This is a genomic window from Bradyrhizobium sp. R2.2-H (assembly GCF_004346455.1).
GTDB lineage: Bacteria > Pseudomonadota > Alphaproteobacteria > Rhizobiales > Xanthobacteraceae > Bradyrhizobium > Bradyrhizobium diversitatis.
The window spans coordinates 280,683-337,201 of record NZ_SMBR01000002.1 but is presented as its reverse complement, the minus strand read 5'-3'; the positions used below and the strand labels follow the sequence as shown (position 1 = coordinate 337,201).

Sequence of the window (56,519 nt, the reverse complement as noted above, 5' to 3'; positions counted from 1 at the left end):
TCGATCGCATCGTTCTGCGGGCAGATGCTGGCCTTCGTCGCGATCCCTTTCTATCTCCAGAGCCGCTTCGGCTATTCGGCGGTGCATATGGGGCTCTTGATCACGCCCTGGCCGATCGCGGTGGCTTTCGCGGCGCCCCTTGCCGGCCGCCTCGTCGAGCACTATCCGGCGGGCCTGCTCGGCGGCATCGGGCTCACGCTGTTCGCCTGCGGTCTCGCCGCGCTGGCCTTCCTGCCCGCAAGCCCGACCCCGTTCGACGTGATCTGGCGCATGGCGCTGGCCGGTGCCGGCTTCGGCCTGTTCCAGACCCCCAACAACCGCACCATGATCGCGGCCGCCCCGCGCGAGCGCGCCGGCGGCGCCAGCGGGATGCTGGGCACGGCGCGGCTGCTCGGCCAGACCACCGGCGCTGCACTGGTGGCGCTGCTGCTCGGACGGTATCCGGTTGAGGGCACCAGGCTGGCGCTCCTCGCCGGCGCCGGATTTGCGCTCTGCGGCGCGGTGCTGAGCATGCTGCGGCTGTCTCCCGCGGGCGCGCGCGGCGCCGAGCACGTCCGTGTCCAGGACGATCAGCGCTTGCGGGGAGACTAGAAGGCACCACGTTTGGGCTACCGCTGTTTTCGTGCACAACTGTTGCGTGACTTTACTATCCGGACCAATGACCTATTGCCCTCGCGCTCCGGTTGCGCTTCAGTGATGGCGGGACAAGGGGCATTTCATGCGTTTATTTGGAATTGTGGCGCTCAGCGTCATGCTGGGCGGCTGCGCGTCCGTCACGCGCGGCACGACCGAGAATATCAGCATTTCATCAACACCGTCTGGCGTCGAAGCCGAGGTCACAGGGCTCGAAGTGCCCACAACCTGCACAACGCCATGCGCGATCGTTGCCAAGCGCAGCGCCGACATCACGATCACCTTCCAGAAGGAAGGTTATGAATCCCAGACGGTGCAGCTCACAAAGGAAGTATCAGGCACCGGCGCCGCCGGTTTCGCCGGCAATCTCCTGGCCGGCGGCCTCATCGGCATGGGTGTCGATGCCGCGACCGGCGCTGCGACCGATCACAAGCCGAACCCGGTCATCGTGACGATGCAGCCGTCGGTGCCTGCCCGCGCGCGGCCGACCGTTCCGAAAAAGCCACGGCCGGCGGCGGCCCCAGAGGCCGGAACGTAGGGCTGCCCGCAAGCAAGCAGTCGTTCATACTCGGCACACAAGCAAAAAGGCCGGCTTTACAGCCGACCTTTTCGATTTCATCGCGTGCCAATCAAGCCTTGACCAGCGGGCCCTTGGAGGTCGGCCCCTTCGAGCCGCCGGGACCGCCCGGCTTCGACTTGCCCGGCGGACGCTTGCGAGCACCGGGCAGCTTCTCCTGCTTCGGCGTGACCGGCCCCTCGACGAACTCGAAGCCGATCTTCTCCTTGGTCTCGTCGGCCTCGTCCTTGACGAGAACGACGCGGACGTGACCGCCGCCCTTCAGCTTGCCGAACAGCACCTCGTCGGCCAGCGGCTTCTTGATGTGCTCCTGGATCACGCGGGCCATGGGACGTGCGCCCATCTGCTCGTCGTAACCGTGCTGGACCAGCCAGGACTTGGCGGGTTCGGACAGCTCGATGGTGACGTCGCGGTCGCCGAGTTGCGCTTCGAGCTGAAGCACGAACTTCTCGACCACGGTGCCGATCACCTCGACGCTGAGATGGCCGAACGAGACGATGGCATCGAGACGGTTGCGGAATTCCGGCGCGAACTGCCGGTTGATCGCCTCGTGGTCGTCGCCTTCCCGCTTCGAACGGGTGAAGCCGAACGCCTGCTTGGCGAGATCGGACGCACCCGCGTTCGTGGTCATGATCAGGATCACGTTGCGGAAGTTGACCTGCTTGCCATTGTGATCGGTGAGCCGGCCGTGATCCATGATCTGGAGCAGCACGTTGTAGAGATCGGGATGCGCCTTCTCGATCTCGTCGAGCAGCACCACGCAATGCGGATGCTGGTCGACGCCGTCGGTCAAGAGGCCGCCCTGGTCGAAGCCGACATAGCCGGGAGGCGCGCCGATCAGGCGCGACACGGTGTGCCGCTCCATGTATTCGGACATGTCGAAGCGCAAGAGCTCGACGCCGAGCGACGCCGCGAGCTGTTTTGCCACTTCCGTCTTGCCGACGCCGGTGGGCCCGGAGAACAGGTAGCAGCCGATCGGCTTCTCCGGTTCGCGCAGACCCGCGCGTGCGAGCTTGATCGAGGCGGCAAGCGATTCGATCGCCTTGTCCTGGCCGAACACGGTACGCTTGAGCGTCGTCTCGAGATGCTTGAGCACCTCGGCGTCGTCCTTCGACACGCTCTTCGGCGGGATTCGCGCCATCGAGGCGATCGTGGTCTCGATCTCCTTGATGCCAATGGTCTTCTTGCGCTTGTTCTCGGCCACCAGCATCTGTGCCGCACCGGACTCGTCGATCACGTCGATCGCCTTGTCCGGCAGCTTGCGGTCGTGGATGTAGCGTGAGGAGAGCTGAACGGCGGCCTCGATCGCCTCGTTGGTGTACTTCAGCCGGTGGTAGTCCTCGAAATACGGCTTGAGGCCCTTGAGGATCGCGATCGCGTCCTCGACGGTCGGCTCGTTGATGTCGATCTTCTGGAAGCGCCGCACCAGCGCGCGGTCCTTCTCGAAGTGCTGGCGATATTCCTTGTAGGTGGTCGAGCCCATGCAGCGGATGGTGCCCGACGCCAGCGCCGGCTTGAGCAGGTTCGAAGCATCCATCGCCCCGCCCGACGTGGCGCCCGCACCGATCACGGTGTGGATCTCGTCGATAAACAAGATGGCGTTGGGATGCGCCTCAAGCTCCTTCAGCACCTGCTTGAGGCGCTCCTCGAAGTCGCCGCGGTAGCGCGTGCCAGCAAGCAGCGTGCCCATGTCCAGCGAGAACACGGTGGCGGCCGCCAACACCTCAGGCACCTCGCTGTCGACGATGCGTTTGGCAAGGCCCTCCGCAATCGCGGTCTTGCCGACGCCGGCTTCGCCCACGAACAACGGGTTGTTCTTCTGCCGCCGGCACAGCACCTGGATCGCACGGTTGATCTCGGAATTGCGTCCGATCACCGGATCGATCTTGCCGTCCCGTGCCTTCTTGTTGAGGTTGACGCAATAGGTCTCGAGCGCCTCGCCCTTCTTCTTGGCGTCCTCGTTGCCCTTGGTCTCGGTCTCCTCGTCGACGCCGCGCACTGGGCGCGCCTCGGACACGCCCGGCCGCTTGGCAATGCCGTGGCTGATATAGTTGACCGCGTCATAGCGCGTCATGTCCTGCTCCTGCAGGAAATACGCGGCATGACTCTCGCGCTCGGCAAAGATCGCGATCAGCACATTGGCGCCGGTCACCTCTTCGCGACCGGAGGATTGAACGTGGATCACCGCGCGCTGGATCACGCGCTGGAAACCGGCGGTCGGCTTGGCGTCGTCGGCGCCATCCGTCACCAGGTTCTCGAATTCGGTCTCAAGGTAGTTGACGAGACTCGTGCGGAGCTTGTCGAGATCGACGCTACAGGCGCGCATGACCGCGGCTGCATCGGAGTCGTCGATCAGTGAGAGCAAAAGATGCTCGAGGGTCGCGTATTGGTGATGACGCTCGTTTGCGATCGCCAGCGCACGATGCAGGGATTGTTCAAGGCTTTGGGAAAAAGTCGGCATTCGCGTCCTCTATGGCCCCCACCATCATGATCGTCCTCGCCCGGTCAGGCAACAACAACCTTTGTCACATATAGTTATACAAGACCGCGGCGAAAGACCGGTTCCGCGACTCGGCGGCGACACACCTGCGGTAATTTCAATGCAAAACCCGTTCCGATTTGGGCGGGATCGGCGCCGGCGCGGAATTCCGTAGTTTTGCCGGCCGGCAACGGGACTCGCGCGCAGCCGTGACTGCAACGATCACGCCGCGACTTCGACAAGAGCCGGCTTCAAACGCGCCGCAAGGCGTCTTACTTTTTTTCCATCACGCATTGCAGGGGATGCTGGTGCTTGCGGGCAAAGTCCATCACCTGCGTCACCTTGGTCTCGGCGATCTCATAGGTAAACACGCCGCACTCGCCGATGCCGTGATGATGGACGTGCAGCATGATCTTGGTCGCCGCTTCGACGTCCTTGTTGAAGAACTTCTCCAGCACGTGGACGACGAACTCCATCGGCGTGTAGTCGTCGTTCAGGATCAGCACGCGATACAGGTTCGGCCGTTTGGTCTTGGGCTTGACCTTGGTGATGACCGAAGTGTTCGGACCCGAGGGGTTGCCCGAACGGTTCTCGTCATTGCTCATGCGAGGAGCGTCGGCGGCGGCTGGCGCGGACAGGTCGATACTGGAAGTCAATTGCGGCATGGCACAGGCGTTCAAATTCCCCACGGAAGCGCATGGCGGTCACCGCGCGACTCCGCCCTTCGGAGCCTGGCGCAGGCGCGCCGCCTTGTTGGATCGCCGCTCCCGACACATCCGGCTCGAGCCGGACCGTTCGCCAGCAATATGGGCCTGCCCACGGCTTGCCGCAAGCTTGCGGAGATCGGGCCGATGCGGCCGTGGCAGTCCCGATTCCCGGTCCGGGCGATCCTCGTCAGGTTAAACAATCCGGACCGATTTGACAAAAATTTCCGCCCGGCATGTTTAGAACATGTTGACCAGGAACCGGGCTGTTAACCCGCCTCCGGCTCCGGTTTCCTACGGTTCAATATTCTACCATTCAATGGCGTGGCGCGAAATCGGGCAACCACCAGATCCGGGATCATCGTGTCCCGTCATCACGCGCCGGCCAGGGGCACGAACTGCATCTATAGGGACACGATCATCCTGATCTCCGACGTCTCGAACGCAAAACCGGAGGTACGGCAACGCTTCGCAGATCGGCGCCCGACAGAACATCCGCCGCGACAGCGCCAACGCGGGTGAACACCGGCAGCGATCGGACTTCGAGCGAGCTGCTGCGCGCAGCACGCTGACGGATCATCGCACACAGCAAAAAGCCCGGCTGGTGCAGCCGGGCTTTTCGATTCCAGGATGTCCTGAAACGTTACTGAGCGGCCGGGGTGAACTTCGACACGATGGTCTCGACCGGCTTGAACGCCTGCTTGGCGAGGTCGCTGTAGAGGCCGGCGATCTTCTGCGATTCCGCAACGAAGGTCTCATAGCTGGAACGGGCAAAATCGGTCTGCGCTTCCATGGCCTTGTCCAGCGACTTCACGCCGGAAAGCTTCTCGACGAAGGACTTGGTGTCTTCGAACGACTTCTTCGTGTAGTCGCCATAGGCGCTGGCGATCGCCTGGAGGCCGTGCTGCACCGAGGTCGCGGAGGCAACGCACTGCTCGAACTGCTCTTTCCCGTAGTTCTGAAAGTCTTCAACCTTGAACATGTCGGAATCCTTTTCCCTGGCTCGCGTCGGGAAGCCCCGGCTCCCTGACTGTGCCCATAATTAGTGCAACGCACAATAAAGTCAAGAATCTTGTGCGACGCACAAAAACTAGATGCAAATCGCAGAGATTCCCGGGGTTTCCCGCAAGGGTTCCTTAAGCTTTTGGAAACCGGGGCCCCCTACCCTGATTCCCTGGACGTGTTCACTTCCGCAGGCGGCCAAAGCCGTTTGAGAACATCACCTTAGCCAGAACAGCGGCTCGGGTCCAACGTCCCCCGTGGCGAACACCAGCGGAGGGACAGCCTGAGCAGGTAATGATCCCGGGACCATTGGGCACAATTTCGCCTCACGGGCCGGTGATCAAGTCAGAAACGGGGACGGGGTTCCATGCTTCGTAACAACTTGTCTTCCTCGCGCTTGGCGCGGGTTGGCGTTTTGGGGCTTCTTACGGTCACCATCGCGGTCATCATCACCACCGATGCAGCGGAGGCGCGGCGCCATCGCCGCCAGCATGTGCATCACCGCGTCCAGCGCGATGTGTCCGAGAGCTCCAGCCCGAAATTCGCGTCCATCATCGTCGACGGCAATTCCGGCGCGGTGCTCCAGGCAACAAGCCCTGACGGGATCCGCCATCCGGCGTCACTGACCAAGATCATGACGCTCTATCTGCTGTTCGAGCGCCTCGAGTCCGGCAGGATGAAGCTCGACACCGAGATGCCGGTGTCCCAGCACGCCGCCAATCAGGATCCGACCAAGCTGAATCTGCGTGCCGGTCAGACCATCCGCGTCGAGGACGCGATCAAGGGCCTCGTCACCCGCTCAGCCAACGACGCTGCGGTGGTGATCGCGGAAGCGATCGCCGGAGACGAAGACGACTTCGCCCAGATGATGACGCGCAAGGCGCGCTCGCTCGGCATGTCCAGGACGGTCTACCGCAATGCCAATGGCCTTCCCAACGACGAGCAGGTCACCACCGCGCGCGACCAGGCGACGCTCGGTCGCGCCATCCAGGAGCGCTTCCCGCGTTACTATCGCTATTTCGCGACATCGACCTTCAATTGGCGGGGACAGTCGATCCGCAACCACAACCACCTGCTCGGCAGCGTCGAGGGCGTGGACGGCATCAAGACCGGCTACACCCGCGCCTCCGGCTTCAACCTCGTCACCTCGATCCGCCGCGGCAACCGCCACCTGATCGGCGTGGTGCTGGGCGGCCGCAGCGGTGGCTCGCGCGATGCCATCATGCGCAACCTGCTCGCGGAGAACCTCGACAAGGGCGCGACCGTCCACACCGTCGCCGCGGTCACGGAGCGAAACGGCGCCGAGGCCAATACCAACGTCGCCGATGCGTCGGATGCTCCGGCACGCTCCGCGCCGCAGGTTCAGGCCCCTGCTCCTGAAGCAGCCCCGTCGCGTCTCGCCTCGCGGCTGTCGACGCTGGCCGCTGCGGCTGCCGCGATGCCGCCCGCTCACGCCAGATCTGAAGCCAGCAAGCCTGAAGTCCGGCCGACCGAATCCAAGGTCGAGCCCGCGCCGCTCACCAATGGCGTGATTTCGAGCCAGCCGCTCTCCATCATCCCCGGTTCGTCCGAGCCGATGAAGCCGGTTCGGGTCAAGACGGTTCAGGTCAAGGCCGGCGCCGTGAAGGTCGCCTCCGCCGCCCCGACCCAGGTCGCCCCGCCGGTCACCAGCACCATCCCGCCCCGTTCCGACGTCGCGGAAACCTCCGGCGCCGTCGTCGCCCGGGCGGATCTCATCAACAGACCCGAGGCGGTCAGCCAGCCGGAAGCACCGAAGGCCGAGATTGCCCGGACCGAACTGCCGCGGCAGCCGGCGGGCTTCGGCACCGGCAACGGCATCCTCGGGGTTCTGCCGGCGGCAACCGCCGCTGCGCCCGCCCCCGCCGGTCCGAAGCTCGCGTCCGCCGACCCGGCGCCGCAGCCGATCCAGATGAGCACCACCAAGCCGGCTGTCACTCACAGCGGTTGGATCGTCCAGGTCGGCGCGCTCGAGAGCGAGAACGAAGCCCAGCAGCGCATCGACGCTGCCCGCAGTTCCGCCCGCGGCCTGCTCAGCAAGGCTGATCCGTTCACCGAGCCGGTTGTCGCCAAGGACAATCGCAAGCTCTACCGCGCCCGCTTCGCCGGGCTCGAGCGCGATCAGGCCGAAGCCGTCTGCCGCACCTTGAAGCGCGCCGAGATCTCCTGCATCACCGTGCGCAACTGATCTCCCTTCTTCGTTCCGAGCCAAATGCCCGCGCCCTTGCGCGGGCATTTTCGTTTTGGGGATGCGGTGATGCCGAGGCTATTCCTGACAAGGCCGTTCCACGACAACCTCTCGTCAAGGATTTACGGTTAAAACTTTACTCAAGGGATCGACCACGCCGACAATGGCGGGCATCGGGGCGACGGCAAACGGAGCGAACGGAACTCACGCGGTACGGGCGTTTGTAGCGTAGTGCCGGAGTTAGCCGTTATGCGTGCGAAGCAGAGTATCCTTGGCCTCGTTTACCCGAGCAGCGAGATACGTCGAGCCCCCCTGGTCGGGATGGAGTTTCTTCATCAGGGCTTTGTGGGCCCGGCTGATGTCGTCGCGTCCCGCTCCCGGCTGCAAGCCAAGGATCTGATAGGCTTCCTCCGCCGTCATTTTGCCGCTCGCCGCCGTGCGGCGCTGCCGCCCTGTCGCATCGCCCTGCGCGTTCTGACGCCAAGCGGGAAACCGGCGGTCCAGATAGCTTTCAAGTAAGGCCACGCTCTCGGCGTCGAACGTCGGAACCATTGCCAGCAGGCTGGCGAGATCGAAGTCGCCGAGATTGCGCCCGGCGTGAGGTCCGGCGACGATCTGGCCTGTAAGCTGCCCGGAATCGTGGTCGAGCCGCATGTCGAGGAATTGCGAGCGCGCGCGCGAAACCTGCCCTTGCGCCGGCGCCGCACCGCCACCGAACAGCCCGCCGATATTGCCGAAGCCGGCATTCGCCAGTGGCGTCCAGCCGAGCAGCCCCGCGCCGAAGATTCCGAGCGGGATCGCAACCGCCAGCTCGCCCCGCAAACCCGTGAAGGCCGCGACCGCGAGCGCGAGCACGCCGCCCCCAAACTTGAGGGTTCGCGCCAGCACCGCCGGATTGGCCGCGCGGAACATCTGAAGCAGCAGATAAAGCGTGATAACGGCGACAGCGCCGGCAATCAGAGTCATGATCGGAATATAGTCGCGCCCGCGGCAAAATGCATCGAATCCGCCGCCGCGAGCCGCGCCAGCCCGATCGCTACTTCATCTGGCCGATCAGAATCGCCGCGCCGCTCGCGGTCTTCGCCAGTTTCAGCAACGCTTCGCGTCCGCCGGCTGCATAGGCCGCAGCTGCCCGCAACAGCTCGCGCAGCTGCGCCGCCGCGCCGGGATCGAACCGGCACCAGGCGCCACCGGTCAGGCGCGCGATCTGGCGGAAGGCCTGCTCGGCGGCGGCGTCACGGCCTTCCTGAAACACGAACACGGGCACCTTGAGCATGCCGAGCTCGCCGGCCTTGGCGCAGAGCTCGTCGAGCTTTTCCTCCATGGCATCGCCGACGAAGACCACGGCCCGCACGCCGGACGCCACCGCTTCGCGCCGGGCCTCGCTCAGCACCTTGCCGATCTGGGTATCGCCGCCGCGGCAATCGATCTTGCTCATCAGCGCCGCCAGCTTGGCGCTGTCGGAGATCCAGCCCGTGGCACGGCACTCGTTGAAGCCGCGATAGTAGACCAGCCGGATGTCGAGACTGCCGAGCGCGGCGGTCTCGCGAAACATGTCGGCCTGGAGTGCGCAGGCCAAGTCCCAGGTCGGCTGCCGGCTCATCGTTGCATCCAGCGCGAAGATCAGCCGCCCCTTTGCGCCTGGCGAATGCGGTGAAAGTGCCCGCGCCTTGGCGACGAAGGCGGCGATGTCTTCCGAGGTTGAGGTCGCCGCTTGCGGCAGCGCGCCGTCTGCTTGCCCCGAGGCGGCATCGCGACTGCGCGGTTTGATGGGTTCGCCCGACATCGCTGCTTGCACCTTGCGTCAGCGACTAATGTGGTCAGCGCATGCGGTCCGGTCAATGTGCAAAGCCTCCGCGGGAAGGCCGGCGGAGGCTTTGACGATGGGTGCAGTCGAGCGGTGACGTCAGCTCTTGTAGGTCAGCTCTTGTAGGTCAACCTTTGGCGGGTGCCATCAGAGCGACCGGACCAGGCTCGAGGATCTTGGGCGGGGACGACTGCGTGTCGACCGGCGCCACTTGGCTGTCGGTCGTGCTCAGAAACTTGTCGAGCATGCTCTGGATCGAATTCTTCGCCACATCCGGACCGGTGTCGCGCATGTCGTTATGCTGGAATTCGGTCTTTACGACCTGGATGCCCGCCTTCTCGCATTCCTCGTCGGTCGGAAGCACGCCCGCATCGGTCTTGAACTGCGGATCCTGGGAGCGGAACGACAGGATCTTGAACTTGCCGGCGGTGACGAAGGGCACGCGCAGATTGTCGAGGGTGACGACCTTCTTGACCTCATCCGGATACTGCTTGGCGAAGTACATCGTGATATCGCCGCCCATGGAGTGGCCGACCATCGTCACCTTGTCGTAGTCGGCATTCGGCTGAACCTTCTTCATCTCGTGCATGGCGAGATGAATGTTGGCGACGCCGCGCAGGATCTGCGGCAGGCGGCCGACATAGAGCTCGCCGGGCTTCGTCACCATCGGAGGATCGGTCGGCAGGTCATGCTGCGGGCTCAAGACCATGTAGCCGCGCGCAGCGAAGATGTTGGCGAGGAAGCCGTACTCTGTGTTCTTGACGGTGTTGCCGTGATTGATCACGGCGACCGGCAGCGTGATCATGCCGGCGTTGGCCTGCATTTCCTTATCGCGGCGCACCGCGACGTAGACGGGCACCGGACGATTGTCGCGCGAGGCGTCGTAGAAGGTGATGGTCTCGTGCTTGATGGCCCACTTGCTCGCCGTGAAATAGGCGATGCCGCAGAGGGCACTGACCGAAACCAGAACGGCAATTCCACGCTTCATTTTCGTCCTCAGCCTCAGGCTTAGTGGCCTGAATCCCTGTTGAAAATCGTGTTCTTCCGGAGCTCTTTGGCCCCTTGTCGCCTATTCCCTAATATATGTCACAGCAGCGTGACAGGAAGGCTAAATAATGTGAAATCGCAGCCCTTCCATTGTGCGACGCACACGTTTTCTGTGCACCACATTCTCATACCACTACGTCAGGTGCAGCTCGCCACCCGACGCAACCGGCCCCTGATTGGGTTGGTTTCGCAGTCAACACGGAGTGAAAACGCGTCGAGCGCAGCCGCGGTTCCCGCAGGAACCGGCTGCCTGGATCGGGTGGAAAGTAGCAGCTTACCGCCGCCTCAGACCCCCAGGATGTCGTGGACCTCGAGCGGCTTGTCGACCTGGTTGAACCACTCGGCCCGGTTGGCCGCGCGGCGCCGACCGCGCTCGTCGAGCGGCAGCTTGAGCTGGCGGAGCAGGCTCGTCACCTCCTCCCGCGCGGTAAGATGGCCGAGATTGGGCCGCATGCCGAGCGTGGCCTCGTCGATCTCGTCGAGGGCGGTCAGGCCACGCGGAAAGAATTCGCGGTAGACGACGCGTTCGGCGAAGCCGTCGACGTAGCGGAAGCCGAGCCGCAGCGACAGATCCTTCAGACCGTCGGCGACGAGCTGCTTGTTGCGGGAGCCGAGCATCGACAGGCGGTTGCGCACGACGATCCAGTCGGTGGTTGCGCCGTCGAGCTGGCGGCGCTTGCGTCTGACGTCGCGCACCATCTCGGCATAGTGGCTCTCACCCGTCACCGCGTAGTTGGCGGGATCGACGGTACCGAGCACGTCGAAATCCAGGAAGCTGTCGTTGAGCGGAGTCACCAGGGTGTCGGCCATCGAATGGGCGAGCCGCATGAGATAGCTGTCGGTGCCGGGCGTATCGATGACAATGAAGTCGAAGCTGCTCTCGACCGCCGAGACCGCTTCCATGAATTGCTGGAACTCGGAATGCTCGTTCTCGGCGATCTGCATGGTCTCGCCGAGCTTGATGCAGCGATGCAGCGGCAGTTCGAGATCGAGCTTGGTGCGGCGGGCCCAGGCGGCACGGTTGTCGATGTAGCGGGTGAAGCTCTGCTGGCGGCAGTCGAGATCGATTGTGGCGACGCGCTGGCCGGCTTTGAGGAGCGCAACGGCGATGTGCAAGGCGGTGGTCGATTTGCCGGAGCCGCCCTTCTCGTTGCCGAGCACGACCACATGCGCCGAGCCCGATCGGCCTTGGCTAGCCTGCACAAGCATGGTGATCCTCAACGCCGCTCGCGAATATCTTCGAGTTGACCGCGTCTGCGGTCAAGTGAAATGCGTGACAGATCATGCAAATCGCAGCGCGTCCCGCTTCATCGTGAATCGCGGTGCCGTCCTTCGTCTGTTGATCCGTTCTGCAATGTCGCGACGTCCTGCGCCACCTTGCGCGGGATGCTGTGCCGCATCCGGATGCATGGCGTCCACGATCGCCACTTGTTAAGGTTAGCCGGGCGGGCACGATGCCCGCACCCGCGCCGATTCCCAATCCATCGAGTCCTGATGTCAGCAAGCCCATTGATCGCCCGCACGGTCCCCGCCCTGCGACGCGCCGTCGACAATCTCCGCAAGCGAAAGGCCACGATCGCGCTGGTCCCGACCATGGGGGCCCTCCATGACGGGCATGTGTCGCTGGTTCGCCTCGCCAAGCGGCGCGCCAGCCGCGTCGTGGTGTCGATCTTCGTCAACCCGACTCAGTTTGCCCCGACCGAGGATTTTGGCGCCTATCCGCGCACCTGGAAGGCCGACATCGCCAAGCTCGCGGCCGAGGACGTCGATATCGTCTGGCACCCGGGCGTCGAGGCCATGTACCCGGAGGGCTTTGCCACCCGCATCGTGCCGGAAGGACCGGCGCTGGCCGGCCTCGAGGACCGCTTCCGCCCGCACTTCTTCGGCGGCGTCGCCACCGTCGTCGGCAAGCTGTTCACGCAGTGCCGGCCGGACTTTGCGATCTTCGGCGAAAAGGATTTCCAGCAGTTGCGGGTGGTGACGCAGATGGCGCGCGACCTCGACCTCGGCGTCAAGGTCCTCGGCTCCCGCACCGTGCGCGAGCGCGACGGGCTCGCGATGTCCTCGCGCAACGTCTACCTCTCGCCCGAGGAGCGACAGACCGCTACCGTCCTCTACCGCGCCATGAAGGAGAGCGCCGGGCGCATCCGGTCCGGCGATTCGATCGCGCCGGCGATGGCGGGCGGCGCCGAAATGATCAAGGCCGCCGGCCTGGTGCTCGACTATTACGAGGTCCGCCATGCCGAGACGCTGGCGCCGGTCACCTCGCGCAAGGACGGGCCCCTGCGGATCCTGGTCGCAGCCAAGCTCGGCACCACCCGGCTGATCGATAATATCGCGGTCTAAAGCGCGGTGATGCCATCGCGCTTTAGGTTAGTGTTTGAGCATGATCTTTCCGGAAAACCGCTGCACACTTTTCCGGATCATGCTCATAGCAGCCCGAGATCACGCAGTTCGCGCCGCATCGGCTCCGGCATCGCCGCGATCGAGCCGGCCGCGGACTTGCCGAGATCGGCCGGAACGGAATCGTCGGTGAGATAACGCCAGCCCTGGAACGGGCGCATCGGCCGCGGCGAGACCGAGATCACTTTCGGCTGCATCACGATCCGGCAGCGCCCGATCCCGTCCTTGTCGCGGAACGGCTCGATGCCGATGATCTTTTCCCGCGCGGCGATCTCGCCCTTGATCACCCAATAGAGCGAACCGCCGGCAAGGATTTCGGCGTCGCGCTTGGGCACCATGCGGGTGATATGGATGTGACGTTGCGGCAGACCCTTCTTCTTGGCGGTCTGCATCCGTTCGGCTACCCACTCTTTCAATTCCTTGACGGAGTCGCAGCCGACGGCGAGCTTGATCAGATGGAGTGGCATGCCCAAGCATTAGCCGGGCAGCCACGCATTGGGAATGCCGATCTACTCGTTATCCGCAGCTGCCGGAGCCGGCGCCGAGGCCGGTGGCGCGAGAGGAACCGGGGCGGCAGCCGGCGCACGCGCGGCCTTCGGCGCGGGCGGTTTCTTGGCGGCGGGTGCCGCAGCCTGCGCCGAGGTTGGCGCGCGCGGCGCTGGCGGCGCCGCGTTGGCTGCAGGCGCGGCCTGGCGCGATGTCGTGGTTGGCTCCGCACTCATGATGCTCACCGGCGGCGTCGACGCAGCGCTCGGGAACTCCGCATTGGTCGGCCTGCCCGTCGGCACCGACAGCGGCAGCCCGGCAAGCGCGGCGGTGGCCGGCATCGCCGGCGCTGTTGCGGGCGTATTCCAGGTCGGCGCGTAGCGCGCGACCAGCGTGTCGTAGAGATGGGAGCCCATGTTGGCGGCGACCTGCTGCTGGTCGGTCAGCGAGCGGAACGCGGCGCAATCGAACTGCGTGCAGCCGTCGCGCACGATCAGCACATGCGCGACAAGGCCGTAGCGATCACGCTCAAGCGACTTGCGCAGCACCTTCATCTCGAGTGTCAGGCTCCTCTCCGCCGTGGCGACGTCGCCGAGCGCGGTCAGCCGGTCGATCCTGGCGGCCGTGGCGGACACGGCGGCGGCCGCGGCGTCAGGCGCGCCGAACAGCGCCTTCTCGCAGCCAGCGGCGACGGCATCGCCCGCGAGATCGTCGAGACAGGACAGTGCCGGCAGGCTCGCGATAACCGCGGCCTGTGCGCGCGCTTCGGCCGGGGCCGCCTGTCCGTCCGGACCATAGGCGCGCACGGTGGCAGCGCCCGCGATCACGATGGATAGCAGCGTAATGACTGTCAGCGCACCGTTGGCGACCGATCTGTCGGCGCGCTGCAGCGTGACCATGAGGATCAATCCGAAGAATCCAGCGGCCGCCAGCGTCATCCACATCGGGAAGGCCGGCGAGTGCCAGATTTGGTCGAGCGAAGTGGCCCATGCCCAGTTCATGCGCGACGTCCCCTCACGCGAGCAAAGAGCGAATGGTCAAGCGAGCACCGCGGGTCGGCAACTGCCCCGGCCCACCTTGTGAAGGTGAAGCGGGCCTTTTGACGGCGCGGGACACAAATCCCTGAGGGCACCAATGCGCGGGTGCGGTCAGCCGTCAGGAGAGCGCGAGCTGGCTTTCCTTGGCGACGCGCTCGAAGGCTTCGGTCGAGCTCTTGATCCGGTACTGGCAGTCGTCGCCGTCGGTCGGCAGCAGTCGGATGACTTCGTACGAACCGCTGGCAGCGGGACGCGCGACGTTGCTTGCCGTGAACAGGACGCGCGATCCCACGGGAAATTTGTGCTTCAACACCCTCTCCATTACTCAAACAGCGCCTACCTCGCCCAGTGTCCCACTGCGATGGCCGGCCGGAAACCCGGGCTGCTGTATAGCACGCGACTCGCCGTTTTGGCCAGCGCCATGGCAGCATGGCAAGCACTCAAATTTTTCAGTCATTTCAGAATGATAACGGGACAAATGGCGGGCCGATGATACCAGCGGAGTTGCTCGTTCCGCCGGTATGTCGCAGGCCGGTGTCGCACCCCCCGATCCACCGCCCCTCGCTCATTGCCGGCCTGAGACCGCCGGCCGGCGGGCCGGTCGGCAGCCCCCGCCAAAGCCTGCGGTCAGGCGTCCTCGAACTTCGCGATGACGAGCGTTTCGGCAAGCCCGTCGCGCGTCCATTCCTGGAATGCCGGCAGTGCCATCATCGTCTCCATGTAGGCCTTGGTGTCCGGCGTCACCTCGATCGCGTAGGTGCGAAACCGGTGCACGACCGGGGCATACATGGCGTCCGCCGCGCCGAAGCGGCCGAACAGGAACGGCCCGTTCGCGCCATAGCGGGCGCGGCACTCGCGCCAGATCGCCTCGATGCGCGCGATGTTGGCCTTGGCGTCCGCCGACAGCGCCACGGGGCGGATCGGCCGATGCAGGTTCATGCCGCATTCGTTGCGCAAGGCCATGAAGCCGGAATGCATCTCGGCGCACACAGAGCGGGCATGCGCACGCGCAGCGACATCGTCGGGCCACAGCTTCACTTCCGGATAGCGCTCGGCGATGTGCTCGATGATGGCAAGCGAATCCCACACCGTGATGTCGCCGTCGACCAGCACCGGCACCTTGCCGGCGCGGCTGAAGGACAGGATCTGCTCCTTGTCGGCGGGATTATCGGTGTAGAGCGGGATGAGCGTCTCCACGAACGGAATATCGTTGGCGCGGAGCGCGAGCCAGGGCCGCATCGACCATGACGAGTAGTTCTTGTTGCCGATCGCGAGTTTCAGCGCAGCCATGTCACCAGTCCTTCTTGATACGCCTTGAAGCGAGCCGCTTTTAACGCCATCGCCTGCCGCCAATCAATCGTTGCTGCACCCCCTCATGCGTGGCAATCGTTGCGGTCCGCGCCAAGAGACAGACATGAGACAGACATGAGCAGGCACTGGGTCGACATTACCGCCGTCGGCTTCTTCATCATCGAGTGGCTGGTCTACGCGCTGACGCTGGAACATTCGACCTATGGCCGCGACAGCCTGTCGGCGCGCATGAACCGCTATCGCGAGGTCTGGGTGCGCCGGATGCTCCACCGCGAGACGCGCATGGTCGACATGCAGATCATGGCCTCGCTGCAGAGCGGCACCGCCTTCTTTGCCTCCACCAGCCTGTTCGCGCTCGGCGGCGCGCTGGCGCTGCTGCACGCCACCAACGACGCCATCACGATTCTGAGCAAGCTGCCGGTCGACCTCAGCACCTCGCCCGCGATGTGGGAGCTGAAATGCGTCGGCCTCGTGCTGATCTGCGTCTACGCCTTCTTCAAATTCGCCTGGGCCTATCGCCTGTTCAACTACGTCGCGATCCTGTTCGGCGGCATGCCGCCGGCTGACCGGCGCGACACGCCCGAAGCCGAAGCCCATGTCATCCGCACCTCCCGCCTGTTCGAATCCGCCGGCCGTCATTTCAACCGCGGCCAGCGCGCCTTCTTCTTCGCGCTCGGCTATCTCGGCTGGTTCGTCAGCCCCTGGGTGCTGTTCGTGACCACGGCGGCGGTGGTGGTCGTGACCTGGCGGCGGCAGTTCGCGTCCAGTGCATGGGCCGCGATGGCGCCGGAGGTGGTGAATGGTGAGGAGTTGCGGAAGCGCGGTCATTGAAACACGTGCTGCTCTGCGTCCGCATTTAACTCGCAGACACGCCTTCGCGTTCTCGCGGCTGAATTCGCCCGAGCCTTGCTTCGTCGCTCACCCTCTCGAGCCAAGAGGGCACAGGGAAGACCGGGTGCCGGCCGGCACCCGCGGTCCGCTGCGCGAAATGCACACGCAGGAAGAACCGCACAGCAGCATACAGGTGTAGCCAATCACTCGGCCTTCCCTGCGCGATGGTCGGACGGCTTATGCCGTGCTCTCCCGGGAGCCGAGTTCGTTCTGGCCTCCCTCGCTCCCGCGAAATTCACCGGCACCGCGCCGGTTGACGCGACTGCCGCCTCCGCAAGAGCTTGACCGTAGCAACGACGGCCAGGACCACACGGTTTTGCCGTACGCGCGGCTCGCGTGACCCCACCGGCTCCGACGACGTTGTGCACGTTGCCATCGAATACCGCCGGGACGAACCTGTCAGCGCCGCTCGTCCGCACGCCGTTCCGGGCTCACGGAGAGCAATCCGCCCTGCCCTTCACATCTCGTGCACGACGCTGCCGCGTCCACCGCAAGCCCGGCTCGCGAAAACGACGACCTCATGATCGCCCCTCAAGGATGAGCCGGGATGGGCGACACATACGACAAATCCGAATTTCGGTAAAGTGGAATATTTTCACGAGAGCGGATTGACAGCGGAGCGACACAGCAAGATCCGGCTCCACGCTACCCGCCGAAATCCCGCGGGCTGAACGGCAAGTCCAGCACCTTCCATTCCCCGTACTTGTCGGCCGGCAGCATCTTGTAGGGCTGGCAGTTCTGGAGCGCGCTCATTGCGGACTTGACGATAGCCACGCCCTTCACGGACGGCGGGGCTTCGAGCAGGATCGGCTCGCGTGCCAGCGTGCCGTCGGTGGCGAACACCGTGCGCAGCTTGACCTGGACGTTGTCGGTCGGCGCGACCCCCGCCGGCAGCTTGGCGCAGCTTCTGAGGTGGCGGCGAAGCGCGGCGATGACCTCGGGTGGAAGCTTCGCGGCGATCGAATCCTTGGCGTCGCCGCCATCGTCCTTGGGGACATCTTTCAGCGGCTCCGTCGGCAGTTCAGGCGGAAGGCCCAGCATGACGCCGTATTTGACGGTGACGTCCGGCTCCGGAGGCAGATAGGCCGGCGGCGGCGCGGCTTGCGGCTGCTGCATTGCCTGAGGTGGCGGTTGCGACGGCAACTGCTGAGGCGGCGGTTGCTGAGGCTGCGGCTGCACATTGGCCTCCTGCTGCTTCTGCGGCTGCGAGGATGGCGGCTGGTTCTGCTTTGCCTCGGGCGAGGCCTGCGGGGATGGCGACGGTGCAGCAGCCTCCTGCTTGGCCGCGGGCTTCGGCGCTGCGTCGGCCTTGTCGGTAACATCCAGCTTCGGCAGCTTCAGATCGGGAAGCGGCTCCGGCGGCTTCTCCTTCGCCTCGTCCTTGGACTTCTCCTCGGCCTTCTCGTCCGCTTTGGCATCTTCCTGCCTCACCTGCTCCGGCGTGACGATGTCCACCATCACGGTCTCGGGCGGCGCGGCGTGGAACGGATGGACTTCGCTGATCAGGATGATCAGCCCCACCAGCGTCAGATGCGCGATCGCCGACGCCGCAATGTCCGTCCGTATGATCTTCCGCAGTTCCATCGACCGATCTTGGGTTGCCGCCGCGGTCCTAGCATAACGGAAGTCCCCCTCAATCCCATTTCGGCGCGAAGCCGAAATCGGTCAGGCGACCCTTCGGGCTGGCGAGCGCGGCGACCCGGCTCATCTCGTCTTCCGACAGCTCGAAATCGAAGATGTCGATGTTTTCTGACAGGCGCTCGACGCGCGAGGTACGCGGGATCGCAGCGACATTCTGCTGCACCAGCCAGCGCAGGCAGACCTGCGCCGGCGTCTTGCCGTGGACGCGCCCGATTTCGGCAAGCGCCTGGTCGGACTTGATGCGGCCCTTCGCAATCGGACTGTAGGCGACCAGCGCGAGGCCGTGCTGGTCGCAGGCCGCCCTCACCTTCGCCTGGTCAAGGTAGGGGTGATATTCGACCTGGTTGCAAACGAGCGGCTCGGCCGACAGCGCGACTGCCTGCTCGATCAGCGCCACCGTGAAATTGGAGACGCCGATGTGGCGGGTCAGGCCCATCTGCCTGGCATGCGACAGCGCGCCCAGCGTCTCCGCCAGCGGCACGTGGGAATTGGGCCAGTGCAGCAGCAACAGATCGACGCAGGGAAGCCGCAACCGGGCGAGGCTCTCCTTGACCGAGCGTTCGAGATCGTTGGGCGCGAAATGGTTGGTCCAGACCTTGGTGGTGAGGAAGACGTCGTCGCGGCGCACGCCGGAGGCGCGCAAGCCGTCGCCGACCTCGCGCTCATTGTCGTAGACCTGCGCGGTGTCGATGTGACGATAGCCGAGCCGCAGCGCCTGCTCGACCACGCGCGCGGCAGGCCTGCCGCTCAGCTCCCAGGTCCCGAGCCCGATCGCCGGGATTCTGGCGCCATTGGCCTCGACGAACAGCATGAGGAATCCTCTCTGTTGCGGCAGCCCGAAATATCAGTATGGACCCGGCCGATGATGCTGCCAACGGACGCCGCAACGATCGGGGCGAATATTCAGGTGCAAGACTAACGAGAGGTGTGCGTCAGACCTTGGCGAGCGCCTGGAACACGGTGTCCGGCGCATGCGCGATCACCGCGAGCAGCGCGCGGGCAGGCCCCCGTGGAGCGCGCTTGCCCTGCTCCCAATTGCGGATGGTCTCGACGGGGACGCCGAGCTTGGCGGCGAACTCCATCTGGGTCAGGCAGGCGCGGCGCCGCAGATCGCGCACCGCGAGCGGGCCGGTATCGCCCGGCGCGGCATTGGCCGCAGGCTGGACCGGAAATTCCTGCCCATCCCGCAATTCGACGATCCGTCCGTCCGCCTTCAGCCGCAACCGCATGCCCATTCCCCCAAGCACAGCGATGATGCAGCAGGTCGCTTAAGTTCGGATTAAAGGGTCTCGCGCCCCCGGACGCAGCGCAGCGCCTCTTCGGCGGTGCGCTGCAGAGCCGGGGCCCATATCGCCTCAGTGTCGTGCCGCTTTCCGTTGGGTCCCCGTTCTGCGCAGCAACGCGAAGGGGCGTTGCAGCGCGCCCGGGATACAAGCGCGAGGGGCCGCTACTTCAGCCCGAACCACAGGGTCGCGATACCGAGGAAGGAGAAGAAGCCGACCACGTCGGTCACAGTGGTCACGAAGGTGCCCGACGCCACCGCCGGGTCGGCCCGCACGCGATCCAGCGCCATCGGGATCAGGATGCCGCCGAGCGCGCCGGCGACGAGGTTGCAGATGATGGCGAGCCCGATGACGATGCCGAGGCCCGGGATCTTGAACCAGGCCACCGCGGCAATGCCCGTGATCACGGCGAAGGCGAGGCCGTTGACGAGGCCGACCAGGGCCTCGCGCATCACCACGCGCCAGGCGTTGGAGGAGCCGAGTTCGCGCGTCGCCAGCGCCCGCACCGCCACCGTCATGGTCTGGGTCGCGGCATTGCCGCCCTGGCTCGCCACAATCGGCGCCAGCACCGCGAGCGCGACCATCTTCTCCAGCTGCCCCTCGAACAGGCCGAGCACGGAGGACGCCAGGAACGCGGTGGCGAGGTTCACCAGCAGCCAGTTGAAGCGGCCGCGGGCGATGGTGAGGAATGTGTCCGACAGCTCTTCGTCGCTGGTGACGCCGCCGAGCGCCTTGAGGTCCTCGTCGGCCTCCTCCTCGATGACGTCGACGACGTCGTCGACGGTGATGACGCCGACGAGGCGGTCCTGGGTATCGAGCACGGGCGCGGCGACGAGATTGTACTTGCCGAACATGCGCGCCACCTCTTCCTGGTCCTCCAGGACGGAGACGCGGCGGCGGTCTTCGTCGGTCAGCTCGGTCAGCGCCACCGGGCGGCGCGTGCGCAAGAGCACGTCGAGCGGCACCGCGCCCAGCCAGTGCTGGTCCTTGTCGACGACGTAGATCTCGTAAAAGCGGTCGGGCAGATCCGGCGTCTCGCGCATGTAGTCGATCGCCTGGCCCACCGTGAAATCCTGGGGCACGGCGATGAACTCGGTCTGCATCCGGCGGCCGGCGGAGTTCTCCGGATAGAGCAGGCTGCGCTCGAGCGCGACGCGCTCCTTGAGCGGCAGCTTTTCGAGGATCTGCTCCTGCTCGGCCTCGTCGAGGGTTTCCAGCAGCTCGACCGCATCGTCGGATTCGAGCTCGCGGACGCCCTCGGCGACCGTCTCCGGCGGCAGCTCCTCGAGGATCTCCTCGCGGACGGCCTCGTCGACCTCGTTCAGGGCCGAGAAGTCGAAATCGCGCCCCGTCAGCTCGACCAGGCGGACGCGGTCGTCGGGCTCCAGGGCACCGATCAGATCGCCGAGATCGGCCTCGTGCAGTTCGGCGACACAGGCACGCAGCGCAGCGCTGTCGCCAGCCTCGATCGCCCGGGCAATTTCTTCGACGAATTCGTGCCGAATTTCGCCGTTCTCATTGCGCATCGGCACGTGGTCGAGTACCGAATCCGAGGCGGATGGGGCAACGTCCATATGTTCATCCATGGCGCGCCTCGCCGGTTGACAGGTTGGAACCAGTGGTCTGAGCTGATGGCTCAGGCAATACCCACAAGGCAACTCTGGGCGCAATGACAAAGATGCTTGGATTGAAATGGACATCGATGACGGCGGGCGCGATCGTTGCGGCCCTCACCGGCATTGCCTCGACCCATGCCGCCGAGTGCCCGCGCAAGGATGCGCTCGGCACTTCGCGCATCCTGACCGTCGACGCCAAGACGTATCCGCGCGTCGGCTTGAAGAGCTTTCCCCAGACGCTGCCGCTGGCGGATCACGAGGTCGTGCTGACCTTCGACGACGGGCCGTACCCGCCGACGACGTCGAAGGTGCTGGCGGCGCTGGCGAACGAGTGCGTGCGCGCGACCTTCTTCCTGATCGGCCAGCACGCCGCAGAGTTTCCCGACATGGTCAAGCGCATCGCCCGCGAAGGCCACACCGTCGGCCACCACACCTGGTCGCATCCGTTCATGGCGCATATCCCGTTCGACAAGGCGATGGCCGACCTCGACCGCGGCATCGCTGCCGACGAGATGGCGCTGCACGGCACCTCGACGACGACGCCCTCGACGCCGTTTTTCCGTTTTCCCTATTTCGAGTCGACGCAGGCAGAGCTCGACCTGCTCCAGTCGCGCGGCATCGTCGTGTTCGGGGCCGATCTCTGGGCGAGCGACTGGGAGGAGATCACGCCGGAGCAGGAATTGAAACTCGTCACCGACCGCCTGGCAGCGAGCGGCAAGGGCATCATCCTCTTCCACGACAACAAGGTGCGCACGGCCGCAATGATGCCGGCCTTCCTGCGGTATCTGAGGGAGAACGGCTATCGGGTGGTCCACGTCGTACCGGCGGGCACGTCACAGAAGAGCGCCGATGCACATTGATGCCGGAATGTCACGCCAGCGCAAAATGGGGTGATCCTGGCCCAATTAACACTCTGTTCATGCTACCTCCTGCAAAGATGGTTGGGGCATCGCCCCTGAACCATTCCGGGGCGTCTCCGACCTACTAAGGCGGCAATCACGCACGAGGGCAGACGAGGTTCATGATCGGAATTGGCGTTGTTTTGCGGACGCGATCGTGGATCGTCCTCTGTCTGGGAATGCTGACTGTCGGCGCACCGGCGGCCTTCGCGGCCGACTGTCCCGGCCACCCGGACGCCCTCGGCACCTCCCGCACCCTCGTCGTCGATCCGCGCGAGCATCCGCTGATCGGCACCATGCAGTACCGCGAGACGTTGCCGCTGAAGGACCATGAGGTCGTCCTGACCTTCGACGACGGTCCGATACCGAAATATTCCAACCAGGTGCTGAAGATCCTCGCCGACGAGTGCATCAAGGCGACCTTCTTCATCGTCGGCAACCAGGCCAAGGCCAATCCGGACGGCGTGCGCAAGCTGGTCGCGGCGGGTCACACCGTCGGCACCCACAGCATGGACCATCCGCTGACCTTCGACCGGATGCCGATCGACAAGGCCGAGGCCGAGATCAACGGCGGAATCGCGTGGACCTCGGCCGCGATGACCGATCCGTCCCAGCTCGCCCCGTTCTTCCGCATTCCCGGCCTGATGCGCGCCGAGGGCGTCGAGAATTATCTGATCTCGCGCGGCATCCAGGTCTGGAGCGCCGATTTCCCCGCCGACGACTGGCGGCATGTGTCGTCCGACCGCGTCTACCAGCTCGCGATCCAGCGGCTGGAGGCCAAGGGCAAGGGTATCCTGCTGCTGCACGACATCCAGGCCCGCACGGTGGCGGCGCTGCCCAAGATCATCCGCGACCTCAAGGCGCGCGGCTATCGCATCGTGCATGTGGTACCCGCGACCGCCGAGCGGCCGGCGACGCCGACCACGACGGTGGAATGGCTGCTGCATCCGCCGACCGAGACGACGCCGATCGCCCGCTGGCCGCGCGTGCCGCAATTCGTGTTCACGCAGACCCGGACGCTGCCGGCGCCCGCTCTTGCCGACCTCAATGCGCAGGCCGAGCATCAGCCGCTGCTGCCGCTCCGGACCATGGCGCAGGCCAATGTCGCAGCCACCCTGCCCGTGCCCGGCCGCGCGCTCTTTGCGATCCCCGAAGGCTCGGTCGAGGTGCTGCTGTCGACGACCCTATCTCGGCGTGCCGCGACGCGGCTGGCGATGGCGGCCGAGGCAGCTCGTGCGGTCAAGGACAAGGCTGCACATGCCAGAGCAGCAAAGGGCAAGGCGGCCAAGCTGCAGGGACGGCGCACGGCGCATGCGGCGGCGGCACCGGATCATGCCGAGCAGCCCAAGGGCACGACGGCCAAGGGCACGGCAACCACGGGCGCTGCACCCAAGGGCCCGGCATCCAGGAGCGCCACCACCCGCCCGACCCGCGTCGCCAGCCTGAAGAAGCGCGCCTGAGCCCTCACTGCCGCATGATCGCGGCGACGCAGAGCAGCACGATCAGCGCCAGGAAGAACAGGTCCATATAGGACTTGAGCTCGCCATCGCGGCGCAGCCGCGCCACGTCGGCGACGACCTGCCTGCGCACCGAGGCACCGCCTGAACCGTCACTGATCGAAGCCTGCAGGCGCTTGGTCTCGGCCTCCAGCTTCTCGATCTTCTGGAAGAAGTAGAACGCACGCAGCGTCGAGGCGGCGCGCATGCCGGCATAGACCAGCACCAGGATCGCCAGGATCGCCCGGTTCGGATACTTCTCCATGAAGTTCAGGCTGAAATAGACCACCGCCATGAACGCGAAATTGGTGAGGAAGCGGTAGACGAAGCTAAGAAAGGCCATGCTGGCTCGAACCTTTGCGGGGGCGCAACTCGATCGTGTTGCGAAATTTCGGGATGGGGGACCCGGACCGGAACGGCCGGCCTGGATGCGGCAGCGGCCCGTCTACGCCAAGTTTGTTTCAACAAAGATACTATCGCCCCGAAACTTGCCGCCTTTTAGCCAGACGCGGCCACAACACAGGCCGGAATATGGCCGATCGGATTGCCCGCGACGGCTCAATGGCGATTTGGCCGAAGTCGCGGTAAACTGCCGGCCGCCGCCATATGTGGGGTCTGCCGATGCCGAAGAAGGGAATCACGGGCCACGACGAGTGGGTTCTGACCGAGGCGCTCGCAACCGCCCTCGTCGCGCTGGAGCAGCTCGCACCGAAGCACCAGCCCAACGCGCATATGGACGACATCCGCAAGCTGCTCGCGAACGGCAAGGAGCCGGCGGCGGTGAGCCTGCACCTCGCCCAGGCCAAATGCCGCCTGTTTCCCGAGATCGACCCGCTGGAGATCTACCGGGAATACGGCATCGGCGAGGAGTATGGCTGAAGAGGCGCCGTTCGAGGAACCGAAAGGCTTGCACGGGCAATGCGCTAATTCTGCGAGGTCCTCAGCAGCGGGCACTCGCTCTGGCTCAGGGGAAGATAGGCTTCCTCGGCCGGAATGGTCTCGACCACATTGTAATAGTCCCAGGGGACTTTCACGTCCGCAGGCTTTTTGACCTCGACGAGATAGAAATCGTGCACCAGCTTGTTGTCGGCGCGCAGCCGCGCGCCAGGCGCATAGAAGTCGTCCACGGGCATCGACCGCAGCTTCTCCAGGACCGCGTTGGTTTCATCCGTCCCTGCGGCAGCCGCGGCCCTCAGGTATTGCAGGACGGCCGAATAGACGGCGGCTTGTGGCGCGGTCGGCATGGCGTTGTGAAGCCTGTAGAAGCGCTGCCCAAAGGCCCGCGTTGCCTCATTGAGAGCCCAGTACCACGCAGTGACCGTCGTCAGGCCCTTGGCGGTTTCGGCACCCATGGCGTGCACGTCGGTCAGGAACATGAGTTCGGCAACGGCCTTCTGCGGCCCCATGTTCATTCCGAACTCATTCCATTGCTTCATCGAGGTCACGAGTTGCTCGCCAGCATTGGCGAACGCGACCACTTTGGCCTTTGAGGCCTGGGCCTGGAGCAGGAAAGAGCTGTAGTCGGCATTTCCCAGCGGATGAAAGACCGCGCCGAGTGACTTGGCACCGGTCGCCGCAAGCACGCGCTGAGACACTTCGACCATATTGCGCCCGAATGCATAGTCGGACGCGATGAAGAACCAGCTGTCGTATCCTTGCGACACCAGCTTTCGGACCGAGCCGGCGACCAGATTGTAATTGTCGTGCAACCACATCAGACCGGTGCGTGAACATTGCTTGCCGCCGATTTCGGTGGTCCCGACCGCCGAGTAGATGACGATCCTGTTCTTGTCGCGCGCGATCGACTGGATGGCGAGCGCGACCGCCGAGTTTCCGACGTCGGCCACCATGTCGACGCCATCCACGTCGAACCATTTGCGGACGATCTGGGCGCCGATATCCGGCTTGTTCTGGTGGTCGGCGACGACGATGTCGACCTTCAGGCCCGGCGCGACCTTCTGGAAATCCTGGACCGCCATCTTCGCGGCGACGACGGAGCCGGGTCCGGCAAGGTCGGACAATGGTCCCGCCTGGTCGTTGATGATGCCGATCCGGACAACGTCACCGGAGAAATCGGCGGCCAGGCTCCGTTCGGCTAATGCGACCGGACCCAGCGTCAGGATGATGCCGAAGACCGACCGGCAAAGTCGGATGTGCCATGACTGCAACGCCCCAACGTGATCCACCATCTTCCCCTCCGCTCTGCCACCGCGACGACTGTCGGCGATGATTGCCTCGAAACGCCGCGCTATCCCTCCTGATGAATGGCTCTCCTGACGAACTCCAGACGCCTCGCCTGCGCGGGCGCGACCAGCTCCTTCATCGCAGCAACGATCGCCGCCGGTGCGGTATCCGGCGAACCGGCCCGGAAAGGCGGTACCGGATTGTACTCCATGCGCAGCTGGATCATTTCCGCAGCCGCGCGGCCTCTCAACATCGAAACCAGCGTGAGCGCGAAGTCGATTCCGGCGGTGATGCCGCCGCCCGTCATGCGATTGCGATCGATGCAGACCCTCTCGCGCGACACCTCGGCTCCGAAGAGCGGCAATGCATCGGTCGCCGTCCAGTGCGTGGCCGCGCGATATCCCTTCAGGAGACCGGCCGCACCGAGAACGAGCGAACCCGTGCAGACCGAAGTCAGGTATTTTGCGTCCCGCGCCTGCGCTTTCAGAAACGCAAGCACCTCCTCGTCCAGCATCAGCTCGTCGGTGCCATAGCCGCCCGGGACGCAGATCACGTCGAGTTGCGGGCAATCGGCGAAGGTGATGGTCGGCGTCAGCGCAATCACGGAATCGCTCGGCACGGGCTCGATGCGTTTCCAGATCAGATGCACGGTCACGTCAGGCAGGCTGGAGAAGACCTGCGCGGGACCGGTGAGATCGAGCTGGGTCACGCGGGGAAAAACCAGAAGACCGATCTGCAACGGACCCGACATATTCAACCTCGACATCGCGCTTGACGATGGCAGCCTGCCATGTTGGCCTTGGGGGCGGAAACGGCGTAATTCCCTCATTTTTGGACGCGTTCATGATCGGCTTTCTGATCTTTCCCGAATTCCAGTTGCTGGATGCCGCCGGCCCGATATCGGTGTTCGAGATCGCAAGACGCCGCACGCCGCATGCGCCGCGTGTGATAACGGTTGCCACGAAGGCCGGCGCCGTGCGCAGTTCGTCGGGCACCGAGATGCTCGCGCGCAACTTGCGATCGGCAAGCTCGGTCACGACGCTCTTCGTGGCAGGTGGCGAAGGCGTCGAGGACGCGGCGCGCTGCAAGACGACGATTGCATTCATTCAGAGATTGGCGCGCCGTGGCGTGCGTCTGGCCAGTGTCTGCTCGGGGGCCTATTTGCTCGCCGAGGCGGGAGTCCTGGATGGTCGTTGCGCGACCACGCATTGGTCTTGCACCCGTGACTTCATCGGACGGTACCCGAAAGTCCGGCTCGAGCCGGACCAGATCTTCACCCGCGATGGCGGCGTGTGGACATCGGCCGGAATCACCGCAGGAATTGATCTGGCGCTCGCCATGATCGCCGAGGACCACGGTGAAGAGATTTCGCAAGCGACCGCCCGGCAGCTGGTGCTGTACCATCGCCGCGGCGGCGCACAATCGCAGTTCTCGACCTTGCTCGAACTGAAGACGCCGAACGGCCGCTTCGGCAACCTTCTTTCATGGGTGCGGGAGAATCTGGATGCGCCTCTCACGGTCGAGGCACTTGCCGAGCGCGCGGGCCTGAGTTCACGGCATTTCGTCCGCTCCTTCATCGCCGAAACCGGATCCACGCCAACGAAAGCCGTCGAGCGCTTGCGGGTCGAGGTGGCACGGGAGCGCGTGCAGTCCTCCGGAGAAGCGATCGAGCGCGTCGCTCAAGCCACCGGCTTTCGCGACCCCGAGCGGATGCGCAGAGCCTTCATCCGCGCATTCGGTCAGCCGCCGAAGTCCCTGCGGCGTTCCGCCCGAACTGCATGAGAGCTGCAGTTGACCGGCGCTAAGGCCCGCCCGCGACCGATCCTGCGATCACCATGACCAGCGCACCAAGGTCGATCTTGCCGTTGACGGTCAGCTCCTCCGAGCCCTTCGCGTCTCCCACGCCCTGGACTTTCAGCGCTTGCGGCCGGTCGGCGGCTTGGCGCTTCAATTCGTCGATGATGGCGCCCCTGAGCTTCTCTTCCAGCATCAGCGCCTCCTCAGGCCGCCATCGCGCGGCAGGACTGGGCGCATGAGCGGCACATCGCGACGCATTCGTCCATGCCGCCGATCCGCTCGCAATCCTCGGCGCATTCGCTGCAGATTTCGGCGCACTCAGCGCAGGTATGCCGGTGATGCGGCGTGTTGATCAGCATGAAATGCGCGGCCGTCCGGCACATCTCGGCGCAGGCCATCATCAGGCGGAAGTGCCCCGGCTCGACGTGCTTGCCGCCGGTCTCGAGGCAATGGTTCATCGCCGTGCCGAGGCATGTCCGGTAGCAGCTCATGCAGAGGTCGATGCAGCGGGTCATGTCTTCGGATTGAGCCATCGGTTGTCTCCAATTGCGCGCCCCATTTGGGTCGACCAAAGCGAAGCAACGCGCTTCGTTCCAGGTTCCGGTCGAATGACGGGACCGGCTATGCAAAGCGCTGCGGCAGGCTGCTGTGGATCGTGCAGGCGGCAACCGCCGCGTGGCCGAACGCGACCGAGATCTGGTGCAGGTCGGTGACGACGTCGCCGATGCCGTAGAGCCCATCGATCGACGTGCGCTGGTGGTCGTCGACCTTCAGATAGCCCTCCCCGGTATGCTTGGCGCCCAGCGACACCGCGAGCTGCGAGCGCACTTCCGCACCCATCGCGGGATAGACAGTGTCGAATTGCGCCGTGCGGCCGTCGGCGAAGGCGGCTTCCACGAGTTCGCCTCTCCGCCGCAAACGCAGATCGGGCGCGAACAGGACGTCCACATCCGCCTCGACCAATCGTGACGTCGCCGCCTGATCGTCATCATGATCCGTTGCGAGCAGCATGACGTCTTTCGAATAGCCGCGCAGGAACAGCGCCTTGCCCGCGGCGCGCGCGAGCGGGCCGATGACGCCGATGCGGCGGCCGGACGCCTCGAAGGCGTCGCAGACGGGGCAGTAGCGCAACAGCCCATCCGCAACGGCAGCGCGCCATTCGTCGAACGGCGGATGGGTATCGACGATGCCGCAGGCGAGAATGACGGCAGCGGCCGCATGCGCCCGGCCATTCCAGCTCGCCAGAAAACCCTGATCGTGTCGCTGCAGGGCAGTGACCTCGGCGTCCACGCGCGGGACGGCGAGCTCGTCCAGCTGGGCCGACATCCGTTCGATCAGTTCAGTACCGGACAGGCCGTGGACGAAGCCCGGGACATTGTGGCTGCGCGGGATCAGCGCCGCCCGGCTCGCGCCCGTGTCCACGACGCAGACGCTGCGGCGGAATCGCGCCAGATAGATCGCGGCCATCAGCCCGGACGGCCCGCCTCCGACGATCAGGCAATCGAGCGGCGGCGCGCCGGTCATTTCGGGTTCGGGTCCGCAAGTCCGGCGCCGGGCTCCTCGAGGCGCCCGCTCCGCGCGAGCCGGACCGCGTTGCCTAGCGCGCGCGCCGCATTCTGCACCTCCTGCTGGAACTCCCTGTCCTCATCGAGATCGCGATGTGAGGTGGCGTATGGCTCCATGTAGCCGACATAGCCGTCGAGCTCGGCGAAGCGCCCCGCCGAGATCAGCTGCATGTCGGTCAGCCAGTCGGACAAGGCCCGGCGCACGCCCTCGGCGCCGACCGCATCGCCGTGAACGACGACGCCGAAATGGCGACCGGCGAGATGGCGGGGATAGGGCCAGCCCTTCAGCTCCATCGCCTTGGCTTCGGTGGCGTTCTTGCCGTGGGTCGAGGTCGGATCGGGATTGCCGCCGTCGGCGCAGACCATGCGGTCCATCATCGCCTTGAGCCCGGCGGGCACGTGATACCAGTTCACCGGCGTCACGATCAGGATGCCGTGGGCGGCAACCCAGAGCGGATAGATCTCGTTCATCCAGTCGCCGGTCTGGCCCAGTGAATGGTTCGGATAGCAGCTGCACGGCCAGTGGCAGAGCGGCATGGCGGTGCCGACGCAGGCCTTGCAGGGATGAATGGTCTTGCCGAATTCCGAGGCGAGGCGCGACAGATCGAGGATGTCGACGGCAAATCCCATCTCGATGAAGACGGGCTCGGCCAGCTTGACCAGCCGCCAGGTTTTAGACATCTCGCCGGGACAGGTGTGCTCACTGCGGGCCGAGCCATTGATGATCAGGATGCGCGGCGTCTCGTCCGCATCGTCGTGACGCCGCTGCGCTTCCAGGATTTTTGCGCGCGCATCGAGCCAGTCGACGGCAAGATCATAGTCGGGGTCGGAGAAGCCTGTACCCGCCTTCCGCGTCAACGGCGCCTTGCGCGAATGGCTGTAGGCGTCCCAGGCCGCAGCGGTGATGACATCGAGCTCACGTTGCAACGGTGCAAAGGCGGGGTCGACGAACTGCTCCTTGTAGCGCCGCTCGAACTCCTCGCGCGACAGCTTGACGGGCGGCATTCCCTTGCGAACGTCGGCTTCCGTCATGCTGGCTCCTGGCGAAGTCGGTCATCGACCAACCCGGCGCGCAGCCCGCGGTTCCCACAGCTCTACTGCCGAGCAATCTCCCGCGGCAGATCGAATTGCGCGATCCGCCGGTCGAGCCGCCACAGCTCGATGCGGTGGACCAGCATGAGCGCGGCCGCTTCACGTTTGGCCTGCTCGTCATCGTCGCAGACCAGATTGATGCATCCGAACACGTGGCCATCTGGATCGATCTGGAATGCGCGGTAATGCTTGATGCTCCCCATTACGATTGTCCTCGTCTTGGGAAGACGGGCGCGCTCAGCCACTCTGTCAGGTTCGAGGTCACCTCGTTCTGCTTGGCGCGTCGCAGCAGCATCTCGCGTTCCCTGCCGGGTGGCAGGCTGCGCGCGCGCTCGCGGGCGCTTTCGGCGAAGGCGGCCAACCGCTCCTGGAGCGATTGGGTCTGTTTCCTGCGGTTACGTTTGGCGGTCATTCACGTTCGCACTTTCGCGGATAATTCGGTTGGAAGGAATTTGCAGCTTCCGCCGCAACTTGCGGTTCCGGCATTTCAATAAGTTAACGCTGAGCGATTTTGCGCGAGCGACAGGCGCACGACCAATAGATCCGCGCTGCGCCGGAACCGAATTGCCGATTCGCCTGTTCAAGAACGACTTGAAGGAGGATCATCATGGCAAAAGCAGCATGGAAGCGGCCGGGCTCGCCGATCGGCCGCAAGGGACCGCGCAAGGCAAATCCCGCGTACAAGCGCCGCGCCCGCGAGCCCTGGACGGCGGCGGACGTGAGCAAGCTGAAGCAGCTCGCCAAAGGCAACACGCCGACCGGCGTGATGAGCATCAAGCTTCAGCGGCCGGTCGCGGCCATCCGCAGCAAGGCGCAACGCGAAGGGATTTCGCTGAGGCCCGTCAACCGCTCGCCCTATAGCAGGCGAACCAAAGCGGCGAAGCGGCGTTGATCTACCGCACCGCCGGGTGACAACCGGACGCAACGGGGAACGATGGACGTGGTGCTCATTTTTCCGGTTTCTGCCCACGACACCAGCGCATCGGTACGCGCCGACATCTGACCCGTTCCCGGCGCGTGCAGCCTGACCAGCTGCACGCTCCAGCGGCGGTCGCTAATTCGGCGGCTGCAAGCCCGGCGACCGCAGCCATTCGCTCATCTGCGATCCCGTCTCGGCCTGCCGCGCCTTGCGCAGCATCTCCTCGCGCGCCGGGCCCGCCGGGAGCGATTTGGCCTCTTCGCGCAGCCGCTCCGCTTCGGCGGCCAGCCGCGCCTCCAAACTATCCACGTGCTTGATCCGACGCCGCATCATCGTCATGGACGTATCCCTGTCAGTCAGCGGAGCGCGCCATTGCGTTCACATGTTGATGATGCCAGCAAAATCGCGCTGGCGTGCCTCCAACGTTCCTAACGTGGAACGGTTTCTCGGCTCGTCGAAAAACTCCGGCACGGCGCTGCGCAAATTACTCAAAAGACGGCACTTGCTCAGAAACGCTCCGGCTCCGCCAACGCGAGCTAGTTGTCCTGATTGTCTCGGCGAGCCTTGATTTCCGTGCGACCCATGGCGCTCTCCATGATGGCCAGGCGCCGACCAGCCACGATCGGATCGTGATGCTCCATCAGCAGTCGACGCTCCTCCCGCAAAGCGCGGCTGGCATCGATCGCACAAGTTGCTCGGGAAATAAGCGCCTCGCGCATCCAACAACTCTAAGCCAATTCCGCGAGCCGCTCATTTACGTAGGTTACTCAAATTGAGCAAATTGGCAAAAAGTGCACATAGCACCGAGATTCTCGCTCGAACGTGCGCTGGTCAGAGCAGACGCGCGAATGCGAGCCAGGCGCTCATCGCCATGCACAGGATAACCGCGGCGTAAGGTAACGCGACGCGCAAGACGGCGAGCTCCCCCGGTTCAGCTCATCATTCAGATAGTCGCCACCAACATCACGACAAAACCCGTGACCGCGGTCGTGACAAAGGCCCGCTCGATGCGATCCATCGCCATCGAGGCCCCTTTTCGGCTTTCAGCCCGTACAATTTGACGGTTTCGGGGCCGCTGCGCATTGAGCTATGTGAATCGGCGGTCTCGTTTGCCGTCCGCAAGACGGTCGGCGCCGCTCCGCGAGATTTGCGCCGGCCTCGTCCTACGACCGCGCGGTGCCCGGCTCAGCCATCTTGCGATGCTGCTTGGCCAGCACCTCGTTCGGCGTGACGTTGGCGACCGTCGTCTGAACCTTGTTCTTCAGCCCGGTGACGATATCGGCCTCACCGCGCAGCATGGCATCGAAGCCGGCCTTGGCGACATCGTAGGCGCCGTCCTTCTTGTCGGTGCCGACCTTGGTGTCCATCATGTCGGCACGGCGGAAGAACTCGGTCTCGGTCGCACCCGGCATCAGGCAGGTGACGGTGACACCGCTGTCGCGCAGCTCCTCGCGCAGCGCGAACGAGAATGAATCCAGGAACGCCTTGCTGGCGTTGTAGGCGGCCTGGAAACTGCCTGGCATGAACCCGGCGATCGAGCCGGTGATCAGGATGCGGCCGGCATTGCGGCGGAGCATCTCATTGCCGACGCGGTGGATCAGATAGAGCGTGCCGGTGATGTTGGTGTCGATCAGGTGCTTCACCCTGGCAAAGTCCTGGTCGAGGAAGGCCTTGCCGAGGCCGATTCCGGCATTGGCCAGCAGCGCATCAATCGGCCGGTCGGCGACGGCGTCACAGAGCTTGTCGACGCCCTCGGTGGTGGCGAGGTCGGCCTCGACCGGCTCCACGCTGCCGCTGAGCCGGCGCAGATCGACGGCAGCCCTTTCGATCTGAGGCTCGTCCGCTGCGATGACGAGGTTGAAACCTGCCTGGGCGCAGCACCTGGCGAGTTCCAGGCCGATACCGGTTGAGGCGCCTGTGACGACGGCGAGTTGATTGGCGGACATGCGCACATCCTTGAAATCGAGGTCTTGGAATTGAGGTGTTGACGCTCAATCGCCGCCCTGCTCCCTCGTTCCTATTTGCGCAGTGCGAAGAATTTGCGCGCGGCGATAGCAACCATCGTTCGTGCCTGGACTTAGATGGCACGTGGCTCAACCGGGAGGACGGACGATGAAGGCGCTGGTCTGGCACGGCAAGGAGGACATCCGCTGCGACACCGTCACCGACCCGGAGATCCAGGATCCGCGTGATGCCATCATCAAGGTGACGAGCTGCGCCATCTGCGGCTCCGACCTGCACCTCTTTCACAATTTCATCCCGGGCATGCTGCCCGGCGACATCATGGGCCACGAGACCATGGGCGAAGTGGTCGAGGTCGGCTCGGGCGTCGACGGAAAGCTCAAGAAGGGTGACCGTATCGTCGTCCCGTTCACGATCATTTGCGGCGAATGCGACCAGTGCAAGCGCGGCAATTTCTCGGTGTGCGAGACCACGAACCGCAAGCGTCATCTGGCCGACAAGGTGTTCGGACACACGACGGCCGGCCTGTTCGGCTATACGCACCTGACCGGCGGCTATCCCGGCGGCCAGGCCGAATATCTCCGCGTGCCTTTTGCCGACGCCACCCACATCAAGGTTCCGGCAGGCATCCCGGATGAGCAATTGCTGTTCCTCAGCGACATCTTCCCGACCGGCTGGCAGGCCGCCGTGCAATGCGACATCGAGCCGACCGACACGGTCGCGATCTGGGGCTGTGGCCCGGTCGGGCAGATGGCGATCCGCAGCGCCATCCTGCTCGGCGCCAACCAGGTGATCGCGATCGACTGCCTGCCCGAGCGGCTCAGCATGGCCGAGGCCGGCGGCGCCACCACCATCAATTTCGAGACCGAGAGCGTTCTGGAGCGGCTCAAGGAGCTGACCGACGGCAAGGGCCCGGAGAAGTGCATCGATTGCGTGGGAATGGAGTCGCATGTCATGGCGTCCCTGCCCGACACGCTGCTCGACCGCGCCAAACAGATGGTGATGGCGGAGAGCGACCGGCCTCACGTGCTGCGCGAGATGATCTATGTCTGCCGTCCCGGCGGCATCATCTCCGTGCCTGGCGTGTACAGCGGCCTGTCCGACATGCTGCCCATGGGCGCCTTCATGAACAAGGGCCTGACGATGCGGACCGGCCAGACCCACGTCAACCGCTGGACCGACGACCTGCTCCGCCGCATCGAAGAAGGTGAAATCGATCCCTCCTTCGTGATCACGCACACCGTCCCGCTCGAACAGGGACCGGAGATGTACCAGGTGTTTCGGGACAAGCGGGATTCCTGCGTCAAGGTCGTGCTGAAGCCCTGAAGGAGCTAGTCATGTTTCATTTCTCCAACATCATGCGCACCAAGGGCGACCCCGAGATCGTCGAGGGTGGACCGAGCCTGAAGCAGCCGGCGGACCAGCTCGCGCGCGCACTCGGCTGGTTCAGCATCGGCCTCGGCATGGTCGAGCTCTTCGCGCCAAGGCGCGTCACGCACACGCTTGGCATGGAAGGCCGCGAGACGCTGGTGCGCGCCTTCGGCGTACGCGAGATCATGGCCGGGATCATGTCGCTTTCGGTCGAGAAGAACGCCGGCCTGTGGGCCCGTGTCGGCGGCGATGGCCTTGATGCCGCCGCGCTGCTGTCGGGGCTGACGTCGGACAATCCCAAGAAGGGCAATATCGCGCTCGCACTGCTGATGGTCGGCGGCATCGCCATGCTCGACTACCGCGCCGCGCAGGACACCAAGCCCCGCCGCCCGCCGCGCGATGCACGGCGCAAGCTCTATCCGAGCCGCAGCGGCTTTCCGAAGGGCATCGAGAGCGTCCGAACTGCGGCAAGGCAGATCGCGGCGCATGCCGGGCAGAACGAGGTGAAGCAAGGTGATGAGCGCCGGGTCCCGTGACGAAGCGGCGTGGTGGGAACCCGCCGCTATCTACGAGATGGTTACGACCGCTGCGGTCGCAGGACGATGTCCTTGCCTACAAGGCGGACGGAGGCAAGCAACGCAATAACCATCTCAAAGGGCACCGGGCGCGCATTGCGCGCCTGCGCGATTGCGGATCGTATCCCGCTTCACTTCCTACTCCCGCCAGAATTCGGCCAGCTCTTCCGCTGTCAGCAGGTCGACCTGGCCGTGAAAGCGGGTGCGATACATCGTCATGAGCGCATCGTGCCCGACATCAGACGAGCTGCACAGCGCGTCCTCGACAATGACGACCCTGAAGCCGAGATCGACGGCGCTCAGGACCGTCGAAAGCACGCAGACGTCCGTCTCCGCGCCTGATATCACGACGGTACCGATCTTCTTTTCGACCAGCAGGCTCGCGAGACCGGGATTGCTGAAGGCCGAATAGGCCGGTTTGTCGATGACGGCAGCCGGCGGAACGAAGCGGTTCAAGGACGGCACAAGCTCGAGGGCGGACTGCGGCAGATGCCTGCGGGTCGCCTGGTGCCAGCGGCGAAAATAGCTCTGCCACTGCCCCGGACGATCCTCCGGATCCTGCGGGGCGATGAAGCGCGTGAAGATCGTTCTCGCCGGATTGCGCGAGACGATCGAAACGATCGTCGGCAGGACACGCTCCATCCAGGGCGTCGCCCAAAGGCCGCCGGGAGCGAAGATGTTCTGCATGTCGATGCACAAGTGAACGGCGTCTCTGATGTCGGCGACATCCGACGTGCTGTCCCTCATATCCTCCACCCCTGACCATGTTGACCTTATCCAGCCATCCACGATGCTGAAATCGGCGTCTCTCCGCCGTCGATGATTTCGGCCAGAGCATCATAATTCTCGACCTTTGCCTTCTGCCGCACGACTTTTCCTTGACTGCAGGCCCGCACCAAAACCCGAGATGCCATCGCAAGTTCCTAAGTGCCCGGATCCTTGCGCCGGCTCGCGCGTCATGACTGGACGCAGGACGAGCATCCATGCACGGCTCTCCACGGTCAAGATGCCAAGACCAACCTCGAGCGACGCGCGTGATGTGCGCATTGTGGCAGAGGAACGCCGCTCGGAAAACGCGGACTCGAGTTGGCCAAGTCGCGGGTCCTCGAGTTCACCGGCGAGGCCATCAAGAAATAGCGATCATGCTCCCCCCGGCGGTCGGCTTGTTCCCGACCTTCGTGATCTCGAACGAGTGGCGATGCAGGGGCGCGGGATGCTCGTCGCCGCTGCTGCTGTTGTTCAGCACCAGACGGTACCGCTTGCCCCTGACGGTGAAGAGCGGATCCGTGTCCGGCGAGGAAGGTTCTCGGATCGCCTGACCCAAAGCCCTCGACGGTCAGAGCAGCTGGAACTCCGAGCCATGCAGCTGCGCTGGTGATACCCCCTTCAGCACAATAGCATCGTGAGTGGCGGGCGATGTAATGATCGTGTCCGGGCCGGCGTCGGTTGCTGCAGCCAAGATCTCGGCAACACTGCCGAACAAGTTACGACTGATCGCTATCGTGTCATTATCGACATCGAAATCGCCGATTGTTGCGGTGCCAAAATTCTCATTGAACACGAAATTGTCGCTTCCTCCTGCGCCGAAGATCGTGACGCCGTTGCCGACGTTCTGAAATGTCTCGTCTGCACTGGTACCATTGACAACGCTTAGGTGCGACATGTCTTGTGACGCATAGGTACCGACTATCGTAATCGTCAGCGCCTGACTTCCCACATTGCCGTGCCCGTCATTGACCTGCGCCGTATATCTAATGGTCAATTCATCGCCGGCTTTGAGAAAATCGAGATCGGCATCAGTCGGACTGTAGGTCCAATTCAACGTCTGCGTCGCACCATTTGACTTGACGATGTCGAACGCGATGTAGCTGGCATCGACCAGTGTTGCGACATTGGCGCCAAAGGGCAGCGTCGTTGAGCCGTTCGAGCCGCTGAATTCGACGCTGGCGTTTCCGATCACTGACGCCGTGAGCGTGTCGCCGATATCGACGTCGTTCACGGTCAGCGTTCCCGACACCGGTCCCGCGAGGCCGGTGTGGCGATCGAGGACAACTCCCGCAGAGATGTTTTCGAGCTCAAATGCGTTGAAGTTGCCCGTTTCTAGAACCACCCGGTCGAAGGGGTTGATTCCGACAAATTCCAAATAGCCATTCGAAGCGAACACACCCTGATGTGCGCTCAAGAGCGCCGCAACTTCGGCGCCGGTGTAGGATACAACAAGATTCACGCCGTTGTAGAAACTGAGCTTGTTCATTGGGTCAATCGTACCCCAATACAGGCCAAACGTGTTTCGCTCCGAGCCAAAGGTGATTGTCTCGGTGCTGCCCGCGCTGAGGCTCAAATAGTCGGTAGTATCCGCGCCGCCTGGCAACGGTCCGAGGAACAGAGCGACCGCGACGCCGGGGATCGATCCATTGATGACGCCGACATTTCCCGATCCCGAAAATGTGGCATCCAGCGAAGCACTGTAAAAGTTGCCGTGGAACGCGTCGGATCCGCTTGGCAGGTCATCGAACGACTCTGTCGCCAGGCCCAGCGAGTTTGTGTTTACCCCCTCGGTCAGCGCGATCGGATTGACCACGACGGCCTGCACCGGTGGATCGGTCTCGCCGAGAATTGTCGGTGGATCGTTGATGCCCGCTACGACCAGCGTCACGGTCGCCGAAGCAGTCGCACCATGAGTGTCAGCTATCGTATAAGCGAAAGAATCGGTGACGGTCTGCCCGGCCCCGAGGGCGCGAAAGGCAGCGGCGCTCGTCGATTCGTAGATGATGTCAGTGCCGGAGAGCGACACCGCAGCACCGCTCGCACTGAGTCCGCTGACGGAAAGGACCGCCAGACGATCGCCGGTATCGGGGTCGGTGTCATTCGCAAGCAGAGTGCTTGCGGCGATCGTCAGCGAGCTGCCCTGGCTCACATTCGCCGCGCTCGGAGGAAGCAACGGCAGCACATCGGCGTATGCAATCGGTCCGTCATTGGCGCCGCGGATGACGATTGTCACCGCCTTTGGTGTGCCGTCGATTGTCGCCACCGTGAAGCTGTCGGTAAGGGTGCCACCGACATCGAGCGCCCTTACCGCACCCCTGCTACCGGTTAGCATGTAAGTCCACACGCCATCGCCCGTCATCGTGAAGACACCGTACCCACCATCGCTCGCCTGAGGCGCATTGACTGGCTTAAAGGTGTTGGGCGGGTTATCGACGTCCGTATCGGTAAGCGTGCCTGTTGCCGTCGCCGTGCCGGCGGCAGCATTGGCGGCGTCACCTGCCGCGTCCACCACGCCCGTCGCGTCGCCGGCGATGATCGCTGCGTCATTGACGCCGTTGATGGTGACCGTAAGGGTCTGAGTGGCCCTGGATGCACCGTCCGAGACCGTGACAACGAAACCTTCGGTTGTCCTCGCAGTCAGCGCATTGACCGCCTGATTATCCGGAGCGAACGCATAGGCGCCGGTCGAGCTGTTGACGTAAAGCGTGCCATATTGACCGGCTTTGGAAATATCATAGGTCACACCGCCCAGTTTCGCGGCTCCAGTGACTCCGCCGCTTATGCTGTAGCTCAGCGGAGCGCCGGTATCAAAGTTGATCGCCTTCAGAGCACCGGCAGTCGAGGGGAAATGGTCAAGGGCAGACGTGTCGGTAACAATCGGCAAAGCCGTGGCGGTCAACGACCGCACGGGGGGATCGACGATAGCGGGAACGACAAAGAGCGTTTGTATCGCCGGCGGAAGCTGCGGAAGCGGGGCATCAGGCCTGATAAAATCGATGCGTTGAGGCGTCAGGGGGTTAACGGACGGGGGTGTGCTTGATCCCTTTGCTCCTGTCTCCTTCGAAAAATTGGCGAGCACGTCCTGTTGTGCGGCGCGGAGCTCCTCCATCTGAGCGGCAGTATTGTTGACCTTGTTTACGGCGAACGAGGATCCTTTTTCGTGCAGAACAATAGTCTGTCCGGGATCGTCAACCAGAATATGTCGCGGGATCGCCTCTTTGGTTACGAGTTCGAACTCGCCATGCGCGAGGTCCTTGTAGGTAATGATACCATCATCCAGGAATGTGGCTTCGGGATCGGCCGCACGAGCTTGCTTTGACTCGGCCAAGATCAGGGCTGTGAACCACAGCAGGCCAGTTACCTCGAATGGGGCTCGGCTTCCCCCAAACGTTCCAACGAACGCGAGCCCTCTTGTTATCCAACTCGCGAGCAAGGCGCGCGCCCGTCCAGCTCTTTCGAGCCATCCCGAATGGCACGCACGATCAAGAAAAGTCGTAGTCCGGGGATTTGTCGACAAATTGACAACGCGGGACCGCAATTGCTTCACCTGCGTTCTCCAACTCAACATGGTGGCAAATTGACATTGCCTCAGCCTGGGCTGTCAAAATCCGCGCGCCGCTCGTGATTGCCGGATCCTTGTTAAATCGCTTGCGCCTTTGAAAAGACGCCCTGCGCCGCAACCGACATCTGCCCGTCGAAAAATGACCTCGCGCACATAAAAAACATCTGGTGCCATGTGACCTGCACACAGCTCAGCGCCTTCTCAGAAATTTGTTCAATTAATGTACTCGACCGAGATGCAGCCGTCTATGTGCGGCGCAACACCGGCACGGGCATCGGAAACCTAGGTCGCTCAGTCTAGCCTGTGTGGCCTAGTCGGACCGCGATATTCGGAATCGAACGGCGCGTTGCTTGTGTTATCATCGGCAATCTTCTCAGAAGGGGGAGATCATGTTCGTTCGCACGATTACCGCGCTGGCGACCTATTTCATTTTGACTCTGCTTGGCTCGTTCGCCGGACCAGCTGAAGCCCAAGTCAATGCAGCGCCGCCCGCGATCCAGGATGCAGCGAAGCTCATCGGAAAGGTCGTCAGCGCCACCGGCGCGGTGACCATCGAACATGCGAACGCAGTCGTCATCGAGGCCAAAGCGTCTGGCTCGACGAAGGTTGGAGACCCCGTCTATGTAGGCGATGTCATCCGGACCGGGGTTGACGGCCGGATCGGCATCAATTTTGCGGATGGCACAACTTTCAATCTATCGACCAACGCCCGGATGGTCCTGGACGAGTTCGTGTATGACCCTGGAGGAAACTCGAATTCGACCTTGTTTAGTCTAACCAGGGGGACGTTTACCTTCGTCGCCGGAAAGGTTGCCAAAACAGGCGATATGAAGGTCGACACTCCTGTCGCGACCATGGGAATTCGAGGGACCACACCGCACGTCGCAATCTCGGATGATGGCTCAGTCAAATTCTCCACGCTTATCGAGGAGGGCAGGAAGAAAACGGAGGCACCCGCGACGCGAGAACCCCGCCAGAACGCTACCCGCAAGTTCGATCTCAACATCTGTCGAGGCTGCTAGGATCATTGCCATACGCGCAACCGTCGTTCAGCAAATGCCCACAAGGTTCGGCGCACGCCCGCCACGCTGCGGCCGCGCAAACCCGCCGATCGAGAGGCATAGTCGTCATATGCGCCCTGGCCTTGCTACTCCTGCCGTCGTTGGCTGCCGCGCAGAACCCGACGGCCAACAGCCTCCGGGATCTTGAACTCTGCAATGGCTCGGAGCGCAGCTCGCTCGACTCACGAATTTCCGCTTGCTCGACGCTGATCGACTCGCACCAGAGCACGGCAGCAGGCCTGGCGATTTCCTACAATAATCGTGGGAATGCCTACGTTGCGAAGGGCGACTACGACCGCGCAATCCAAGACTTCAATGAATCGATCAAGCTGGCACCTGAATTCGCCAAGCCCTACAATAACCGGGGTGTGGCCTCCCTGCTGAAAGGCGAATACGACCTCGCGATTCAGACGCTCGACCATGCCATCAGGCTGGACCCCGGCTACGCCAAAGCCTTCGCCAATCGTGCGCAAGCGCACCTGAAGAAGAATGAGTACGATGCCGCGTCGTCCGACCACGACGAGGCCATCCGTCTCACATCGGATCTTGACGAGGTATGGAGCGGCCGCTGCTGGACCAGAGCCGTGCTTGGCGCCCTGCAGGCAGCGCTGGAGGATTGCAACAGATCGCTTCGATCCCAGCTGAACAAGGCGGCCACGTACGACTCGCGCGGGATGGTCCATCTAAAGATGGGCGCGCTCGACGCGGCCGTCGCAGACTACAGCTCGGCGCTGACATTTGACCCAAAGCTTGCAAGTTCCCTCTACGGAAGGGGCTTGGCCAGACTGAAGAAGGGCGACGCGATCGGCGGCGACGCGGACATTGCAGCCGCAAAAGCCATTCGCCCCACGATCGTCGAGGACTTCTCGCGGTACGGCGTGCGATAGGCGCTAGTGTCTCGATAGTGCGACCTCATTGCCCGCGATCAGCGCCGTCGCTGTGGCCAGCCACGCCTCATGCGAGGCGTTCCTCGCACGCTATTCGGCAGCAACGCTCAGCAATTGCGCGGACGGCCTTCCGTCCATATCAACGGCCGGATGAACCTCGACGCCGTGATGATGCGGGGTGTCAATGCCGCCGTGGTCGGCGTGCTCGACGCAGCGCTGTACGATCCGGTATGGACGACGACCGTGCATTCGCCGCGAGACTTCGGCATCGCACTTGTCGGCTTCGTTCTCCTGGTCGCCTGGCGCGCCCCTCCGCTCATCGTCGTCGCCTTCAGCGCCGCTGCGGGCATAGCGATGACGCTTGTCTGAGTTCACGCTACGAGTCTGGTCTTATCGTCTTGTTTCGCCAACATCGACGCCGGCGCGTTTCGCGAAGAACCACGGAACGCTGCTGCGTTCCGTGGTTCTGTTCAGTCGGCGATGGATCAGACGAAGCGGAAATCGTCCGCCGCGAGCGAGGCCATCTGCAGATTGGCCAGCGTCACGGTGTTGTCGGCATCGAGCGTCACGACGACGTTGTTGCCGACCTGCGTGGTGTGCGACATCACTTCGGCGAAGTCGGCGAACAGGCTGCTCGAGAATTGCAGCACGTCGGCCGAGGCACCGGTGGTGGCGAAGTCGGTGACGGTGTCCTTGCCGAAGCCGGCGGCGAACATGAACACGTCGGCTCCCGAGCCGCCGGACAAGATGTCGTTGCCGGCATCGCCCGCGAGGATGTCGGCACCCGACCCGCCCTTGATGGTGTCGTTGCCGGCACCACCATTCAGCAGGTCGTTTTCGGAGCCGCCATCGATGCTGTCGTCGCCGTCGCCGCCGGAGACAAGGTCGACACCCGAACCGCCCTTCAACGTGTCCTTGCCAGCGCCACCCTCGACCACATCGTTGCCGGAGCCACCGTCGACGCCGTCGTCGCCGTCGCCGCCGCGCAGCGTGTCATTGCCGGCACCACCGGCGATGACGTCGTTGCCGGCTCCGCCATCGAACATATCGGCGCCGTTGCCGCCTGTGAGATGGTCTGCACCGGCGCCGAGCACGAAGCCCTCGATGCCGCTGAAGTGGTCGGTGCCGATGCCTGCGCCGGTCGCGGTGCCGGACGCCAGGTTGATCGTGACCGCACCGGTGGCGTCGGACAGATCCAACACGTCCTGACCGCAGCCGCCGTCGATGGTGTCGTCACCAGCACCGCCTCGGAGCACGTCGTCGCCGAAGCCGCCGAGCAGCACGTCGTCACCGGCGCCGCCGATCAGCAGGTCGTCACCGAGGCCGCCGTTCAGGGTGTTGGCTCCGGCCGAGCCGATCAGCGTGTCGCCGAACGCCGTGCCTACCGCGTTCTCGATGCCGGCGAGATGGTCGGCGCCCCGGAGATAGCCCGGATAGTAGGCCAGCCCGGAGTCGAGGTCGATTGTCAGCTCGAACAGGATGTGACTGTAGTCGATGGTGTCGACGCCGTCGCCGCCGTCGTAACGATCCAGACCATGGCCGCCGATGAAGGTGTCGTCGCCGGCGCCGCCGAACACCAGATCGTTGCCGAGGCCGCCGACGATCGTATCGCTGCCGCCGGTTCCGATGCGCAGCTTCCAGGTGCCGTCGGCGAAGCCGAGTTCCTCGATGTTGCCGAGCGTGTCGGTGCCGTCGCCGCCGACCTGATCAGCGATGTTGATCGAGCCGTCGGCATTGAGCGTCATCGCGTATCCGGCAATCGCGCCGGAGAAGGCCGCGATGTCGGCCCCCGCGCCGCCGTCGATGGTGTCGTCGCCGGCACCACCAATGATCAGATCGTCGCCGTCGTTGCCGTAGATCTCGTCGTTGCCTGCATCGCCGTAGACGGTGTCGTTGCCCTGGTTGGCGTAGATCCGATCGTTGCCTTCGCCGCCGTGGATGGTGTCGTTACCGAACGAGGTGTAGATCTCGTCGTTCCCGGCACCGCCGTCGATCTCCATGTTGGTCGAGATCCAGTCGTTCGAGATCAAGATATCGTTGCCGTCGCCGAGCAGGATCTGGCCCTGGATATCGGACCCGATCCAGATGTTGACGAAGTCGTCGCCGGCGCCGAGATCGACCTTGCCGACGATCTTGCCGGTGTTGCCGAGCCTGTCGTTGCCGTCGCCGAAGCTGACGTCGCCGGTGATGACGCCGGAGCTCTGGTTGATCAGCTCGTCGGCACCGGCGCCGAGCAGGACGTCGCCGGTGATGATGGCGCGGTTGACGATCAGATCGTCACCCTCGCCCATGTTCACCGCTGATCCGCCGGTGGCGGTGATCGAGCCGTCATTGCTCAGCGTGTCGCTGCCGCCGCCCATCGAGACGCCGCCGACGATCTGACCGGTGGCGCTGTTGGTGAGGCTGTCGGCATAGGTGCCGACCAGGTTGATCGCCTCGTTGCCGCGCAGGTCGAACCGCGCCGCATCCTCGGGGGTGACCCCTTCCGGACCGTGGCCGTCGCCCTTGATCAGGCCGTGGTTGACGATGGTCGTCACCCCCAGCGCGTTGGCGTTGCTGGAGTTGTCGACCTGGATCGCACGGCCGTAGCCGTAGATCTCGCCGCCGGCATTGTTGACGATGCTGCCGCCGCCGATCGCGATCGCTTCGGAGACGTTCGGCTCGCCGTCGTGATAGCCCTCGGCGCCGAGGCCCGAGATCTTGCCGTAGTTCACGATCTGCACCAGACCGTCGACATCGATGGCGTCGCCGTCGCTGTCGGACAATTCGGCGGAGCGGCCCTCCATCACGCCGTGGTTGGTGATGAACGCCTTCTGCGCTTCGGTTCCGTCGGTGTCGAGATTCACCGCCGAGCCGTTGCGGCCGATCATCGTGCCGCTGTTGATGACGGTGACGGCATTGTCACCGGTGACGGCATGCCGCGAAGCTTCCATCCAGCCGCCGGCATAGTTGTTGACCTTGCCGCCGGTGTCGCTCTGGAAGTCGACCAGATCGCCTCCGCCCACGAAGGTCGGATCCGTCGTGATCGTCCCCCAGTTGTTGACGACGCCGTCGGTGCCCGGGCGGATCACGTCGGTATCGCTGCCATGCTGGCGGATGACGCCCCCGGCAAGGTTGTTGATCACCGCCGACGCGCCGTTGTTGTCGAAGGTGCGGAAGTCGAGGACGCGGCCATTCGCTTCGATCACGCCGGCGTTGTTGACGGTGATGGTCGCGTCGGCGTGACCGGCCCGTTCCGGGGTCAGCGCGCCGCGGACGACGCCACCGGCCTGGTTGTTGAGGGTCACCGAGCCGGTCGCCCCCGCCGTGGTGGTGAGCGCACGGGTCGAACCTGAGATCTCGCCGGCATTGTCGATGACCGCGTTGCCACCGCCCTGCCAGACGATCGCGTTGCCGGACACCGAGAGCGCGCCGCCGGCCTCGATGGCGACGTGGTCGTTGTTGTCCACAACGAGGCTCGAAGCCAGCGTCGCGCCGCCCTGGATCGTCACGCCGTCGTACGATGCCGATCCGGCCACCGACCAGGCGCCTGCGGCCACCAGCAGGTTCTCGACATTGAGCGTGGCGATCAGTTCCGCCGTGCCGCCGCCGATCAGCTTGACGGTGTCGTTGCCGGCGCCGCCGTCGATCAAGCTCGGCGCGGGATCGTCGGTGGAGACGATGATGAGATCGTCGCCCTCGCCGGCTTCAGCAGTGTCGCCGGCGCCAGCCACCAGCTCGTCGTTGCCGTCGCCGCCTTGCAGGGTGTCGTAACCTTCGCCGCCGACCAGGACGTCGTCGCCTTCGCCGCCGGTCAGGGTGTCGTCACCGTCGCCGCCCGCCAGTTGGTCGTCGCCAGCGTCACCGTCGAGCGTGTCATCGCCTGCACCGCCAAGCAGCGTGTCGTCGCCGTCGCCGCCGGACAGGGCATCATCGCCTTCGCCGCCATCGAGCTGGTCGTCGCCGCCGAGCCCGGCGAGGACGTCGTCGCCCCCGAGGCCCTTGAGGACGTCGTCACCGAGCGCGCCGGTGAGTTCGTTGTCACCGTCGTCGCCGACCAGCACCAGCGCCTCGGTTTCGAGCACCGTGTCTTGACGATAGTCGAGGTTCTGGATGCGCTCGTCGTGCGCCCGGTCGGTGTCGGCGACGTCGTAGGGCGTGTCGGAGTAGTTCGCCGCCATGTATTCGGCGAAGGCATCCTGCTCGGTGCCTTCGGCCGCGAAGTTCGCCCCCTGCCCCGCATCCGGAACCAGGTCTGGCGACAGATTGACGACGTTGGCAAAGGCGGGATTGGCCGCGACGAAGCTCGCGAACGGATAGCCGTCGCCGCCGGTGAGCAGGAAGCTCAAGGTCACGACCCGGATCGCCATCTCCGGATCGACCACCAGCTCGCCGTTCGCGACCAGCGCCAGCACCGGATTGCCGTTGTCGTCGATCAACGCCGCCGACTGCACGCGGTTGCCGGCCGGCAAATCCATGTCGAACGAGAACGCGATGCCGCCGACCTGGGCGAACTGGCCGGGCGTCGCGGTCGCCGTGGTCGCCGCCACCGCGTGCTCGAGCACCTCAAGCAGCTGATCCGCAGTCACCGTGACCATCGACAGCGCGTTGTTGAAGCGCAGCGAGTTGGCGATATCGAGCTGCGACACCTCGCCGGCTTCCTTGCCGACGCTGGTGTTCGCCAGCGGCGGGCTCTCCACCGCTTCGCCGCCGACCGCATAGACGTAGCCGATCGAGTCGCGGATGCCGCCGCCGTTCTTGATTGAAACGAGCACGGTCGGGTCGACCTTCTGGGCGTACCAAAGGTTCGCATCGGCGGAGAGGTCGCCGAGGTTGGTCTCCTCGGTGCGCGCCTCGCTGCGGCGGCCCTCGAGATAGACGTCCGTCTTGCCGAAGGTGTTGCCGTCCTGCACGTCGATGATCCCGCCCACCGCCTGGGCGACGTCGTTGACCAGATCGCCGCGGCCGCCGTCGGCAAACGGATCGGCGTCGTCGGCGTCCACGTCGCCGTCATCGTCGACATCGACCGTGGTGTTGCCGTCGTACAGCGAGGCGACCACCTCTTCCGTGCTGGCGTAGGCACCGTTGACTGCCGTGTTGGCGGTGTAGATCACGTTGCCTTCGGCATCGAAATCGACCACCAGTCGTCCGACATAGGAGTACTCGCCGGAGGTATTGACAATCAGCGTGGTTTTGCCGTCGGCGTTCGCGGTGACGATCGGATAGGTGTCGGCAGCGGTGTCGCCGGCACGGAGCGCGTCGGTCTCGTCCGCCAGCAGCGTGTGCGAGCCGCCGGCGACGATGACGTCGACGCCGTGCAGCAGCGGCGCCAGCGCCTTTTCGAGCGCGAGCTGCTGCAGATGGCTGACCAGGATGATCTTGTTGATGCCCTGGGCCAGCAGACCGTCGATCGTCGGCTGCAGGATTGCCGCCAGCGCCGCCATGTCATCGACATTGTCGCCGATCACTTCGACGCCGCCGGTCGAGGAGATGCTCTGCACGATCTGCGTGGTCGCGCCGACCACGCCGATCTTTTCGCCGTTCTCTTCGATGATCGTGGCCGGCGCGATCTTCTTGCCGATACCGGCCTCCGGCGGGAAGCCGGTGTAGGCGTCGGCATCCTGGATCGTGCCGGTGTAGACCGAGGCGAGATTGGCATCGGCCGAGAAGTCCAGATTGGCTGCAAGGTACGGGAACTGCGCGCCGGGATAGCCGGCGGTCTGCTTGATGATGTCGGCGAACGCCTTGGTACCGGCGTCGAATTCGTGATTGCCGATCGCCGAGGCCTGCACACCGATCATGTTCAGCATCGCCATGTCGGCGGTGCCGAAGCCGGGCGAGATGTTCAGCGTCCCGGCAGCCAGGCCGTAATAGGTCTCCAGCGCGGTTTCGTAGACCTCCTTCAGCGAGCCGTCGCTGCCGGCGCTGAAGAACGGGCTGGGAATGAAATTGTCGCCCGACGACAGCGTGATCGAGTTGTCATAGGTCTCCTCGAGATAATCGACGATCGCCGCGAAGTTGCCAGCGCGATCGACCGCGTTCAGGCCCGCCTCGAAGTCCGATGCATGCAGGATTTGCAGCGTGTAAGCCGGGGCCGGCTCCTGTTCCCCGAGATTGAGGCCCACGACCACCGGATCGTGGTCGGACACCCGGATCGCGGAGTCGCCGTCGAAGATCGAGGTGTCGCGGCCGTAGTCGGTGTTGTAGTCGAGCGCGTCGGCCTCGTCGGCGTTGATGTGCCAGGTGGTCACACCGGACACCTGCCCGCCGAGGCTGGCATTGGCGAAGGCATAGTCGAGCGTGCCGGTCTGGCCGTCGAACACATAGGAATAAGCGTCGTCCTCGCGGTCGTGCAGATTCTCATAGCCTGCGCCCTCGACGAGCGCGGTCGACTGCTCCTTGGCGTAGCCGTTGAAGTCGCCGAGCAGCATCACGTCCGGATCGCCCGAGCCGGTCGGATCGCTCGCCGCCCACGCGGTCAGCGCGGTGGCGGCCAGCTCGCGCTGGTTCTGCCAGTTGCCCTGACCGTCACCCTGATCGGAATCGGCGCCGGAGCCGGTACCGCTCTTTGACTTGAGATGGTTGGCGATCGCCGTGAAGGTTTCGCCGGTCGCCAGCTCCTCGAAGGTCACCGCGATCGCGTTGCGGCTGGTGTTCTCGCCGTCGAACACCGCGCCGACCGTGCTCTGCCCGAGCAGGCCGCCGAGGCCGAGCCCGGGCAGGTCGGCGTCGTTGAGGGTCTCGATGGTCGTACCGTCGGCGATCTTCACCGCCGTGGTGTCGTAGATGAAGCCGACCGCGATGGCGTCGCCGCCAACGAACTGCTGGCCGGGATCGACCCAGGCATAGGTACCCGCCCCAGCCACGGCATTGAGCTGTTCGACCAGATACTTGATCGCGTTGCCGGACGATGCGGCGGAGAAGTCGTTCTCCAGCTCGGTCAGCGCCAGCACGTCGACGTCCATGTCGAGGATGGCCGCGACCAGCTTCTCGGTCTGACGCGCGAACTCCGCGGCGTTGTCGGCGCCGCGCGGCGCTTCGCCGATCGCGGTGGTGCCGCCATTGTCCAGCGTGGTGAAGTAGTTCAGCACGTTGAAGCTCGCCACCTTCAGGCGGCCACCGACGTCTTCCGGCGCATCGGTGCGCGGATTGTCGCCGGCTCCGAAGGTGTTGGCGCCATCTTCGACCGAGCGGATCCGCCAGGTCGCCCCCGAGGCGGAGTTGCCGGCCCATTGATAGTCGAGCACGCCAGTCAGGCCGGTGACGGTGTCACCCATCCGGACCGCGTCGGCGGTGCCGTAGTTCGGCGTGGCGGACGGGTTGTCGTTCGGATCGAAGCCGTCGAGGTTGTTGATCGCGGCGTTCTGGACGTTCAGGCCATCGTCATAGGTGATGGTGCGGGCACCGAGCTCGGCCAGATACGCCTGGTAGGCGGCGGCGTCGGGCGCGTTCTCCTGCGTGAACTGTTCGGGCCGTTCGCCCGCCGCCAGCTTGATCTCGTTGAACCGGTCGAGATTGTACTGCTCGGTGACGGTCAGGGTCTGCGGTATCGTGACCAGCATGCCTTCATAGGCTTCAAGATCAGGCTGGTAGTCGCCGTCCTGGCTCAGCGTAGTGCCCATCGACGGCAGGTCGATCTGCACCGCCATCGTGTCGACGTCGGCCACCGCGCCGGCCTGGACGACCGAAATGTTGCTGGCGGTGAGCTCGGTCAGGCCGAAATATTCGCTGATCGAGCCGGTGACGCGCACCCGGTCGCCGATCTGGACGTCGGTGGCGCTCCCGTAGACGAATATCGCCTCGGAGGTCAGTACGTTGCCGTCGGAATCGGTGGTTTCCTCCTGGAGATAGAAGCCGTTGAGATTGCGGTTGGCGCCGGCATCGCCGTTCTGGAAATCGCCGACCACGATGGCTTCGACGGTCACAGTCTGGCCCACCATGGCGCTGCTGGTTCCGCTGCCCTGAATCGTGCTGATCTTGGTAATGCCGACGTCGTCGTTGACGATGGTGCCGGTCGCCGTCGCGGCGCTGCCGATCGTGGTGGTCACGGCCGCCGAATTGGAAACGTCCTGCAGCGTCAGCGTGAAGCTCTCGTTCGGCTCATTGACGGCGTCGCCGGCGACGGTGACGGTCACGACCGCGGAGGTCTCTCCCGCGGCGATGGTGCCGCTGAAGCTGACCGGCTCGCCGCCGACATAGTCGGCCGCATCGGTCTGTGCCGAAGCGATCACTCCCGAAAACGCCACGTCGCCCGTGGTGCCACCGTTGCGCTCGACGGTGAACTCGAAGATTGTCTGACCGCTGTTACCTTCGTCATGCGACACCGTAAGTGAATCCGGCGCGAAGGCGACGTGCTGAGCTTCGATTGACGATTCGGACGAACTGGTGACGCGGATGTCGTCGATGCCGACCCACTCGTCATTGCCGACGGCGTTGGTGGTGAGAATGCGTACCTGGAGGTCGCTGCGGCCGTTGATGGCGTCAGGCAGCAGCAGATCGAACTGCGTCACCTGGGTCGCGGCACCGCCGGTGGTGACGTCGGCGGCGTAGCCGCTCGGAACGTTGCTCCACGCCCCGCTCGAACCGAGCCGATACTGCACGTTGATCTGCTGCGCGGCGTCGTCCGTGCTGGCGTCGAGGTCGCGTGCGTCGAAGCTCAGCCGGACATCCTTGCGGCCGGTGGCGTCGAGATGGATCACGAGGCTGGGGGCATCCGCACTGTTCGAGCCGTTCAGCGCCACCGTCGGGTTGGCAATCTGGAATTCGGCCACACCGCCGTTGGTGATGGCGGTGTTGGTCTGGTTGGCGACGACGTCGACATCTCCTGACGACGGTCCGGTAGCCGTACGCGCGTCCACCCCGGTGGCCGAAACGACATCGTTGCCGAGATAGCCGACGATCGATGCGACCCCCGACCAATCATCGTTGGTCGTGATAAGGCCAGTATTGGACCAATCCTGCAGGAAATCGCCGTTCGCCAGGACATGAGGGGTCGTCGACATTTATCGCCACTCCAGCGCTTGAGAAAAGACGTCGCAGATCACCGCCTCACGGCATGCGCGAGGGCGTGGTCCAGACGGCCGATTGTTAACGGATCGTTAATGGTTAACGTATCGTTACTGATTTGATAGAACGCCGATGACAACAGATCGGTGACTGCTTGTTAACGGGCCGGTGAAGTTGCCGCCCGAAGAGCCCCGCGAAGACCGACAGAACCAACTACCAGCTTTGCGCGGGACGGCGCGCTCGACCTCTCGGCCGGCAGCAATCGCCAATGGGTCATCGCGTTACAGCTCAATCAGCCCGCCGCGAGGAGCGACCACGCCAGGTTTCGATTCCCGGTCTGCGCGGCCGAACTTCCGAACCATGGCGGCGTTTCGTCGCAGGGATCGCGGCCTCGTTGCCGCCGGCCCGCGTTTTCGCGCACCGCGCTTTGTCATGCGCCTGACGTTGAACCTCGCTAACGAACGCCGACCACATCCGACCGTGACGATCCGACGTCGTTTTGAATTGAGTAAGATGACCGCAACAACGTCCTCCGCGTCGACTCCCGCGTCCGGCGATCTCGCGTCGGCCGCGATCGCCTCCTGCAGAACGGCCTTTCTGACGGTGGGACTGTTCTCGGCGGTGCTCAATCTGCTGATGCTCACCGGCTCGATCTACATGCTGCAGGTGTACGACCGGGTCATCCCATCGCACAGCATTCCGACCTTGATCGCGCTGTCGATCGCGGTGGCGGCGGCGTATGCGATGCAAGGGCTGTTCGACCTGCTGCGTCAGCGCATTCTGACCCGGATCGGATCGGCACTGCACGCCGCGCTGTGGCAACCGGTCGTCTGCAACATCCTGCGCGGGCCGCTACGCGGCGGCGGCGCGAATCGCGGCCTGCAATTGTCACATGATCTGGACTCGGTCCGGTCGTTCCTATCCGGGCTCGGCCCGACGACCCTGTTCGACTTGCCGTGGATGCCGCTGTATCTCGCCGGCTGCTTTCTCTTGCATCCTTATCTCGGCTGGACGCTGGTCGTGGGCGCGGTGCTGCTGTTCGGGATCGCGCTGCTCACCGAAGTGCTGACGCGGGCGCCGACCCGGGATGCGTCGCGTGCCGGCGCAATCCGCGGCGTCCAGCTTGAAGCCGGTCGGCGCAACGCCGAAATCGTGGCCGCGCTGGGGATGGAGCAGCGGTTGATCGACCGGATGGGGGCCGCCAACGGCGATCTCGTCGCCGCCCAGCAGCGCAACGCCGATATCGCCGGATCGCTCGGCGCGTTGTCGAAGACGCTGCGCTTCATGCTGCAATCGGCGCTGCTCGGCCTCGGCGCCTATCTGGTGATCGAGGGGCAGGCCAGCGGCGGCGTGATGATCGCCGCGTCGATCATGGGCAGCCGCGCGCTCGCGCCGGTGGAACTGGCGATCTCCATCTGGCGTCCATTCCTCGCCGCGCGACAGGCGGGCGAACGGCTCCGCGCCGCTCTGCGCAACGGCGACGCCCCGAAGCCCGACGTCGCGCCCGAACGCGCCCTCCATCGGCTCACGGTCGAGCAAGTAACGATCGCCGCCCCCGGCGGCACAACAGCAATCGTGCACAACGCCTCGTTCGCACTTGAAGCCGGCCAGGCGGTCGGCATCATTGGCCCGTCAGCCGCCGGCAAATCGACGCTGGCGCGGGCGCTGGTCGGGATCTGGCCGATCGCACGCGGCGAGATTCGCCTTGATGGCGCCACCCTCGACCAGTGGCCGGCAGAAATTCGCGGCGGCATGATCGGCTATCTGCCGCAGGACGTCGAATTGTTCGACGGAACGGTGGCGGAGAACATCGCACGCTTCGACCCTGAGATCGACGAGGCGGCGGTGATCGCCGCGGCGAAGGCAGCCGGCGCCTACGAGATGATCCTGAAGCTGCCGAAGGGGTTCGAGATGCGGATCGGCGAAGCCGGCGCCACCCTGTCGGGCGGCCAGCGGCAGCGGATCGCGCTGGCGCGCGCGCTCTACAAGGATCCGTTCATGGTGGTGCTCGACGAGCCGAACGCCAGCCTGGACGCCGAAGGCGACGCCGCGCTGACCGACGCCATCCGGCGCGTCCGGGCTCGCGGCGGCATTGCCGTCATCATCGCGCATCGACCGGCGGCGCTCGCCGCGGTCGATCTCGTGCTGACGCTGGCGACCGGCCAGGTGCAGGCGTTCGGCCCGAAGGACGAAGTGCTGCGCAAATCGCTCGCCGCTCATCCGGTGCCCGGCGGAGCGGCGCTGCAGGCGGTGCCCGATGCGCGCTCGGTTCCGGCCGCCGCCGCCAGTTGAGGACCTCCATATGACCGCACCCCGCACGCCCGATGCTCGCCGCAACAATCCGTTTCGCGATATCCGGCGCGCCACCGGATTCGGAATCGGCACGCTGGCGATCGTGGTGTCCACCGCCGGCGTCTGGGCGATGACCGCACCGCTCGCCAGCGCCGTGATCGCGCCGGCACAGGTGGTGGTCGACAGCAACGTCCGCCGGGTTCAGCACCCGACTGGTGGCGTGGTCGCCGACATCTACGTCAACGACGGCGATCAGGTTCGGGCCGGCGACATGCTGGTCCGCCTCGACGAGACGCTGCCGCGCGCCAACCTTGCGCTGATCGAAAACCAGCTCAACCAGCTAGGGGTGCGTCGTGCCCGGCTGCAGTCCGAGCAGAACGGCCGCGACGCGGTGGCGCTGCCCGGCGAGATCGCCGCCCGCCGCGCCGTCGCCGCGATCGCGGAGATGATCGAGGGCGAGACCACGCTGTTCGCCCGGCGGCGCGAGGCGATCAGCGGCCAACAATCGCAGCTGCGCGAACGAAAGGCGCAGATCGCGGACGAAATCCGCGGCCTGGAGGCGCAGATCGCGTCGAAGCGCGAACAGATCCGCTGGATCGACACCGAGTTGGAGGGCGTCCGCGAGCTTTACGAAAAGCGTCTGGTGCCCTATGCGCGCCTCACTGCGCTCGAGCGCGAGGCCTCCCGCCTGACCGGCGAGGAAGGCCAGCTGATCGCCGAGATCGCACGCGCCAAGGGCCGGATCACCGAAACCGAACTGCAGATCATCCAGCTGGTCCAGGACCAGCGCCGCGAGGTCGCGACCGAACTGCGCGACGTCGAGACCAAGCTTGCCGATCTCGGTGAACGCCGCATCGCCGCGATGGACCAGCTCGATCGCGTGGTATTGCGCGCGCCGCAGGACGGTCTGATCCACCAGAAATCGGTCTTCACCGTCGGTGGCGTGATCACCGCGGGCGAACAGCTGATGCTCATCGTGCCGAAGGATTCGCTTGTGGTCGAGGCCCGGGTCGATCCGCAAATGATCGACCGGCTCAAGGTCGGGCAATCTGCCAAGCTCCGCTTCAGCGCGTTCGACGCCGCGGTGACCCCCGAGCTCGACGGCACGCTGACGCGGATCGCCGCCGACCTGACCAAAGACCCGCAATCCGGCGCGGCTTACTACGTCGCCCGCATCAGCCTCGACGCGAGCGAACTCGCCAAGCTCGACGGCAAGGCTCTGGTGCCCGGCATGCCGGTTGAAGCCTTCATCCAGAACGGCGTGCGGACGGCGCTCGCCTACCTGCGCAAGCCGCTGGAAGATCAGCTCGCCCGCGCGCTGCGGCAGAAATAGTCCAAGTCCCTATCGCGATCGTCGCCCAGCAGGCGTCCGCATTGCCGTCAGCACGGTATCCCAATTTCCGAACGAGTCAGATCTGCGGACCCTCGCCAGGCGAGCAAGCCTGGTGTGCCGATGTTGCCGGAGTCCGCCTCAGGCCGGCCCTAAGGCCAAGATCGCGGTCGCGCTCGGCACGTCACCAGTTCAGGCCAGACCCAACCGACGGAGTGGCGCACCCAAACGCCGAGCGGCCTCATCATTCAATCACCTGAGCCCGATATCGAGCCATCCCAGATCATTGACCTCGATCTGCTCGCCGTCACCAATCAGGACGGTCGTCGTCTCAGTTTCCACAATTGCGGGACCTTCGACCTTGTTGCCTGGACGAAGTTGATCCGCGGACTGGTCTGCCGGCGTTGTCGGCTATTTTGCGAACACGGTGTTGCCGTCGCGAACGATCGCGACGAGGTCATCGCAAGCCTGCTGGTAGGAATGAGGATCTCAATCCGGCGTCAAGCGAGCGCCGGTCGGAACAGTTCGCGGGTACGGAGAGCCTGATCAGCCGAACGCGGCGACCTCCTCCAGGGACTCCGCAGCCGCCTTCACAATCGTATCCACGTCAGCATCGGTCATCGGCAACGACAGCGCCATCAGGCCATAGCTCGCGACCAGTATCCCGCGATTGAGCAGTCCGGCGGTGAACACAGCCTGGCGCTTCGCTTCCATCTCGCTCAAGTAGGCTGAACGATAATCCCGGACGTTGCGATCCGTAAAATGAATCTTGAGTAGCGAGCCCAATCCGACTGCGGTCCCGGCAACGCCGGTCTTGCGGAAAGCCGCATTGATTCCGTCGCGTGCCGCGGTGCCGATCCTATCGAGGCGTGAATAGGCTGCTGTATCGAGCAGCTTCATGGCGGCAAGCCCGGCGCGCATGGTGACGGGATTGGCCGAGAAGGTGCCACCGTGCGGGAGCGCCGGCTTGCCAGAGGATGGATCGAACACCGACATGAACTTCTCGCCGCCGGCGATCGCGCCGACCGGAAAGCCGCCGCCGATGATCTTGCCGAGCGTAGTCAAGTCCGGATCGATCCCCCAAAGCCCTTGCGCACCCTCATAGCCGAGACGGAATGTGATGACTTCGTCGAATACAAGCAGCGCGCCGACTTCCCGCGTGACCTGACGGAGCGCTTCCACGTAGGCTCTGTCCGCCGGAACCAGACCTGCTCGGTTCGGCATCGGATCAACGAGTACACAAGCGAGTTCGGGACCATGCTCGCGGATCAAGCTCACTGCCGCCTCGACGTCGTTGAACGGAATGGTCACGACGTCCGCGAGCACGCTGTCGGGCGTGCCTTTGGCATAAGCTACCGATACCGGGGCGTTGCCGCCCCAAGCCGCGGGTGTCGGATCGAGGCTGACTTCAGCGTAGTCATAGGAGCCGTGATAAGCACCCTCGCACTTGGCGATCTTCGGACGACCCGTGTAGGCGCGAGCAGCTTTCAGCGCCATCATCACCGCCTCCGTGCCCGAATTGCAGAAACGGACATGGTCTACCGATGGAAGCCTTGCTGCCAACAATTCGGCGAGCTCGACTTCGGATTCCGTCGGCATGCCGAAGGCCGAGCCCAGCGCGAGCTGCTTGGTCGCCGCCTCGATCAATGCGGGATGAGCATGGCCATGGATCAGAGACGTGAAATTGTTGATGCAGTCGATATATTCATTGCCATCGACGTCCCAGACTCGGCAGCCAGCGCCCGAAGCTGCGTAGATCGGAAACGGCTTCATGTAGACCGTGGTGCGCGTATTGCCACCCGGCAGGCTCTTCAGCGCTCGCTGATAGAGATCTCGGGATTGAGAATGATTGGCGGGATACATCTTGCCTCCTTGATTCCGGGTTCAACGGCCCAGATAAGCTTCGCGTACGCGCGCATTGTGCTCGAGTTCGCCTGCTGGTCCATCGAGCACAACGCGCCCCGTCTCCAGCACATAGGCGCGATCGGCGACCGAGAGCGCAAGCACCGTGTTCTGCTCCATGACCAGGATAGTCAGACCGGCCCATACTGCACTCGAGATGGCGCTGAGAGTTCTTCAAAAGATCAAGCAATGTCGTTGAACGAAGGAGACGCCCACACGTAGGACAACGGTGCGCAGACTACCGACGGTCGAGGGACGACACCCTGTTGCAAATATGTATTATTTCTCGGCTACAGATAACGTGATTAATGTTATGGCTGCCGCAGCCAGATAACTTATGCCTCAAAGCCGTGGTCGCGCCGTTTGCAGAGCTACCGGTATGGCCAACCAGGTTTCGCCGTCGCGGTTCGCGAGGCCTGCGAGGCGCAACCGACACCTGCCTTCCCGGTCGGGGGCGAGGAATTAAATCACGATGGATATGCTGGTGAGCCGCCCCCCCGTCAACCATGTGGCAGGCGAAGCCTCGGGATCGATGTCGGCCCTGATCGAGCAGCTGACCGGTCTGGCCCGGCGGCAGTACCTAGTCTTCGTCATCGTGCCTGCCGCGGCGCTCGCAATCGGCCTGCTTTATCTCTTGCTGGTCCCTGCGCAATACACGGCCACCACCACCCTGCTGATCGACAGCACCACTCTCCGCGTCCTGCAGAACCAGCTTCAGCCGCAGGGGGACGTGCCGCTGGACACGCTTC

At 64.4% G+C, this 56,519-nt stretch carries 50 protein-coding genes and 2 pseudogenes (2 of these 52 cut by a window edge); 18 read left to right on the top strand and 34 right to left on the bottom strand.

Translation table 11 applies throughout. The features are described from left to right. On the top strand, nt 1–591 hold the 3' portion of the coding sequence (locus tag EDE08_RS05620; protein WP_131867946.1) for an MFS transporter. The gene continues 831 nt to the left of window position 1, outside the view; 591 of the gene's 1,422 nt are visible here — the last part of the coding sequence; its start codon lies beyond the left edge, outside the window; it ends in the stop codon at nt 589–591. 127 nt (nt 592–718) lie between these two features. Continuing rightward, nucleotides 719–1,171, top strand: a complete 453-nt coding sequence (locus EDE08_RS05615) for a peptidase associated/transthyretin-like domain-containing protein (RefSeq protein WP_061877272.1) — start codon at nt 719–721, stop codon at nt 1,169–1,171. Between the two features lie 91 nt (nt 1,172–1,262). Here EDE08_RS05615 and clpA read toward each other — a convergent pair whose 3' ends face one another. From clpA to EDE08_RS05600, 3 genes are all read right to left on the bottom strand, one after another. Further along, nucleotides 1,263–3,671 carry an ATP-dependent Clp protease ATP-binding subunit ClpA gene (gene clpA / locus EDE08_RS05610; RefSeq protein WP_131867945.1) on the bottom strand — a complete coding sequence of 803 codons (2,409 nt, stop codon included), beginning with the start codon at nt 3,669–3,671 and terminating at the stop codon, nt 1,263–1,265. A gap of 290 nt (nt 3,672–3,961) precedes the next feature. Then, on the bottom strand, nt 3,962–4,294 hold the full coding sequence (clpS, locus tag EDE08_RS05605) for an ATP-dependent Clp protease adapter ClpS (RefSeq protein WP_024341051.1): 333 nt from the start codon (nt 4,292–4,294) through the stop codon (nt 3,962–3,964). A 742-nt stretch (nt 4,295–5,036) separates the two neighbouring features. Then, entirely contained in the window at nt 5,037–5,375 is a 339-nt protein-coding gene (locus EDE08_RS05600; RefSeq protein WP_061877269.1) for a phasin family protein, read from the bottom strand. 387 nt (nt 5,376–5,762) lie between these two features. On the opposite strand from EDE08_RS05600, the gene EDE08_RS05595 reads away from it, so the two are divergent. After that, nucleotides 5,763–7,601 (top strand): D-alanyl-D-alanine carboxypeptidase, encoded by a 1,839-nt coding sequence (locus EDE08_RS05595; RefSeq protein WP_131867941.1) that lies wholly within the window; start codon nt 5,763–5,765, stop codon nt 7,599–7,601. A 240-nt stretch (nt 7,602–7,841) separates the two neighbouring features. On the opposite strand, the gene EDE08_RS05590 is transcribed toward EDE08_RS05595, so the two are convergent. The 4 genes from EDE08_RS05590 to EDE08_RS05575 form a co-directional block, all read right to left on the bottom strand. Further along, the gene (locus EDE08_RS05590) at nt 7,842–8,567 is read right to left on the bottom strand and encodes a DnaJ domain-containing protein (protein WP_131867939.1); all 726 of its coding nucleotides are present in this window, start codon (nt 8,565–8,567) and stop codon (nt 7,842–7,844) included. Nucleotides 8,568–8,637: 70 nt separating this feature from the next. Next, nucleotides 8,638–9,387: a VWA domain-containing protein gene (locus tag EDE08_RS05585; protein WP_131867937.1), complete on the bottom strand. Its 750-nt coding sequence runs from the start codon at nt 9,385–9,387 to the stop codon at nt 8,638–8,640. Nucleotides 9,388–9,535: 148 nt separating this feature from the next. Beyond that, on the bottom strand, nt 9,536–10,396 hold the full coding sequence (locus EDE08_RS05580; protein ID WP_131867935.1) for an alpha/beta fold hydrolase: 861 nt from the start codon (nt 10,394–10,396) through the stop codon (nt 9,536–9,538). A gap of 344 nt (nt 10,397–10,740) precedes the next feature. Then, entirely contained in the window at nt 10,741–11,664 is a 924-nt protein-coding gene (locus EDE08_RS05575) for a division plane positioning ATPase MipZ (RefSeq protein ID WP_131867933.1), read from the bottom strand. Between the two features lie 285 nt (nt 11,665–11,949). Between EDE08_RS05575 and panC the strand changes: the two genes are divergently transcribed. Next, the gene (gene panC / locus EDE08_RS05570) at nt 11,950–12,801 is read left to right on the top strand and encodes a pantoate--beta-alanine ligase (protein WP_131867931.1); all 852 of its coding nucleotides are present in this window, start codon (nt 11,950–11,952) and stop codon (nt 12,799–12,801) included. 83 nt (nt 12,802–12,884) lie between these two features. On the opposite strand, the gene EDE08_RS05565 is transcribed toward panC, so the two are convergent. From EDE08_RS05565 to EDE08_RS05550, 4 genes are all read right to left on the bottom strand, one after another. Next, on the bottom strand, nt 12,885–13,325 hold the full coding sequence (locus EDE08_RS05565) for a DUF1489 family protein (protein ID WP_091889570.1): 441 nt from the start codon (nt 13,323–13,325) through the stop codon (nt 12,885–12,887). A gap of 42 nt (nt 13,326–13,367) precedes the next feature. Then, nucleotides 13,368–14,345, bottom strand: a complete 978-nt coding sequence (locus EDE08_RS05560; RefSeq protein ID WP_131867929.1) for a hypothetical protein — start codon at nt 14,343–14,345, stop codon at nt 13,368–13,370. Nucleotides 14,346–14,499: 154 nt separating this feature from the next. Continuing rightward, complete coding sequence (locus EDE08_RS05555; RefSeq protein ID WP_085966667.1) at nt 14,500–14,703, bottom strand: hypothetical protein; 204 nt, start codon at nt 14,701–14,703, stop codon at nt 14,500–14,502. 305 nt (nt 14,704–15,008) lie between these two features. Next, the gene (locus EDE08_RS05550) at nt 15,009–15,671 is read right to left on the bottom strand and encodes a glutathione S-transferase family protein (RefSeq protein ID WP_131867927.1); all 663 of its coding nucleotides are present in this window, start codon (nt 15,669–15,671) and stop codon (nt 15,009–15,011) included. A 135-nt stretch (nt 15,672–15,806) separates the two neighbouring features. Between EDE08_RS05550 and EDE08_RS05545 the strand changes: the two genes are divergently transcribed. After that, nucleotides 15,807–16,523 carry a DUF599 domain-containing protein gene (locus tag EDE08_RS05545; protein WP_061877261.1) on the top strand — a complete coding sequence of 239 codons (717 nt, stop codon included), beginning with the start codon at nt 15,807–15,809 and terminating at the stop codon, nt 16,521–16,523. A gap of 705 nt (nt 16,524–17,228) precedes the next feature. Here the strand turns inward: EDE08_RS05545 and tolA are convergent. From tolA to mgtE, 4 genes are all read right to left on the bottom strand, one after another. Next, complete coding sequence (tolA, locus tag EDE08_RS05535; protein WP_131867925.1) at nt 17,229–18,167, bottom strand: cell envelope integrity protein TolA; 939 nt, start codon at nt 18,165–18,167, stop codon at nt 17,229–17,231. 49 nt (nt 18,168–18,216) lie between these two features. After that, nucleotides 18,217–19,035: an aldo/keto reductase gene (locus EDE08_RS05530; RefSeq protein WP_131867923.1), complete on the bottom strand. Its 819-nt coding sequence runs from the start codon at nt 19,033–19,035 to the stop codon at nt 18,217–18,219. A 121-nt stretch (nt 19,036–19,156) separates the two neighbouring features. Further along, nucleotides 19,157–19,459, bottom strand: coding sequence for a helix-turn-helix domain-containing protein (locus EDE08_RS05525; protein WP_131867921.1), 303 nt, complete (start codon nt 19,457–19,459; stop codon nt 19,157–19,159). 212 nt (nt 19,460–19,671) lie between these two features. Continuing rightward, nucleotides 19,672–21,093, bottom strand: a complete 1,422-nt coding sequence (gene mgtE / locus EDE08_RS05520) for a magnesium transporter (protein ID WP_131867919.1) — start codon at nt 21,091–21,093, stop codon at nt 19,672–19,674. Between the two features lie 83 nt (nt 21,094–21,176). On the opposite strand from mgtE, the gene EDE08_RS05515 reads away from it, so the two are divergent. Further along, a complete protein-coding gene (locus EDE08_RS05515; protein WP_131867917.1) occupies nt 21,177–21,983 on the top strand; it encodes a polysaccharide deacetylase family protein in 807 nt (268 codons plus the stop codon). 161 nt (nt 21,984–22,144) lie between these two features. Beyond that, nucleotides 22,145–23,482 (top strand): polysaccharide deacetylase family protein, encoded by a 1,338-nt coding sequence (locus EDE08_RS05510; RefSeq protein ID WP_131867915.1) that lies wholly within the window; start codon nt 22,145–22,147, stop codon nt 23,480–23,482. A 4-nt stretch (nt 23,483–23,486) separates the two neighbouring features. Here EDE08_RS05510 and EDE08_RS05505 read toward each other — a convergent pair whose 3' ends face one another. Continuing rightward, nucleotides 23,487–23,861, bottom strand: coding sequence for a hypothetical protein (locus EDE08_RS05505; RefSeq protein WP_131867913.1), 375 nt, complete (start codon nt 23,859–23,861; stop codon nt 23,487–23,489). A 278-nt stretch (nt 23,862–24,139) separates the two neighbouring features. Between EDE08_RS05505 and EDE08_RS38230 the strand changes: the two genes are divergently transcribed. Then, the gene (locus EDE08_RS38230; protein WP_193374346.1) at nt 24,140–24,397 is read left to right on the top strand and encodes a hypothetical protein; all 258 of its coding nucleotides are present in this window, start codon (nt 24,140–24,142) and stop codon (nt 24,395–24,397) included. Between the two features lie 44 nt (nt 24,398–24,441). Here EDE08_RS38230 and EDE08_RS05495 read toward each other — a convergent pair whose 3' ends face one another. Both EDE08_RS05495 and EDE08_RS05490 read right to left on the bottom strand, forming a co-directional pair. Then, nucleotides 24,442–25,707 (bottom strand): ABC transporter substrate-binding protein, encoded by a 1,266-nt coding sequence (locus tag EDE08_RS05495; protein WP_131867911.1) that lies wholly within the window; start codon nt 25,705–25,707, stop codon nt 24,442–24,444. A 59-nt stretch (nt 25,708–25,766) separates the two neighbouring features. Then, nucleotides 25,767–26,453 carry a DJ-1/PfpI family protein gene (locus EDE08_RS05490; protein ID WP_131867909.1) on the bottom strand — a complete coding sequence of 229 codons (687 nt, stop codon included), beginning with the start codon at nt 26,451–26,453 and terminating at the stop codon, nt 25,767–25,769. A 92-nt stretch (nt 26,454–26,545) separates the two neighbouring features. Between EDE08_RS05490 and EDE08_RS05485 the strand changes: the two genes are divergently transcribed. Beyond that, the gene (locus EDE08_RS05485) at nt 26,546–27,484 is read left to right on the top strand and encodes a GlxA family transcriptional regulator (RefSeq protein ID WP_131868322.1); all 939 of its coding nucleotides are present in this window, start codon (nt 26,546–26,548) and stop codon (nt 27,482–27,484) included. Between the two features lie 19 nt (nt 27,485–27,503). Here the strand turns inward: EDE08_RS05485 and EDE08_RS05480 are convergent, their stop codons facing one another. The 6 genes from EDE08_RS05480 to EDE08_RS05455 form a co-directional block, all read right to left on the bottom strand. Further along, nucleotides 27,504–27,692, bottom strand: a complete 189-nt coding sequence (locus EDE08_RS05480) for a hypothetical protein (RefSeq protein ID WP_131867907.1) — start codon at nt 27,690–27,692, stop codon at nt 27,504–27,506. Nucleotides 27,693–27,702: 10 nt separating this feature from the next. Then, entirely contained in the window at nt 27,703–28,032 is a 330-nt protein-coding gene (locus EDE08_RS05475; RefSeq protein WP_061877250.1) for a four-helix bundle copper-binding protein, read from the bottom strand. A gap of 88 nt (nt 28,033–28,120) precedes the next feature. After that, the gene (locus EDE08_RS05470; protein ID WP_131867905.1) at nt 28,121–29,023 is read right to left on the bottom strand and encodes an NAD(P)/FAD-dependent oxidoreductase; all 903 of its coding nucleotides are present in this window, start codon (nt 29,021–29,023) and stop codon (nt 28,121–28,123) included. Next, complete coding sequence (locus EDE08_RS05465; protein ID WP_131867903.1) at nt 29,020–30,096, bottom strand: flavodoxin family protein; 1,077 nt, start codon at nt 30,094–30,096, stop codon at nt 29,020–29,022. Before EDE08_RS05465 ends, EDE08_RS05470 begins: the two co-directional genes overlap by 4 nt. 62 nt (nt 30,097–30,158) lie before the next feature. Next, nucleotides 30,159–30,359, bottom strand: a complete 201-nt coding sequence (locus EDE08_RS05460) for a hypothetical protein (protein WP_131867901.1) — start codon at nt 30,357–30,359, stop codon at nt 30,159–30,161. After that, nucleotides 30,359–30,568, bottom strand: coding sequence for a hypothetical protein (locus EDE08_RS05455; protein ID WP_131867899.1), 210 nt, complete (start codon nt 30,566–30,568; stop codon nt 30,359–30,361). The genes EDE08_RS05460 and EDE08_RS05455 overlap by 1 nt, the downstream gene beginning before the upstream one ends. A 195-nt stretch (nt 30,569–30,763) precedes the next feature. On the opposite strand from EDE08_RS05455, the gene EDE08_RS05450 reads away from it, so the two are divergent. Then, the gene (locus EDE08_RS05450) at nt 30,764–31,048 is read left to right on the top strand and encodes a hypothetical protein (RefSeq protein ID WP_061877246.1); all 285 of its coding nucleotides are present in this window, start codon (nt 30,764–30,766) and stop codon (nt 31,046–31,048) included. Nucleotides 31,049–31,210: 162 nt separating this feature from the next. Here the strand turns inward: EDE08_RS05450 and EDE08_RS05445 are convergent, their stop codons facing one another. The 3 genes from EDE08_RS05445 to EDE08_RS05435 form a co-directional block, all read right to left on the bottom strand. Beyond that, on the bottom strand, nt 31,211–31,408 hold the full coding sequence (locus EDE08_RS05445) for a hypothetical protein (protein WP_131868321.1): 198 nt from the start codon (nt 31,406–31,408) through the stop codon (nt 31,211–31,213). A 203-nt stretch (nt 31,409–31,611) separates the two neighbouring features. Continuing rightward, nucleotides 31,612–31,794 (bottom strand): hypothetical protein, encoded by a 183-nt coding sequence (locus tag EDE08_RS05440; protein WP_131867897.1) that lies wholly within the window; start codon nt 31,792–31,794, stop codon nt 31,612–31,614. A gap of 444 nt (nt 31,795–32,238) precedes the next feature. Beyond that, nucleotides 32,239–33,021, bottom strand: a complete 783-nt coding sequence (locus EDE08_RS05435) for an SDR family NAD(P)-dependent oxidoreductase (protein ID WP_131867895.1) — start codon at nt 33,019–33,021, stop codon at nt 32,239–32,241. 166 nt (nt 33,022–33,187) lie between these two features. Between EDE08_RS05435 and EDE08_RS05430 the strand changes: the two genes are divergently transcribed. Beyond that, nucleotides 33,188–34,363 carry a zinc-dependent alcohol dehydrogenase gene (locus tag EDE08_RS05430; RefSeq protein WP_131867893.1) on the top strand — a complete coding sequence of 392 codons (1,176 nt, stop codon included), beginning with the start codon at nt 33,188–33,190 and terminating at the stop codon, nt 34,361–34,363. 11 nt (nt 34,364–34,374) lie between these two features. Continuing rightward, nucleotides 34,375–34,944, top strand: coding sequence for a hypothetical protein (locus EDE08_RS05425; protein ID WP_131867891.1), 570 nt, complete (start codon nt 34,375–34,377; stop codon nt 34,942–34,944). A 177-nt stretch (nt 34,945–35,121) separates the two neighbouring features. Here the strand turns inward: EDE08_RS05425 and EDE08_RS05420 are convergent, their stop codons facing one another. From EDE08_RS05420 to EDE08_RS05410, 3 genes are all read right to left on the bottom strand, one after another. Next, the gene (locus EDE08_RS05420; protein WP_131867889.1) at nt 35,122–35,730 is read right to left on the bottom strand and encodes a cysteine hydrolase family protein; all 609 of its coding nucleotides are present in this window, start codon (nt 35,728–35,730) and stop codon (nt 35,122–35,124) included. 379 nt (nt 35,731–36,109) lie between these two features. Then, nucleotides 36,110–36,307 (bottom strand): multicopper oxidase domain-containing protein, encoded by a 198-nt coding sequence (locus EDE08_RS39470; RefSeq protein ID WP_349627620.1) that lies wholly within the window; start codon nt 36,305–36,307, stop codon nt 36,110–36,112. 12 nt (nt 36,308–36,319) lie between these two features. After that, complete coding sequence (locus tag EDE08_RS05410) at nt 36,320–39,079, bottom strand: VCBS domain-containing protein (protein ID WP_165935754.1); 2,760 nt, start codon at nt 39,077–39,079, stop codon at nt 36,320–36,322. 623 nt (nt 39,080–39,702) lie between these two features. On the opposite strand from EDE08_RS05410, the gene EDE08_RS05405 reads away from it, so the two are divergent. From EDE08_RS05405 to EDE08_RS05395, 3 genes and pseudogenes are all read left to right on the top strand, one after another. Next, nucleotides 39,703–40,335 (top strand): FecR family protein, encoded by a 633-nt coding sequence (locus EDE08_RS05405; protein WP_131867885.1) that lies wholly within the window; start codon nt 39,703–39,705, stop codon nt 40,333–40,335. A gap of 122 nt (nt 40,336–40,457) precedes the next feature. Continuing rightward, nucleotides 40,458–41,261, top strand: coding sequence for a tetratricopeptide repeat protein (locus EDE08_RS05400; RefSeq protein ID WP_245524711.1), 804 nt, complete (start codon nt 40,458–40,460; stop codon nt 41,259–41,261). A 168-nt stretch (nt 41,262–41,429) separates the two neighbouring features. After that, nucleotides 41,430–41,630: pseudogene (locus tag EDE08_RS05395) on the top strand (chromate transporter); the annotation flags it as partial. Between the two features lie 116 nt (nt 41,631–41,746). Here EDE08_RS05395 and EDE08_RS05390 read toward each other — a convergent pair. Beyond that, nucleotides 41,747–50,242, bottom strand: coding sequence for an ExeM/NucH family extracellular endonuclease (locus tag EDE08_RS05390; protein WP_131867883.1), 8,496 nt, complete (start codon nt 50,240–50,242; stop codon nt 41,747–41,749). A 517-nt stretch (nt 50,243–50,759) separates the two neighbouring features. Between EDE08_RS05390 and EDE08_RS05385 the strand changes: the two genes are divergently transcribed. Together EDE08_RS05385 and EDE08_RS05380 are read left to right on the top strand one after the other, a co-directional pair. Then, nucleotides 50,760–52,538 (top strand): type I secretion system permease/ATPase, encoded by a 1,779-nt coding sequence (locus EDE08_RS05385; protein ID WP_131867881.1) that lies wholly within the window; start codon nt 50,760–50,762, stop codon nt 52,536–52,538. 10 nt (nt 52,539–52,548) lie between these two features. Further along, a complete protein-coding gene (locus tag EDE08_RS05380; protein ID WP_131867879.1) occupies nt 52,549–53,871 on the top strand; it encodes an HlyD family type I secretion periplasmic adaptor subunit in 1,323 nt (440 codons plus the stop codon). 249 nt (nt 53,872–54,120) lie between these two features. On the opposite strand, the pseudogene EDE08_RS38990 reads toward EDE08_RS05380, so the two are convergent. The 3 genes and pseudogenes from EDE08_RS38990 to EDE08_RS05370 form a co-directional block, all read right to left on the bottom strand. Continuing rightward, nucleotides 54,121–54,240, bottom strand: a pseudogene (locus EDE08_RS38990) (hypothetical protein); the annotation flags it as partial. Nucleotides 54,241–54,414: 174 nt separating this feature from the next. Next, nucleotides 54,415–55,731 (bottom strand): aspartate aminotransferase family protein, encoded by a 1,317-nt coding sequence (locus tag EDE08_RS05375; protein WP_131867877.1) that lies wholly within the window; start codon nt 55,729–55,731, stop codon nt 54,415–54,417. A gap of 21 nt (nt 55,732–55,752) precedes the next feature. Continuing rightward, nucleotides 55,753–55,890, bottom strand: a complete 138-nt coding sequence (locus EDE08_RS05370; RefSeq protein ID WP_207912893.1) for a hypothetical protein — start codon at nt 55,888–55,890, stop codon at nt 55,753–55,755. 364 nt (nt 55,891–56,254) lie between these two features. Here EDE08_RS05370 and EDE08_RS05365 point away from each other — a divergent pair, with 364 nt between their 5' ends. Then, on the top strand, nt 56,255–56,519 hold the 5' end (the start) of the coding sequence (locus tag EDE08_RS05365) for a nucleotide-binding protein (RefSeq protein ID WP_207912895.1). It continues 2,039 nt past the right edge of the window; the window shows 265 of its 2,304 coding nt (coding positions 1–265); it begins with the start codon at nt 56,255–56,257; its stop codon lies beyond the right edge, outside the window.

What these genes read in the sequence shown, in the direction of transcription:
- EDE08_RS05615 (WP_061877272.1), top strand. Translation starts at nt 719, where the DNA reads ATGCGTTTATTTGGAATTGTGGCGCTCAGCGTCATGCTGGGCGGCTGC.
- clpA (WP_131867945.1), bottom strand. Translation starts at nt 3,671, where the DNA reads ATGCCGACTTTTTCCCAAAGCCTTGAACAATCCCTGCATCGTGCGCTG.
- clpS (WP_024341051.1), bottom strand. Translation starts at nt 4,294, where the DNA reads ATGAGCAATGACGAGAACCGTTCGGGCAACCCCTCGGGTCCGAACACT.
- EDE08_RS05600 (WP_061877269.1), bottom strand. Translation starts at nt 5,375, where the DNA reads ATGTTCAAGGTTGAAGACTTTCAGAACTACGGGAAAGAGCAGTTCGAG.
- EDE08_RS05595 (WP_131867941.1), top strand. Translation starts at nt 5,763, where the DNA reads ATGCTTCGTAACAACTTGTCTTCCTCGCGCTTGGCGCGGGTTGGCGTT.
- EDE08_RS05590 (WP_131867939.1), bottom strand. Translation starts at nt 8,567, where the DNA reads ATGACTCTGATTGCCGGCGCTGTCGCCGTTATCACGCTTTATCTGCTG.
- EDE08_RS05585 (WP_131867937.1), bottom strand. Translation starts at nt 9,387, where the DNA reads ATGTCGGGCGAACCCATCAAACCGCGCAGTCGCGATGCCGCCTCGGGG.
- EDE08_RS05580 (WP_131867935.1), bottom strand. Translation starts at nt 10,396, where the DNA reads ATGAAGCGTGGAATTGCCGTTCTGGTTTCGGTCAGTGCCCTCTGCGGC.
- EDE08_RS05575 (WP_131867933.1), bottom strand. Translation starts at nt 11,664, where the DNA reads ATGCTTGTGCAGGCTAGCCAAGGCCGATCGGGCTCGGCGCATGTGGTC.
- panC (WP_131867931.1), top strand. Translation starts at nt 11,950, where the DNA reads ATGTCAGCAAGCCCATTGATCGCCCGCACGGTCCCCGCCCTGCGACGC.
- EDE08_RS05565 (WP_091889570.1), bottom strand. Translation starts at nt 13,325, where the DNA reads ATGCCACTCCATCTGATCAAGCTCGCCGTCGGCTGCGACTCCGTCAAG.
- EDE08_RS05560 (WP_131867929.1), bottom strand. Translation starts at nt 14,345, where the DNA reads ATGAACTGGGCATGGGCCACTTCGCTCGACCAAATCTGGCACTCGCCG.
- EDE08_RS05555 (WP_085966667.1), bottom strand. Translation starts at nt 14,703, where the DNA reads ATGGAGAGGGTGTTGAAGCACAAATTTCCCGTGGGATCGCGCGTCCTG.
- EDE08_RS05550 (WP_131867927.1), bottom strand. Translation starts at nt 15,671, where the DNA reads ATGGCTGCGCTGAAACTCGCGATCGGCAACAAGAACTACTCGTCATGG.
- EDE08_RS05545 (WP_061877261.1), top strand. Translation starts at nt 15,807, where the DNA reads ATGAGCAGGCACTGGGTCGACATTACCGCCGTCGGCTTCTTCATCATC.
- tolA (WP_131867925.1), bottom strand. Translation starts at nt 18,167, where the DNA reads ATGGAACTGCGGAAGATCATACGGACGGACATTGCGGCGTCGGCGATC.
- EDE08_RS05530 (WP_131867923.1), bottom strand. Translation starts at nt 19,035, where the DNA reads ATGCTGTTCGTCGAGGCCAATGGCGCCAGAATCCCGGCGATCGGGCTC.
- EDE08_RS05525 (WP_131867921.1), bottom strand. Translation starts at nt 19,459, where the DNA reads ATGGGCATGCGGTTGCGGCTGAAGGCGGACGGACGGATCGTCGAATTG.
- mgtE (WP_131867919.1), bottom strand. Translation starts at nt 21,093, where the DNA reads ATGGATGAACATATGGACGTTGCCCCATCCGCCTCGGATTCGGTACTC.
- EDE08_RS05515 (WP_131867917.1), top strand. Translation starts at nt 21,177, where the DNA reads ATGACAAAGATGCTTGGATTGAAATGGACATCGATGACGGCGGGCGCG.
- EDE08_RS05510 (WP_131867915.1), top strand. Translation starts at nt 22,145, where the DNA reads ATGATCGGAATTGGCGTTGTTTTGCGGACGCGATCGTGGATCGTCCTC.
- EDE08_RS05505 (WP_131867913.1), bottom strand. Translation starts at nt 23,861, where the DNA reads ATGGCCTTTCTTAGCTTCGTCTACCGCTTCCTCACCAATTTCGCGTTC.
- EDE08_RS38230 (WP_193374346.1), top strand. Translation starts at nt 24,140, where the DNA reads ATGCCGAAGAAGGGAATCACGGGCCACGACGAGTGGGTTCTGACCGAG.
- EDE08_RS05495 (WP_131867911.1), bottom strand. Translation starts at nt 25,707, where the DNA reads ATGGTGGATCACGTTGGGGCGTTGCAGTCATGGCACATCCGACTTTGC.
- EDE08_RS05490 (WP_131867909.1), bottom strand. Translation starts at nt 26,453, where the DNA reads ATGTCGGGTCCGTTGCAGATCGGTCTTCTGGTTTTTCCCCGCGTGACC.
- EDE08_RS05485 (WP_131868322.1), top strand. Translation starts at nt 26,546, where the DNA reads ATGATCGGCTTTCTGATCTTTCCCGAATTCCAGTTGCTGGATGCCGCC.
- EDE08_RS05480 (WP_131867907.1), bottom strand. Translation starts at nt 27,692, where the DNA reads ATGCTGGAAGAGAAGCTCAGGGGCGCCATCATCGACGAATTGAAGCGC.
- EDE08_RS05475 (WP_061877250.1), bottom strand. Translation starts at nt 28,032, where the DNA reads ATGGCTCAATCCGAAGACATGACCCGCTGCATCGACCTCTGCATGAGC.
- EDE08_RS05470 (WP_131867905.1), bottom strand. Translation starts at nt 29,023, where the DNA reads ATGACCGGCGCGCCGCCGCTCGATTGCCTGATCGTCGGAGGCGGGCCG.
- EDE08_RS05465 (WP_131867903.1), bottom strand. Translation starts at nt 30,096, where the DNA reads ATGACGGAAGCCGACGTTCGCAAGGGAATGCCGCCCGTCAAGCTGTCG.
- EDE08_RS05460 (WP_131867901.1), bottom strand. Translation starts at nt 30,359, where the DNA reads ATGGGGAGCATCAAGCATTACCGCGCATTCCAGATCGATCCAGATGGC.
- EDE08_RS05455 (WP_131867899.1), bottom strand. Translation starts at nt 30,568, where the DNA reads ATGACCGCCAAACGTAACCGCAGGAAACAGACCCAATCGCTCCAGGAG.
- EDE08_RS05450 (WP_061877246.1), top strand. Translation starts at nt 30,764, where the DNA reads ATGGCAAAAGCAGCATGGAAGCGGCCGGGCTCGCCGATCGGCCGCAAG.
- EDE08_RS05445 (WP_131868321.1), bottom strand. Translation starts at nt 31,408, where the DNA reads ATGATGCGGCGTCGGATCAAGCACGTGGATAGTTTGGAGGCGCGGCTG.
- EDE08_RS05440 (WP_131867897.1), bottom strand. Translation starts at nt 31,794, where the DNA reads ATGCGCGAGGCGCTTATTTCCCGAGCAACTTGTGCGATCGATGCCAGC.
- EDE08_RS05435 (WP_131867895.1), bottom strand. Translation starts at nt 33,021, where the DNA reads ATGTCCGCCAATCAACTCGCCGTCGTCACAGGCGCCTCAACCGGTATC.
- EDE08_RS05430 (WP_131867893.1), top strand. Translation starts at nt 33,188, where the DNA reads ATGAAGGCGCTGGTCTGGCACGGCAAGGAGGACATCCGCTGCGACACC.
- EDE08_RS05425 (WP_131867891.1), top strand. Translation starts at nt 34,375, where the DNA reads ATGTTTCATTTCTCCAACATCATGCGCACCAAGGGCGACCCCGAGATC.
- EDE08_RS05420 (WP_131867889.1), bottom strand. Translation starts at nt 35,730, where the DNA reads ATGAGGGACAGCACGTCGGATGTCGCCGACATCAGAGACGCCGTTCAC.
- EDE08_RS05405 (WP_131867885.1), top strand. Translation starts at nt 39,703, where the DNA reads ATGTTCGTTCGCACGATTACCGCGCTGGCGACCTATTTCATTTTGACT.
- EDE08_RS05390 (WP_131867883.1), bottom strand. Translation starts at nt 50,242, where the DNA reads ATGTCGACGACCCCTCATGTCCTGGCGAACGGCGATTTCCTGCAGGAT.
- EDE08_RS05385 (WP_131867881.1), top strand. Translation starts at nt 50,760, where the DNA reads ATGACCGCAACAACGTCCTCCGCGTCGACTCCCGCGTCCGGCGATCTC.
- EDE08_RS05380 (WP_131867879.1), top strand. Translation starts at nt 52,549, where the DNA reads ATGACCGCACCCCGCACGCCCGATGCTCGCCGCAACAATCCGTTTCGC.
- EDE08_RS05375 (WP_131867877.1), bottom strand. Translation starts at nt 55,731, where the DNA reads ATGTATCCCGCCAATCATTCTCAATCCCGAGATCTCTATCAGCGAGCG.
- EDE08_RS05370 (WP_207912893.1), bottom strand. Translation starts at nt 55,890, where the DNA reads ATGGAGCAGAACACGGTGCTTGCGCTCTCGGTCGCCGATCGCGCCTAT.